Annotated in this window: 62 protein-coding genes, 2 pseudogenes and 1 riboswitch (1 of these 65 running past the window's edge); of the genes and pseudogenes, 14 read left to right on the top strand and 50 right to left on the bottom strand. The window is 35.4% G+C overall.

What is annotated here, in order from left to right; genetic code table 11:
• A protein-coding gene (locus tag HCJ50_RS11845) for an ATP-dependent DNA helicase (protein ID WP_185344512.1) crosses the window boundary here: on the bottom strand, positions 1–2,014 show its 5' portion. It extends 326 nt beyond the left edge of the window; the window shows 2,014 of its 2,340 coding nt (coding positions 1–2,014); the start codon lies at positions 2,012–2,014; its stop codon lies beyond the left edge, outside the window.
• Between the two features lie 269 nt (positions 2,015–2,283).
• Between HCJ50_RS11845 and HCJ50_RS11840 the strand changes: the two genes are divergently transcribed.
• Positions 2,284–2,964 carry a Crp/Fnr family transcriptional regulator gene (locus tag HCJ50_RS11840; protein ID WP_185344510.1) on the top strand — a complete coding sequence of 227 codons (681 nt, stop codon included), beginning with the start codon at positions 2,284–2,286 and terminating at the stop codon, positions 2,962–2,964.
• 4 nt (positions 2,965–2,968) lie between these two features.
• On the opposite strand, the gene HCJ50_RS11835 is transcribed toward HCJ50_RS11840, so the two are convergent.
• Genes HCJ50_RS11835 through HCJ50_RS11825 form a run of 3 tightly spaced genes read right to left on the bottom strand, consistent with a single transcriptional unit; the run spans position 2,969 to position 5,394 of the window.
• Positions 2,969–3,775: a metal ABC transporter permease gene (locus tag HCJ50_RS11835; RefSeq protein ID WP_185344508.1), complete on the bottom strand. Its 807-nt coding sequence runs from the start codon at positions 3,773–3,775 to the stop codon at positions 2,969–2,971.
• Positions 3,724–4,428: a metal ABC transporter ATP-binding protein gene (locus HCJ50_RS11830; protein WP_185344506.1), complete on the bottom strand. Its 705-nt coding sequence runs from the start codon at positions 4,426–4,428 to the stop codon at positions 3,724–3,726. The genes HCJ50_RS11835 and HCJ50_RS11830 overlap by 52 nt, the downstream gene beginning before the upstream one ends.
• A 12-nt stretch (positions 4,429–4,440) precedes the next feature.
• A complete protein-coding gene (locus HCJ50_RS11825; RefSeq protein WP_185344504.1) occupies positions 4,441–5,394 on the bottom strand; it encodes a metal ABC transporter substrate-binding protein in 954 nt (317 codons plus the stop codon).
• Positions 5,395–5,616: 222 nt separating this feature from the next.
• Here HCJ50_RS11825 and HCJ50_RS11820 point away from each other — a divergent pair, with 222 nt between their 5' ends.
• Positions 5,617–7,272, top strand: a complete 1,656-nt coding sequence (locus tag HCJ50_RS11820) for a peptide ABC transporter substrate-binding protein (protein WP_185344502.1) — start codon at positions 5,617–5,619, stop codon at positions 7,270–7,272.
• 111 nt (positions 7,273–7,383) lie between these two features.
• Here HCJ50_RS11820 and HCJ50_RS11815 read toward each other — a convergent pair whose 3' ends face one another.
• The 5 genes from HCJ50_RS11815 to HCJ50_RS11795 form a co-directional block, all read right to left on the bottom strand.
• Entirely contained in the window at positions 7,384–8,277 is an 894-nt protein-coding gene (locus tag HCJ50_RS11815) for an ABC transporter permease (protein ID WP_185344578.1), read from the bottom strand.
• Between the two features lie 10 nt (positions 8,278–8,287).
• Positions 8,288–9,238 carry an ABC transporter permease gene (locus HCJ50_RS11810; RefSeq protein ID WP_185344500.1) on the bottom strand — a complete coding sequence of 317 codons (951 nt, stop codon included), beginning with the start codon at positions 9,236–9,238 and terminating at the stop codon, positions 8,288–8,290.
• A 100-nt stretch (positions 9,239–9,338) separates the two neighbouring features.
• Entirely contained in the window at positions 9,339–10,913 is a 1,575-nt protein-coding gene (locus HCJ50_RS11805) for an ABC transporter substrate-binding protein (RefSeq protein WP_185344498.1), read from the bottom strand.
• An 86-nt stretch (positions 10,914–10,999) separates the two neighbouring features.
• A riboswitch (SAM riboswitch) is annotated at positions 11,000–11,102 on the bottom strand.
• A gap of 140 nt (positions 11,103–11,242) precedes the next feature.
• Complete coding sequence (locus tag HCJ50_RS11800) at positions 11,243–11,521, bottom strand: GNAT family N-acetyltransferase (RefSeq protein WP_185344496.1); 279 nt, start codon at positions 11,519–11,521, stop codon at positions 11,243–11,245.
• A 10-nt stretch (positions 11,522–11,531) separates the two neighbouring features.
• Positions 11,532–11,765, bottom strand: coding sequence for a (4Fe-4S)-binding protein (locus HCJ50_RS11795; protein WP_185344494.1), 234 nt, complete (start codon positions 11,763–11,765; stop codon positions 11,532–11,534).
• Between the two features lie 177 nt (positions 11,766–11,942).
• On the opposite strand from HCJ50_RS11795, the gene HCJ50_RS11790 reads away from it, so the two are divergent.
• A complete protein-coding gene (locus HCJ50_RS11790; RefSeq protein WP_185344492.1) occupies positions 11,943–13,451 on the top strand; it encodes an IMP dehydrogenase in 1,509 nt (502 codons plus the stop codon).
• A gap of 207 nt (positions 13,452–13,658) precedes the next feature.
• Positions 13,659–15,995 carry a 5'-nucleotidase C-terminal domain-containing protein gene (locus tag HCJ50_RS11785; protein ID WP_185344490.1) on the top strand — a complete coding sequence of 779 codons (2,337 nt, stop codon included), beginning with the start codon at positions 13,659–13,661 and terminating at the stop codon, positions 15,993–15,995.
• Positions 15,996–16,034: 39 nt separating this feature from the next.
• Here HCJ50_RS11785 and HCJ50_RS11780 read toward each other — a convergent pair whose 3' ends face one another.
• The 15 genes from HCJ50_RS11780 to HCJ50_RS11710 all read right to left on the bottom strand — a co-directional run bounded on the left by HCJ50_RS11780 (position 16,035) and on the right by HCJ50_RS11710 (position 25,738).
• Complete coding sequence (locus tag HCJ50_RS11780; protein WP_185395706.1) at positions 16,035–16,763, bottom strand: N-acetylmuramoyl-L-alanine amidase; 729 nt, start codon at positions 16,761–16,763, stop codon at positions 16,035–16,037.
• A complete protein-coding gene (locus HCJ50_RS11775) occupies positions 16,744–17,166 on the bottom strand; it encodes a phage holin family protein (protein WP_185344485.1) in 423 nt (140 codons plus the stop codon). Before HCJ50_RS11775 ends, HCJ50_RS11780 begins: the two co-directional genes overlap by 20 nt.
• A gap of 18 nt (positions 17,167–17,184) precedes the next feature.
• A complete protein-coding gene (locus HCJ50_RS11770) occupies positions 17,185–17,721 on the bottom strand; it encodes a hypothetical protein (protein ID WP_185395707.1) in 537 nt (178 codons plus the stop codon).
• The gene (locus HCJ50_RS11765) at positions 17,718–18,197 is read right to left on the bottom strand and encodes a hypothetical protein (protein WP_185380462.1); all 480 of its coding nucleotides are present in this window, start codon (positions 18,195–18,197) and stop codon (positions 17,718–17,720) included. Before HCJ50_RS11765 ends, HCJ50_RS11770 begins: the two co-directional genes overlap by 4 nt.
• 14 nt (positions 18,198–18,211) lie before the next feature.
• The gene (locus tag HCJ50_RS11760) at positions 18,212–18,787 is read right to left on the bottom strand and encodes an alpha-amylase (protein ID WP_185395708.1); all 576 of its coding nucleotides are present in this window, start codon (positions 18,785–18,787) and stop codon (positions 18,212–18,214) included.
• 14 nt (positions 18,788–18,801) lie between these two features.
• Positions 18,802–19,101: a hypothetical protein gene (locus HCJ50_RS11755; RefSeq protein ID WP_038406491.1), complete on the bottom strand. Its 300-nt coding sequence runs from the start codon at positions 19,099–19,101 to the stop codon at positions 18,802–18,804.
• Positions 19,091–20,227 carry a phage tail protein gene (locus HCJ50_RS11750; protein WP_185395732.1) on the bottom strand — a complete coding sequence of 379 codons (1,137 nt, stop codon included), beginning with the start codon at positions 20,225–20,227 and terminating at the stop codon, positions 19,091–19,093. The genes HCJ50_RS11755 and HCJ50_RS11750 overlap by 11 nt, the downstream gene beginning before the upstream one ends.
• A 9-nt stretch (positions 20,228–20,236) precedes the next feature.
• On the bottom strand, positions 20,237–21,055 hold the full coding sequence (locus tag HCJ50_RS11745) for a phage tail family protein (RefSeq protein ID WP_185380460.1): 819 nt from the start codon (positions 21,053–21,055) through the stop codon (positions 20,237–20,239).
• Positions 21,055–22,920, bottom strand: a complete 1,866-nt coding sequence (locus HCJ50_RS11740) for a phage tail protein (protein WP_185395709.1) — start codon at positions 22,918–22,920, stop codon at positions 21,055–21,057. Before HCJ50_RS11740 ends, HCJ50_RS11745 begins: the two co-directional genes overlap by 1 nt.
• Positions 22,910–23,242 (bottom strand): hypothetical protein, encoded by a 333-nt coding sequence (locus tag HCJ50_RS11735; RefSeq protein WP_038406487.1) that lies wholly within the window; start codon positions 23,240–23,242, stop codon positions 22,910–22,912. Before HCJ50_RS11735 ends, HCJ50_RS11740 begins: the two co-directional genes overlap by 11 nt.
• Before the next feature lie 110 nt (positions 23,243–23,352).
• A complete protein-coding gene (locus HCJ50_RS11730) occupies positions 23,353–23,655 on the bottom strand; it encodes a hypothetical protein (RefSeq protein WP_038406486.1) in 303 nt (100 codons plus the stop codon).
• A 47-nt stretch (positions 23,656–23,702) separates the two neighbouring features.
• Positions 23,703–24,215: a protein LmaA gene (gene lmaA / locus HCJ50_RS11725; RefSeq protein ID WP_185344474.1), complete on the bottom strand. Its 513-nt coding sequence runs from the start codon at positions 24,213–24,215 to the stop codon at positions 23,703–23,705.
• A gap of 12 nt (positions 24,216–24,227) precedes the next feature.
• The gene (locus tag HCJ50_RS11720; RefSeq protein WP_311769594.1) at positions 24,228–24,617 is read right to left on the bottom strand and encodes a DUF5072 family protein; all 390 of its coding nucleotides are present in this window, start codon (positions 24,615–24,617) and stop codon (positions 24,228–24,230) included.
• 260 nt (positions 24,618–24,877) lie between these two features.
• Positions 24,878–25,297: an ArpU family phage packaging/lysis transcriptional regulator gene (locus tag HCJ50_RS11715; RefSeq protein WP_038406483.1), complete on the bottom strand. Its 420-nt coding sequence runs from the start codon at positions 25,295–25,297 to the stop codon at positions 24,878–24,880.
• 12 nt (positions 25,298–25,309) lie between these two features.
• Complete coding sequence (locus tag HCJ50_RS11710; protein WP_185395711.1) at positions 25,310–25,738, bottom strand: hypothetical protein; 429 nt, start codon at positions 25,736–25,738, stop codon at positions 25,310–25,312.
• A 224-nt stretch (positions 25,739–25,962) separates the two neighbouring features.
• Here HCJ50_RS11710 and HCJ50_RS11705 point away from each other — a divergent pair, with 224 nt between their 5' ends.
• The 3 genes from HCJ50_RS11705 (at position 25,963) to HCJ50_RS11695 (ending at position 27,726) form a co-directional block, all read left to right on the top strand.
• Entirely contained in the window at positions 25,963–26,298 is a 336-nt protein-coding gene (locus HCJ50_RS11705; RefSeq protein ID WP_185344472.1) for a helix-turn-helix transcriptional regulator, read from the top strand.
• 5 nt (positions 26,299–26,303) lie between these two features.
• On the top strand, positions 26,304–26,756 hold the full coding sequence (locus HCJ50_RS11700; protein WP_185344470.1) for an ImmA/IrrE family metallo-endopeptidase: 453 nt from the start codon (positions 26,304–26,306) through the stop codon (positions 26,754–26,756).
• A 307-nt stretch (positions 26,757–27,063) separates the two neighbouring features.
• Positions 27,064–27,726, top strand: a complete 663-nt coding sequence (locus tag HCJ50_RS11695; protein ID WP_185344469.1) for a Crp/Fnr family transcriptional regulator — start codon at positions 27,064–27,066, stop codon at positions 27,724–27,726.
• 2 nt (positions 27,727–27,728) lie between these two features.
• Here HCJ50_RS11695 and HCJ50_RS11690 read toward each other — a convergent pair whose 3' ends face one another.
• From HCJ50_RS11690 to HCJ50_RS11680, 3 genes are all read right to left on the bottom strand, one after another.
• Positions 27,729–28,436 (bottom strand): EAL domain-containing protein, encoded by a 708-nt coding sequence (locus HCJ50_RS11690; protein WP_185395733.1) that lies wholly within the window; start codon positions 28,434–28,436, stop codon positions 27,729–27,731.
• Positions 28,437–28,540: 104 nt separating this feature from the next.
• Positions 28,541–29,647 (bottom strand): alpha/beta hydrolase, encoded by a 1,107-nt coding sequence (locus HCJ50_RS11685; protein WP_185395712.1) that lies wholly within the window; start codon positions 29,645–29,647, stop codon positions 28,541–28,543.
• Positions 29,648–29,745: 98 nt separating this feature from the next.
• A complete protein-coding gene (locus HCJ50_RS11680; protein ID WP_185395713.1) occupies positions 29,746–30,579 on the bottom strand; it encodes an AraC family transcriptional regulator in 834 nt (277 codons plus the stop codon).
• A gap of 145 nt (positions 30,580–30,724) precedes the next feature.
• On the opposite strand from HCJ50_RS11680, the gene HCJ50_RS11675 reads away from it, so the two are divergent.
• Together HCJ50_RS11675 and HCJ50_RS11670 are read left to right on the top strand one after the other, a co-directional pair.
• On the top strand, positions 30,725–32,467 hold the full coding sequence (locus tag HCJ50_RS11675) for an ABC transporter ATP-binding protein (protein WP_185395714.1): 1,743 nt from the start codon (positions 30,725–30,727) through the stop codon (positions 32,465–32,467).
• Positions 32,460–34,241, top strand: a complete 1,782-nt coding sequence (locus HCJ50_RS11670; protein ID WP_185344464.1) for an ABC transporter ATP-binding protein — start codon at positions 32,460–32,462, stop codon at positions 34,239–34,241. Before HCJ50_RS11675 ends, HCJ50_RS11670 begins: the two co-directional genes overlap by 8 nt.
• Before the next feature lie 85 nt (positions 34,242–34,326).
• Here the strand turns inward: HCJ50_RS11670 and HCJ50_RS11665 are convergent, their stop codons facing one another.
• From HCJ50_RS11665 to HCJ50_RS11650, 4 genes are all read right to left on the bottom strand, one after another.
• A complete protein-coding gene (locus HCJ50_RS11665) occupies positions 34,327–35,214 on the bottom strand; it encodes an ROK family protein (protein WP_185395715.1) in 888 nt (295 codons plus the stop codon).
• Between the two features lie 573 nt (positions 35,215–35,787).
• Positions 35,788–36,162: a hypothetical protein gene (locus HCJ50_RS11660; protein WP_185395716.1), complete on the bottom strand. Its 375-nt coding sequence runs from the start codon at positions 36,160–36,162 to the stop codon at positions 35,788–35,790.
• A 99-nt stretch (positions 36,163–36,261) separates the two neighbouring features.
• Positions 36,262–36,894, bottom strand: coding sequence for a nitroreductase family protein (locus HCJ50_RS11655; RefSeq protein WP_185395717.1), 633 nt, complete (start codon positions 36,892–36,894; stop codon positions 36,262–36,264).
• A gap of 12 nt (positions 36,895–36,906) precedes the next feature.
• On the bottom strand, positions 36,907–37,197 hold the full coding sequence (locus tag HCJ50_RS11650) for a putative quinol monooxygenase (RefSeq protein ID WP_185344456.1): 291 nt from the start codon (positions 37,195–37,197) through the stop codon (positions 36,907–36,909).
• A 112-nt stretch (positions 37,198–37,309) separates the two neighbouring features.
• On the opposite strand from HCJ50_RS11650, the gene HCJ50_RS11645 reads away from it, so the two are divergent.
• The gene (locus tag HCJ50_RS11645) at positions 37,310–37,606 is read left to right on the top strand and encodes an ArsR/SmtB family transcription factor (protein ID WP_185344454.1); all 297 of its coding nucleotides are present in this window, start codon (positions 37,310–37,312) and stop codon (positions 37,604–37,606) included.
• 26 nt (positions 37,607–37,632) lie between these two features.
• Here the strand turns inward: HCJ50_RS11645 and HCJ50_RS11640 are convergent, their stop codons facing one another.
• The gene (locus HCJ50_RS11640; RefSeq protein ID WP_185344452.1) at positions 37,633–39,096 is read right to left on the bottom strand and encodes a glycoside hydrolase family 1 protein; all 1,464 of its coding nucleotides are present in this window, start codon (positions 39,094–39,096) and stop codon (positions 37,633–37,635) included.
• 1 nt (position 39,097) lies between these two features.
• Entirely contained in the window at positions 39,098–40,498 is a 1,401-nt protein-coding gene (locus tag HCJ50_RS11635) for a PTS transporter subunit EIIC (protein WP_185395718.1), read from the bottom strand.
• A 139-nt stretch (positions 40,499–40,637) separates the two neighbouring features.
• Here HCJ50_RS11635 and HCJ50_RS11630 point away from each other — a divergent pair, with 139 nt between their 5' ends.
• Positions 40,638–41,639, top strand: coding sequence for an AraC family transcriptional regulator (locus tag HCJ50_RS11630; protein WP_185395719.1), 1,002 nt, complete (start codon positions 40,638–40,640; stop codon positions 41,637–41,639).
• Between the two features lie 125 nt (positions 41,640–41,764).
• Here HCJ50_RS11630 and HCJ50_RS11625 read toward each other — a convergent pair whose 3' ends face one another.
• The 15 genes and pseudogenes from HCJ50_RS11625 to HCJ50_RS15825 form a co-directional block, all read right to left on the bottom strand.
• On the bottom strand, positions 41,765–42,397 hold the full coding sequence (locus tag HCJ50_RS11625) for a hypothetical protein (RefSeq protein WP_185398487.1): 633 nt from the start codon (positions 42,395–42,397) through the stop codon (positions 41,765–41,767).
• Positions 42,369–43,718, bottom strand: coding sequence for a tetratricopeptide repeat protein (locus HCJ50_RS16020; protein WP_185395721.1), 1,350 nt, complete (start codon positions 43,716–43,718; stop codon positions 42,369–42,371). The genes HCJ50_RS11625 and HCJ50_RS16020 overlap by 29 nt, the downstream gene beginning before the upstream one ends.
• A 15-nt stretch (positions 43,719–43,733) precedes the next feature.
• Positions 43,734–45,350, bottom strand: a complete 1,617-nt coding sequence (locus HCJ50_RS11615; protein WP_185395722.1) for a hypothetical protein — start codon at positions 45,348–45,350, stop codon at positions 43,734–43,736.
• A 205-nt stretch (positions 45,351–45,555) separates the two neighbouring features.
• The gene (locus HCJ50_RS11610) at positions 45,556–45,906 is read right to left on the bottom strand and encodes a DUF2200 domain-containing protein (RefSeq protein ID WP_185344446.1); all 351 of its coding nucleotides are present in this window, start codon (positions 45,904–45,906) and stop codon (positions 45,556–45,558) included.
• A gap of 123 nt (positions 45,907–46,029) precedes the next feature.
• Positions 46,030–46,422 carry a DUF956 family protein gene (locus HCJ50_RS11605; RefSeq protein WP_185344444.1) on the bottom strand — a complete coding sequence of 131 codons (393 nt, stop codon included), beginning with the start codon at positions 46,420–46,422 and terminating at the stop codon, positions 46,030–46,032.
• 124 nt (positions 46,423–46,546) lie between these two features.
• Positions 46,547–47,458, bottom strand: a complete 912-nt coding sequence (locus tag HCJ50_RS11600) for a PTS system mannose/fructose/sorbose family transporter subunit IID (RefSeq protein ID WP_185344442.1) — start codon at positions 47,456–47,458, stop codon at positions 46,547–46,549.
• A gap of 21 nt (positions 47,459–47,479) precedes the next feature.
• Complete coding sequence (locus HCJ50_RS11595) at positions 47,480–48,286, bottom strand: PTS mannose/fructose/sorbose transporter subunit IIC (protein WP_185344440.1); 807 nt, start codon at positions 48,284–48,286, stop codon at positions 47,480–47,482.
• A gap of 23 nt (positions 48,287–48,309) precedes the next feature.
• On the bottom strand, positions 48,310–49,275 hold the full coding sequence (locus HCJ50_RS11590; RefSeq protein ID WP_185395723.1) for a mannose/fructose/sorbose PTS transporter subunit IIA: 966 nt from the start codon (positions 49,273–49,275) through the stop codon (positions 48,310–48,312).
• Positions 49,276–49,659: 384 nt separating this feature from the next.
• Complete coding sequence (locus HCJ50_RS11585; protein WP_185344436.1) at positions 49,660–50,526, bottom strand: helix-turn-helix domain-containing protein; 867 nt, start codon at positions 50,524–50,526, stop codon at positions 49,660–49,662.
• A 510-nt stretch (positions 50,527–51,036) separates the two neighbouring features.
• Complete coding sequence (locus HCJ50_RS15840) at positions 51,037–51,258, bottom strand: hypothetical protein (RefSeq protein ID WP_246456503.1); 222 nt, start codon at positions 51,256–51,258, stop codon at positions 51,037–51,039.
• Between the two features lie 515 nt (positions 51,259–51,773).
• Positions 51,774–52,160, bottom strand: coding sequence for a hypothetical protein (locus HCJ50_RS11575; RefSeq protein WP_185395724.1), 387 nt, complete (start codon positions 52,158–52,160; stop codon positions 51,774–51,776).
• Positions 52,161–52,173: 13 nt separating this feature from the next.
• Positions 52,174–53,454, bottom strand: a pseudogene (locus HCJ50_RS16110) (T7SS effector LXG polymorphic toxin).
• A complete protein-coding gene (locus HCJ50_RS11565; protein ID WP_185395725.1) occupies positions 53,451–53,819 on the bottom strand; it encodes a DNA double-strand break repair Rad50 ATPase in 369 nt (122 codons plus the stop codon). Before HCJ50_RS11565 ends, HCJ50_RS16110 begins: the two are co-directional and overlap by 4 nt.
• The gene (locus HCJ50_RS11560) at positions 53,820–54,104 is read right to left on the bottom strand and encodes a DUF3130 domain-containing protein (RefSeq protein ID WP_185395726.1); all 285 of its coding nucleotides are present in this window, start codon (positions 54,102–54,104) and stop codon (positions 53,820–53,822) included.
• Positions 54,105–54,250: 146 nt separating this feature from the next.
• Positions 54,251–54,382 (bottom strand): annotated as a pseudogene (locus HCJ50_RS15825) (hypothetical protein); the annotation flags it as partial.
• 389 nt (positions 54,383–54,771) lie between these two features.
• On the opposite strand from HCJ50_RS15825, the gene HCJ50_RS11555 reads away from it, so the two are divergent.
• From HCJ50_RS11555 to HCJ50_RS11545, 3 genes are read left to right on the top strand one after another with little or no spacing between them, the layout of a single operon-like run.
• A complete protein-coding gene (locus HCJ50_RS11555) occupies positions 54,772–54,975 on the top strand; it encodes a hypothetical protein (protein ID WP_185395727.1) in 204 nt (67 codons plus the stop codon).
• A 20-nt stretch (positions 54,976–54,995) separates the two neighbouring features.
• Entirely contained in the window at positions 54,996–55,505 is a 510-nt protein-coding gene (locus HCJ50_RS11550) for a hypothetical protein (protein ID WP_185395728.1), read from the top strand.
• 11 nt (positions 55,506–55,516) lie between these two features.
• Positions 55,517–55,744 (top strand): helix-turn-helix domain-containing protein, encoded by a 228-nt coding sequence (locus tag HCJ50_RS11545; RefSeq protein ID WP_185395729.1) that lies wholly within the window; start codon positions 55,517–55,519, stop codon positions 55,742–55,744.
• 415 nt (positions 55,745–56,159) lie between these two features.
• On the opposite strand, the gene HCJ50_RS11540 is transcribed toward HCJ50_RS11545, so the two are convergent.
• The gene (locus HCJ50_RS11540; RefSeq protein WP_185395730.1) at positions 56,160–56,420 is read right to left on the bottom strand and encodes a hypothetical protein; all 261 of its coding nucleotides are present in this window, start codon (positions 56,418–56,420) and stop codon (positions 56,160–56,162) included.
• 79 nt (positions 56,421–56,499) lie between these two features.
• Positions 56,500–57,048, bottom strand: coding sequence for a hypothetical protein (locus tag HCJ50_RS11535; RefSeq protein ID WP_185395731.1), 549 nt, complete (start codon positions 57,046–57,048; stop codon positions 56,500–56,502).
• Positions 57,049–57,194 lie beyond the last annotated feature (146 nt).

Below are 57,194 nucleotides of genomic sequence, written 5' to 3'. Positions count from 1 at the left end.
CACGCAGATCAATTCCTTCAGAAAAAATTCCCCCTAAAACACAAAATCCTACCAAAGTTTCCACATTATCAGCTTCAAATTCCGCTAAAAACGCTTCCCGACCAACTTCATCCATCGAGTTTTCTTGCTTTTGAACACGAACATCTGGATATTTTTCTTTAAATAATTGATAAATCCTTTCTAAATAATGAAACGAAGGAAAGAAAAACAAGTAATTACCTTTCTTACCAGATATAAGAGCAAATAACGCCTCAACTACTCCCTCCATACTATTTTCGCGCATTTGATATTTAGTACTAAGGTAATCTGCTACTAATAAATGCATGTTTTTTTGCTCAAATGGAGACGAAAAGATCATTCTACTAGTATCTGACTCCCCGCCAAGTACATTTGTATAATAGTCAATCGGTCTAAGCGTTGCCGAAAAAAGTACCGAGCTCGCCCCAAGTTTTAGTTTCTCAGATAATAAAAAGGCTGGGTCCAGGCATAGTTGTCTTATTTCTATCTCATTGCGACTTCTTGTAATTTGCGTTGTATACCTTTCATCATAAAGTTCCGCAATCTTTATATATCTTAAGCTTTCAAAATAAAGTTCTAAGACGCTTATCTGCGCTTCTGATTGTGTATTTTGCGGTAGCCAATCCTTTGCAACAAATGTAAACTTAAGCACTGTTTCATTCCATTCTTCTAATTGTTCTTTTCTCACATGAATAGTTGTATTTGATTCAACTAGCTTTTTATTTAGCGAAATCATTACCTTATTCATTGCATCAATGGAATTCCAGAGACGTTTATGCTGCTTCTTATCCAATTGCCGCTTCACTTGCATAATAAGTGATTTTCGAAGTGTTGCAGAGAACATCGAGCGAGCACGATCTACTAAATTATGAACTTCATCCACCAAAAATGTATACTTTCCTAGATTTTCACTGAAAAATCGTTTCAAATATACTACTGGATCAAATAAATAATTATAATCGCAAACAATTGCATCACAAAATAGTGCCACATCTAATGACAATTCAAATGGACAAAGTGTATATTTTCTAGCATATTCCTCTATAATCGGCCGAGTAATCGCTTCTTCTTGACCTAAGATATCAAATAACGCCTCATTCAAACGGTCATAGTACCCTCTAGCAAATTGGCAATGGTCCGGTTCGCATTTGCGCTCATCTAGAAAACATATTTTGTCTTTTGCCGTAATAGTAACACTCCTTGCAGCAAGTCCTTTCCGCCGCATTTCATCTAGTGCATCTTCTGCCACCTGTCTCGTAATTGTTTTTGCGGTAAAATAAAAAAGCTTGTCCGATTTCCCCTCTCCCATCGCTTTGATAGCTGGAAATAATGTCGACATTGTTTTTCCAATTCCTGTAGGAGCCTCACAAAATAAATTCTCACCAGAAACTGCTGTCCGATAAACAGCTATAGAAAGTTCTCTTTGGCCACGCCGATAGCTATTGTAAGGAAATGCTAATTCTTTTATCGTTTGGTTTCGTTTCAATTCCCAAGCTGCAGACATTTGCGCCCAAATTGCGTATTTAGTAAGTAAATCATCTACAAAAGCGCCCATTTCTTCGCGACTCATTGTACGTCTAAACTGCTTTGTCTCTTCATCTACTATTTGATAATATGTCAACTGGAGCTCAACCTCTGAAAGCCCCTCATTCTCCGCCAGCATAAAGCCATAACAAATCAGCTGTGCCCAGTGAAGTGGTCGAAAATTTTCAGTAATTTCCTCTATAGCCGTCTCTGTTGATTTAATTTCATCTATTATTCGTTCATTTATAATTCCATCCGCACGTCCATCCAATGAAAAAGCCACACCAGCAACAGTTCGGTCGAGTTTTAAACTAACTTCCGCCTTATATTCATCGCCTGCTGATTTTTGGAGTAATTGATGAATCTTCGTCCCTTCTAACGCTCGATCAGAACTTGTCATTCGGCTATCTATACTACCACTTCTAAGAACAAATTCTACTAAACGCCGAACAGAAATTTTCACCGTTTTCATCAAAAATCCTCCTTCATCATTCTTTTGAATTATATCACAGAACTGGTGTTCGTTACACTTTTTATTGTTCCTTTAAAAACACACTTTTCCTTGTGAATCGCTCACTCATTTCTAACTAAACGAAGCCATGTCCCTCTTTTCCACCTTTAGGAGACACAGTTTATTCACATTTTAGAAACATCTTACTAAAAAATAGTACGCTAAGAATTTATAATTTGTTCTTTCTGGTATAATAATATGTGTTGAGATGAAAAATGGAGGAGCATAACATGACAAAAAACCTATACAATTATCAAGAATTTATTAGGCTTTCTAAGGAAGGTAAGATTGAATATAAAGAAATCGAAATACCCAAAAACGCCAGCTTACTAACACAAAAAGCTGACGTAAATAAGTATATTTATCTTATTGTAGAAGGTTATGTTTCTGTGTTTTCAATTGATCCTACTTCTCATTCAAAAATTTATTCCATTCAAAGCGGGGGTTCATTTTTAAATTATTTAACCTTACTTGATGATTCATCCAATAAGTTTACCTTCAAAACTCTATCAAAATGTACCTTATACCAATATTCTAAGGAAAATATCATTTACTTTCTATCCATGTTTCCAGAAAATTTTGGTTTTCAATTTTTCATTATGAAGAATCAAGCCACCCACGCTTACCTCAAAAGTATAGTAGCTAACTGTTCCGCATCGAATAAACTTATAGTTGCTTTTAACAACATGGCACTTCTTCATGGCACACCAATTAATGACAACAAAGTTATTCTCCCTCAAGAAATTAAAACGAGTTATCTTCTTTCCTATAGCAACCTATCCAAAAGCTGTTTTTACAAAGATTTAACGGATTTAAAAGCAGCTAAAACAATCGAAAAACAAAATAAAAATTGGATTATTACAAGTGAAGAATTAAATACTCGTGTTAAGGAATTTCAAGAAAGCTGGTAACGCGTTATTTTCTTGCTACCTTTAGACCAATTGTGACAACAATAAAAATTAAAATAAACATTAATGTAATCGTTGCACCTGGCGGGGTTCCAAATTGATACGAGGATACAAGTCCAAAAAACATTCCTAGCATGCCAATAAAAATAGCGCTAATGACACACATAAAAAAACCTTTAGATATACGCATCCCAATTGCAGCAGGTAGTATTATAAGTGCTGATACAAGTAACGCACCCGCTATCGGCATAATAAAAGCAATTGCAACCCCAGTCACTACACTAAATAATAATGAAATTAAACGAACTGGTACTCCTTCAGAGATTGCAACATCCTCACTAAATGTAAGCACAAACATAAAACGTTTAAATGCGAGAAATAAAATAATAATTGCTATTCCTAAGATGAGTAATATTTGTACTTGTGCCTTACTTATCGTTACGATGGAACCAAATAAGTACTGTTGTACACTTGTTGTAATTCCTCCTTGGTCTAAACTCATTAAAACTAGTGCAGCTGCAAGACCTCCCGCCATCAGTATCGCAATCGATAATTCTGAATAAGTTGAATAAACTCCGCGCAAATATTCAATTCCAAGCGCTGCAATAACCACTACAATTAAAGTCGTCACATTAGGATTCACATTTAAAACTAGGCCAAACGCCACTCCTGCAAGCGATACATGCGAAAGTGTGTCCGCCATAAGGGACTGCCTGCGAATAATTAAAAATATCCCTAAAAGCGGCGCAATAACCGCAATAATCATGGATGCTTCGAAGGCTCTTTGCATAAATCCATAGAAAAACATTTCCATGAAACATCCTCCCTTCTTACAAGCCGAATGTGCTTATCCGCGTATCCTTCTAATTCTTCACTATCATGTGTTACCATTAAAATTGCTTTTTGATGCACTCTCGCCTCATGTCGCAATAACTCATAAAATCGAATTTTGCTATTTTTATCCATCGCGGTTTGAGGTTCGTCTAGAATTAGCAAATCCGGATCCATCGCAAACATTCTCGCTAAACAAATTCGCTGTTTTTGCCCACCAGATAATTCACCTATTCGTTTATTCCTAAAATCCCACATTTCTACAGAATTCAGTGCTTTTTCAACATGTTCATGGTCTTTTTTTGAAAGATGTTTAAACCACTTTCCATTTGGAAAACGACCTGACCTCACCAATTCAATGACTGTACTTGGAAAACCTGCATTAAATGAAGCTATTTGTTGCGGAACATACCCTGTTAATAGTTTTCCACCATCGACATTCTTTTTAGCAAATAAAATCGAACCTTGATCTGGCTTTAAAATTCCCAAAATAATACGGAGCAGTGTTGATTTAGCTGCTCCGTTTTCCCCAGTTAGAATAATAAATTCTCCCGCATTCACTTCAAAAGAAATATTTTCAAGAACTGGTTCCGTTTCATATTTAAAACGAACCTTATTTACATTAATATATGACATTTTATCGCTTCCCTATTTAATTGTTTTTTGCAAAGCTTTTAGATTTTGCTGCATGTAAGAGATGTAGTCCATTCCTTTTTCTTGTTGTTCTGCTGTTAATCCTTCAATCGGGCTTAGTACTTCCAAGTTTGCGCCTGTTTCATTTGCAAGTGTTTTCGCTACTTTTGGAGAAGCAATTTCTTCAAAGTAAATCGTTTGTATATGATTGGCTTCTATATACTCTTGTAATTTTGCCAAACGCGCTGGACTTGGCTCTTGATCCGGTGCTAACCCAGCAACTGCCACTTGATGTAAACCATATTCTGCAGCTAAATATTGGAAAGCAGCATGTTGTGTTACGAAATCTCGCTGTTTTGCTCCTTTAAAAGCAGTTTTATATTCATTATCTAAGGCTTTCAATTTATCTATATATTTTTCTGCATTGGCTTCATATGTAGGTGCACTCGACTTGTCTGCTTTTGCTAACCCTTTTTGGATATTGATAACTTCTGCTTGTGCTAGGACTGGACTTAACCAAACGTGCGGATCATGTTCATGGTGATGTGCCGCTTCTCCGTCGTGCTCATGACCTTCATGCTCCTCGCCTTCTTCTATTCCTTCTACTAGCTGAATTCCTTTACTTGCATCTATGACTGTCAACTTTTTAGAATCTAAACTTTTCAAAACGCTTGGTACCCATGTTTCCATATCCGCACTATTGTATATAAATACATCCGCTGTTTCTATGCTGGCAATATCTTTAGCACTTGGCTCATAATCATGTGGCTCTGTGCCAGCATCAATTAACATTTCAATTGAAGCATTTTCACCCGCTACATTTTTGGTAAAATCATACATTGGATAAAAAGTTGTTACTATTTTTAGTTGTTCATCCTTAGCTTCATTTACCCCTTCATTACTCGTTCCACAACTAGCTAAAAGCAACACACACGCTATAATACTAAATAAAAACGACCATTTTTTCATACTATTCCCCCTCTATTCGTAATGATTACGATTTATACCGCATAACTATTCTAGGTGGTTGATTGTCGATCGGCGTAAAACGTAATCATTCTTATTTGCAAGAAATATCTTACCATTTGATTTTTTATGCGTCAAGCACTTCTTTTGCAAATCATTAATTTGACTTATCTTATCGGAATACTTATAATAACCTTAAATACTCATATAAAAGGGGAGAAAATTATGCACCATTTTAAAAAAGCACTGCCTATTATTGCCATTTTGACCATACTTTTACTAACAGCCTGCGGAAATGACTCTAATAAGTCGGCTGAAAAAACTTCCCCGGACAAAATTAAATTTCTTGAAACCAGTGAATTACTGACTTTAAATACAACGTCGGAAGAAGATTTTGCAAGTTTCACCGCGCAAAACCAGGTCTTTGAAGGCTTATATACACTCGATCAAAAAGATAACTTTGTTCCTGGGGTTGCTGATGGAATGCCCAAAATCAGCGCCGACCAAACGAAATATACTATTAAATTAAAAGAAAATGCTAAATGGTCTGATGGGTCACAAGTAACTGCCGATGATTTTGTCTTTGCTTGGCGACGTGCTGTGGACCCTAAAACAGCGCCAGGCTACTCAGCGCTATTTAAAGATTCTATTAAAAATGCAACAGAAATCAATGAAGGCAAATTACCTGTAACTGATCTTGGGGTTGTCGCAACTGATCCAACGACTCTTGAAATTACATTAAAAAAACCTGTTCCATACTTCATTTCACTGCTTTCTTTTGAAACATTTTTCCCACAAAAGGAAAGTTATGTGAAGGAACAAGGCGATAAATATGGTACAGATAGTGAGCATACTTTGTACAATGGTCCTTTTGTAATGAAAGATTGGGGCGGAAATATTACCAATAAATGGACTTACGCTAAAAACGATACCTACTGGGATAAAGATAATGTGAAGGTAGACGAAATTGATGTTCAAGTAGCAAAAGATATTAATGCCGGTGTCAATCTTTATAACACTAACGAGGCTGACCGTGCGCCACTTTCGGGTGAATTCGCCAAACAATATAAAGATAAAAAAGATTTCCTAACTGAAAAAGACGCGTTAATAAGTTATTTGCGTATGAACCAAAAACGTGACGGAAAAGCGACACCACTTGCTAATAATTCTTTACGTCATGCGCTTAACTTGTCTGTTGATAAAAAACAGTTAACAGACCGCATTTTAGGCGATGGGTCTTTCCCAGCAAACGGCCTGCTTCCAAAAGATTTTGTTCAAAATCCAACAACGGGTGCAGATTTCCGAACAGATAGTGGAGACCATTTAGTTTATAACAAAGATGAAGCATTAAAATATTGGAAACAAGCGCAAAAAGAACTTGGTACGGACAAAGTGACCATTGAACTGCTTGGCGATGACCAAGAAACTACTAAAACTGTTTTCGCTTATTTAAAAGCACAGTTTGAAGATAATTTACCAGGTGTGACTATTAAAGTGAAAAATATGCCATCGAAAAGCGCAACACAGCTGACTTCTGATGGTAACTATGATTTATCACTTGCTGCTTGGATGCCTGATTTCAAAGATCCTTGGACATACAGTAGCCTATTCTTATCAGATTACTTTAATAACCATATGAGCTATAACAGCCCCGAATATGATAAACTAGTTAAATCAACTGACACAACACTTGCAACAAAACCAGAAGAACGTTGGAATGCATTTGTCGCTTCTGAAAAAGTCTTACTAGATGACGATGCAGCGATTTTACCTCTTTACCAACATCAAACTGCAGTACTGCAACGAACCGATATTACAGGTGTGCAAAAACATGCTTTTGGCTCACCTTATAGTTATAAGTTTATTGAAGTGAAAAAATAGTAGAGCAAGCTAAAATTTAACACAACAACTCGCTTTCACATGAAATAGTAAAAGAAATAAGGTCTCCATCCAGCAACTAGGATAGAGACCTTATTCCATTTTACAAATCTTTTAATATCTACGCGATAACCCTTTTCTAAGTACATCACCCAGCACATTAAACGAAAGTATCGTCATTAATATTAATAAACCTGGGAAAAGTGCCAAATAACTGGCTTCTCCAACATAACCTTGCGCATTGTTCAGCATGCTTCCCCATGAAGCGTTTGGTTGTTGCACGCCAAGCCCTAGAAAACTTAGCGCCGACTCGGTTAAAATTGCTGTCGCTACATTTAGAGATGCAGCTACAACTATTGATGGCATGGCATTTGGAATAATATGCTTAAACATAATATGGAAAAATCCGCCACCCGCTGACTTCGAATACAAAATGAACTCTCGCTCTTTTAGAGTTAGTGTTTCCGCTCGAACAATCCGCGCTACTTCCATCCAAGACAACAAACCTATAATAATAATAATATTGGAAATCCCTGGTTTTAAGTAAGCATTTAAAATCATTAATAAGAAAAATGATGGAATCGACATAAAAATATCTAAGAAACGCATCACCATGTTATCAACAAATCCACCAAAATAACCACTTATTGTTCCAGCAAATGTCCCAACAACAATCGCAATCATCATCGCAAACACACCAACTAAAAGAGAAATACGACCACCATATAAAACACGTGTTAAGTAATCTCTCCCATGATCATCCGTTCCAAACCAGTGCGATGCGTTTGGTGGCATTAGTTTATCTTGAATCGAAAGTGCATTAGGGTCATAAGGCGACAGGAACGCAAAAACACAAGCAACGGTAATAAAAATCAATACTCCTGTTGCAAAAATAGCGCGGCGGTCGGATAACATATAACGCCAAAAAGTTCGTTCTCTCGTAGCATGAACCACTTCCGCATCTCGCTCAAATTCCTGCATTGTTTTTTTCGAAAAGTCTAATCGCATCATGCATTCCTCACCCCATTTCCCTAATCCGCGGATCAACAATCATATAAGCTAAATCAGCTAACAAATTTCCAATAATTAATAAAAGTGCTGAAAAAAGTGTAATTGCCATAATAACCGGATAGTCTAATTGGAAAATCGCATTAATGCCAAGCGATCCCATTCCCGGCCACGAAAAGATGCTCTCAGTAATAAACGCTCCTGTGATTACTTGAGGTAGCGACATTCCGAGCAAAGTTATAACTGGAAGCAAGGAATTTTTTAAGACATGATGTCCCATTACTTGTACTTTAGAAAGCCCTTTTGCATAACCAAATAATACATACTCTTCTTTTAATTGGTTAATCGTATTGGACCGAACATAGCGGTAATAGGCCGCACATCCTTGGAAAGTCAGCGTAATGACTGGTAAAATCGCATGTTCCGCCATATCCCAAAATGAATCCACCCCAATCGTTCGCATTCCTAGACTCGGAAGCCACCCTAATTGAATTGAAAACATATCAATTAAAATCATCCCAAACCAAAAAATCGGAATCGAAATCCCAATATATGAAATTCCATTTAGTACTTTATCAATCCAAGTGTTTTCATAATTCGCCGCCACTAATCCAAGCGGAATTGACAATATCAGCGTCAAAATAAGGGAAGTTCCTACTAAACCAAGTGTCGCTGGAATTCGCTCTAAAATTTGTTGTAAAACTGGTTGGCTATTAATAATTGAATAACCTAAATTCCCTTGCAACAAATTCCCTAGCCAAATAAAGTACTGCATATAAATCGGCTGATCAAGCCCTAAACTTTGTCGAATTCGCTCTACATCATCGGGATTCATATCTGGCGTAACAAATGAATTTACCGGATCCCCGGGTGCTAATTTTATAAGTGCAAAGGAAATGATTGAGATAATAAATAGCATCGGAATAATTTGCAGTACGCGTTTTGTGATTGTTTTTAGCATAATTTATCTCCTATCTAAAACACAAAAAATGACAAGTAAAAATCTGAACCTACCAAAAATAACTTGGCAGGTCAGATTTTTTATAAATATTTTTTAGCTATTATTCCGTTAAATATAATTTAGATAGATCACGGAACATTGTTACTGGTTGCGGTGTTGCAGCTTTTTGCCCACCATAACGGCTATCAAGTGCGAGTACTGCATTGTCGTATGAAATTGGGTAAATTACCGCATCGTCCGCAATTGTATTTTGAATGTCTTCATACACTGCTTGACGGTCTTTATCATCCGCTGTAACGGCGCCTTTTGCCCAAAGTTCATCCAAAGCTTTATTGTGATAATTGGCATAGTTATAAGGAGCATCACTTAGGAATAAAGATTTATATGCATCTGGGTCATTCCCCATAATATAACCATTTAAGGCGATTGAGTAGTCCGCATTTTTACGATCAAGTGTAATATTACTTAGTGCATTTGGATCGGTTGGTTTTAAATCAAGCGTTACGCCGATTTCTTTATACTGTTGTTGCAGGTAAAGCGCAATGCTCTCTTGAGATTTACTGTTATTTAAATAATATACGGTTAATTTTTGACTAGTATCAAAACCACTTTCTTTTACTAGTTCTTTTGCTTTAGCTATATCTTGCTCATATGTTTCTACTTTATTAGTAAAATATTTTGTGTTTTCTGTTAGGAAGGAAGACGCTGGTTTGGCATATTCATCCGAACCATACGCTGCTTCAATGATTTCTTCACGATTAAGCGCATAAGATAACGCTTGGCGAAGTTCTTTTGATTTCAGAGCAGGTTGATTTTCATTGAAAACTGCATAACTCAAACGGTTTTCAGGATAAGTGATAATGTTTACCGCACTAGCCTTTTCTACTTTATTTCGCTCAGAAGGTTGGATTGATTTTAAGTTGATTTCTCCATTTTGAAGTGCTAAGTTTGCTGAATTTTGATCTTTGGTAATTCGGTAAGTGACTTTATCTAGTTTTGGTTTGCCATCAAAGTAATCGTTGAATCTCTCTAAGGAAACGTATTCGCCTGCTTTATACTCAACAAATTTATATGGTCCGGAACCAATTGGCTTTTTATTTTTATCACTTTTTTCGATATTTTCTACCCCTTCAAAAACATGTTTTGGAATAGGGAAGAAAGTTTTAATTGTATTTTCAAAGGCTGGAGCAACAGTTGGTAAAGTAAATTTAACCGTTGTATCGTCAACAGCTTCTACTTTTACAGGTTTATCGTCAAAAACAAAATTCCCACGATTAGGGCTGTTTTGTTTTGTATCTAAAACGGAATCTACTGTAAATACTACATCATCTGCAGTTAGAGGTTTTCCATCGTGCCATGTTAAACCATCTTTCAATTTTACAGTATAAGTTAGGTTGTCATCTGAAATATCTAAGCTTTCCGCAAGCGCTGGTTTTCCATCAGCCTCCCAAAAAAGTGGTGCGTAAACAGCTTGTTGAATAGTTAATGTTACTCGGTCAGAGGCATAGTTTGGATTGATAACTTCCGGGTCTCCTGCCACTCCGATAATAATCGATCCGCCATCTGTTGCTTTGCCAGAACCGTTTGCTTTATCTGAGCTAGTACCAGAACCTCCGCAAGCAGTCAGCACCAAAGCAAAAACTGAGATAACTGCCACTAATAAAAATTTCTTCATCTAACAAAAACTCCCCTCTTTAGCGCTAATAAAATAACGCTTCTTCTGTTTTTTGGTCAGAATCGAAGCGCCTAATTGTAAGCGACTACTTATCTGCCAGAATGTTACTTCTGATCGGAATTAGCATAGAACTTGCGCTCCGCTGCTGGGTTTCACTGGGCCGAATCCCTCCACCACTCTTGATAAGAAATTGCATCACTATTATTCCTATACGTTTACTGTGAATTAAAGATACACTGAAATGAAGGAGATGTCAAGAAGAGAAATCCAATATTTTTAAAATATTCCATAAAAAAAGCGACTAGGCTCAAAACCTAGTCTGCTTATTATTACTTATCAGCTTGTACCGCTTGATACTCCGGCTTTTTCGAAAACTCAGATTTAGCAAATGGACAAAGCGGAATAATTTTCTTACCTTCAATTTTTGCTTTTTCTACAGCACGTTTCACCAGTTCTTGGGCGATCCCTTGACCACGAGCTGCATCGTCCACACCCGTATGATCAATAATAAACATATCTTCCCCTGTTGGTACAAATGTTACCTCACCAACCTCAACACCTGCATCATTTACCGCATAAATTCTATTTTCGCCGTCTTTATATTCCATTTTACCCCTCCTATTTCTCTATATATTGAAGCGCCCCGCTTGGACAAGTGTTAATAACACGTTTTACTTCTTCTTTTGATACGTTATCTGGCATTATCCATGGTTTTCTATCTAAATCAAATAATTCTTTGTTTCCCCTTACGCAATTTCCTGAATGCTCACAAACATTTGTATTAAAATAAACATCTATTTCTTCCCCGTGATACTTACGATAACCACGTTCTAAAAGTTTTTCCTCGCTCATCTGCTTACCTCCTTCGCATAAAATAATCTTCTTTTAGTATATTCCTCCTAACCTACAAAAGAAAACGTTTATACTTGACCTTAAAAAATCACTATCAATCATTGACTTTCAAGCGAGTTCTTGAAATAATAAAGATATTTTATAAATGTAAATTAAATAGAAGAAGGAGTGGAGATAATGGCATTTTATTTTGAAGAACCGTCCCGCACATTTAGTGAGTTTTTGCTCGTTCCTGGCTACTCATCAGCAGAATGTGTACCTACTAATGTTAGTTTAAAAACACCTATCGTAAAGTTTAAAAAGGGTGAGGAATCAGCAATTACAATGAATATTCCGCTTGTTTCCGCAATTATGCAAGCTGTTTCTGATGATAACATGGGGATTGCCTTAGCTACAGAAGGCGGAGTATCCTTTATTTTCGGCTCACAATCTATTGAAAGTGAAGCAGCGATGGTTTCACGCGTAAAAAATCATAAAGCCGGCTTCGTTATTAGTGATTCCAACATTAGCCCAGATAAAACTCTTCAAGATATTCTGGATTTAAAAGAAAAAACGGGTCATTCTACCGTTGCAGTGACAGAAGATGGTACTGCGAATGGTAAATTACTTGGGATCGTAACCAGCCGCGACTATCGTATAACACGAATGAGTCCTGACGAAAAAGTAGCAGATTTCATGACTCCTTTTAATAAGTTAGTTACAGCAAATAAATCCACCACTTTGAAAGAAGCAAATAACATTATTTGGGACAACAAATTAAATGCCTTGCCACTTGTTGATGATAATGAGCACTTAGTTCATATGGTGTTCCGTAAAGATTATGACTCCAACAAAGAAAATAAATTAGAACTACTTGATTCCTCCAAACGTTACGTTGTTGGCGCTGGTATCAATACACGTGATTATGAAGAACGTGTTCCCGCACTAGTGGAAGCTGGCGCAGATATTCTTTGTATAGACTCTTCTGAAGGCTACTCCGAATGGCAAAAACGCACATTGGATTATGTGCGCGGCAAATATGGTGATTCTGTCAAAATCGGTGCTGGAAACGTGGTGGACCGTGATGGGTTCCGCTATCTCGCTGATGCTGGCGCAGACTTTGTTAAAGTTGGAGTTGGCGGAGGATCTATTTGTATTACACGCGAACAAAAAGGAATCGGTCGTGGACAAGCAACCGCACTAATTGATGTTGCCAAAGCACGTGATGAATATTTTGAAGAAACTGGTGTGTATATTCCAATTTGTTCTGATGGCGGCATTGTTTACGACTATCATATGACACTGGCTTTAGCAATGGGTGCAGACTTTATTATGCTTGGTCGTTATTTCTCTCGTTTTGATGAAAGTCCTACAAATAAAGTGAATTTAAATGGTACTTACATGAAAGAATATTGGGGTGAAGGAGCTAACCGAGCACGTAACTGGCAACGTTATGACCTAGGCGGCGATAAAAAACTTTCCTTTGAAGAAGGGGTAGATTCCTATGTCCCTTATGCTGGTTCACTAAAAGATAATGTAGCAATTAGTTTAAGCAAAGTTCGTTCTACAATGTGTAATTGCGGAGCGTTAAATATCCCTGAACTTCAACAAAAAGCTAAAATAACACTCGTTTCCTCCACTTCTATCGTAGAAGGTGGCGCACATGATGTTGTTGTTAAAGACGCTTCCAATAATTTAATTAAGTAAATATAAAATGGTTGGTGTGAATTTGGTACGTTACCAGACTCACATCAGCCTTTTTTATTTAATATGAAAATATCGCAATAAATTATCCTAACATTTACAAAAAGCCAACATTTTCTATTGCTAAGGCAAATTCACTTTGCTACTATAATAGATAGGCACCAATGAGTTAGCGCTTACAAATTGCCACTGGCGAAAAAAAGGGAGAGTGTGAAAGTGAACAAATTTTTCAAGAAAACTACACATGTTTTACTCGCAGCAGGGCTCACAATTGGACTAACTGCACCATTCACCGGGAATTCAGTGCAAGCGGCGGCAGACACCGTTCCAATCCAGATTTTAGGAATAAATGATTTTCACGGAGCGCTTGAAACAGCCTCCAAAGATGCATCTGGCTCACCAATTGGCGGAGCAGACTATCTAGCACCAAACTTGGATAATGCCACTAGCTCATTTTTGCAGGCAAATCCTGATGCTACTGCTGATAATGCCATTCGCGTTCAAGCAGGTGATATGGTTGGTGCTAGTCCAGCAGTTTCTGGATTACTTCAAGACGAGCCAACAATGAAAGTCCTTCAAAAAATGAATTTCGAAGTCGGTACACTTGGGAACCACGAATTTGATGAAGGATTGCCAGAATACAAACGAATTTTAGATGGTGTTTCTACGAGCAAATTTGGACCAATTGTGGAAGGTTATCCTCGAGTTAAAAGTGATATGAAGATTGTTGCAGCAAACGTTGTAAATAAAGGAACAAACACTGTTGCAGAAGGATTTTCACCATATTATGTAAAAGAAATTGCTGGTGTCAAAGTTGGTTTCATCGGTATTGTTACTACAGAAATTCCAAACTTAGTGCTTGCAAGCCATATTCAAGATTACGATTTTCTTGATGAAGCGGATACAATCGTAAAATATTCTGCTGAACTTAGAAACCAAGGTGTTAACGCTATCGTTGTCTTATCTCATGTTCCTGCTCTATCTTCTGGAAATCCAAATACTGGAACAAAACAAGATGTAGCTGGAGAAGCTGCTAATATGATGACGAAAGCCAACGAACTAGACCCAAATAACTCCGTCGATTTAGTCCTTGCGGGGCATAATCATCAATATACAAATGGATTAGTTGGTAAAACTCGTATCGTTCAAAGCTACAATAACGGAAAAGCTTTTTCTGATGTAACTGGCAAACTTGATAAAACAACCGGCGATTTCGTTTCACCTCCAGATGCAAAAATTACATATAATACAAGAAGCGTCTCTCCAACTGCCGATATTACCGCTGTTACCGAAGATGCGAAAAGCCGCATTGAAGGAGTTATCAACGAAACTATCGGGTTAGCAAATAAAGACGTCATTTCCCGCGAAACAAATCCAGACAATCAAGCCCTAGATGATAAAGAATCTGAACTTGGTAATATGATTACTGATGCACAACGCTATATGGCAAACAAAGCAGGCGCTGACGTAGATTTTGCTATGACAAATAATGGCGGCATTCGTGCTGATCTCACAACACGTCTGGCAAATGGCCAAAACGAAATTACCTGGGGTGCGGCACAAGCTGTTCAACCATTCGGAAACATTCTTCAAGTAGTGGAAATGTCTGGTGCAGATATTTTAGAAGCACTAAACCAACAATATTTAAGTAACCAAACTTACTTTTTACAAATTTCTGGATTAAAATACACTTTCACTGATACAGATGACTTAGATCATGCTTACAAAGTTGCTAGCGTTACAACAGAAGATGGTACTCCGTTAAAATCTGACCAAAAATACAAGGTCGTAATCAATGATTTCTTATTCGGTGGTGGTGATGGATTTTCTGCATTTAAAAAAGCAAACTTAGTTACAGCCATTGACCCAGACACAGAAACTTTCATCAATTATATCAAAGAACAAAAAGCTGCTGGAAAAGTAATCACCGCCCAAAAAGAAGGCCGTAAAGTTTACAAATCCCAAGCTGAAATCGACAAAGAAACAGCTGATGCAGCTATCAAAGCATTAAAAGACGCAACAAAAATCAATAAACTAACAGAAAAAGACACAATGCTAACCGGTACTACTTTGCCGGGTGTTAATGTCGAAGTTCAAAAAGCAACCACAACGGTAAAATTAGCACGTGCTACATTACCAAACACAACATCTGATACAAAAGGTAACTTCTCTGTTAATGTTTCTGCCCTAGACCTTAAAAAAGGCGATCAAGTAACAACTACAATCACCGACACAAATGGCTATAGCACCACTTTCCAAACAACTGTCCAAGCAGCCGCAACAACGCCTCCAGATAATGGAAGTGGTAATGGTGGGGTTGATAATGGAAGTAGTAATAGTGGTGGCACAGGTAACGACAACACAACTAATGATAACGGTGCATCTAATGGCGGAATAACTACAAATGAAAAGCCAGCTAAATTGTCGCCTGTTGGAATTAAAACTAACACTTCCTTGCCAACAACTGGCGATACAACAGGACTTGCGACAGTGTTTGGCTTAGTTTTAACAACAACTGCACTTTATGTTTTGCGAAAGAAAAATTAACTGTACAAAAGGAGCGACCAAAATTGGCCGCTCTCTTTTTTACCTTTTTCCAGCATTCACTTCTGATTTTAAAATCCAGCTTCCCGGAACACCTTTTGTTGTTGTTAAATTAATTGTTTTTGCTAATTCTTTATAAATAAAAACCTTTGTCCCTGCTGGTAAATAACCTTTTAGATTTTTACCTGAAATCGCATCATCACTTGTCGAATATTTTCCCGCTCGATATTTGGTTGCTTGAACATTAAAGATTTCTTGTACAGCTTTTACAATTCCTAAACAAAAATCTCGCTGAAATGCACTTGTTTTGAGAATTGCTGAATCATTGCTATCGCAAAAACCTGCCTCTAGTAAAATAGCGTCCATAGCCGTTTCTCGCAAAACAGCAAAATTTGCTTTTTTCATTCCTCGATCACGCATACCATGTTTAGAAACTTTTGCAATCACATTTTTATGAATTATTTTTTGGATTTCTTTAGTTTTTGCTGGTGTGGAGGTAAAAATATAGTCTTCATATCCCATTCCTCCACCTGCATTAAAATGAATTGAGATGAATAAATTTGCTTTTAGGTTATTTGCTCTTTGTGCCCGATTACTTAAGCCATAAAAAGTATCATTTTTTCTTGTCATTCCTACATCAAAACCAGCCTTCGTCAAATCCACTTCTAACTGCTTGGAAATAGCTAATACCCAATTTTTCTCAACAAGACCATTTCCAGTAGCTCCTGAATCTTTTCCTCCATGCCCTGCATCAATCCAAATTTTTGTCATGCTTTTCCTCCTTTTCACCTGCTTTTGAATCAAAAATAGAAATTAAATTTTTCAAAACTTCCGGCACTTTCATTTCCATTCGTATGAAGTTTTCCAATATAGAAATCAGCTCATTTGCCAAATAGAAAAAGATAACTGCATCTCGGGTTGTATTATGCGTTCCTAGAATCAAGTCTACTTGGTGTGCAATAGCCACTAAAATTAAGATTGCAATCTTTTTTGCGATTCCTTTGAAACCCATCTTGCTATTTAGTTGTCCTTGATACCCTGAAGCAAGTAGCCCAGAAATATAATCAGCTACAATAAAGCATACAAGCACTTTTACCAATAGATCCACTTCCCCAAATAAGTATCCAAACACCGCACCAAATCCCAGTATCCCAACTTTTAGTATGACTTCCATGGAAACCCTCCTTTTTGATTACATTATTGCTATTTGGCGAAGCACCCAGGCCGGAGAATTCAAATTATCAGCATGTCCAGAAAGCCCAGTTGTTGATATATAGAGGTATTTTCGATCTCCATAAGTTGTTGATGGCATTTGCATTAAGACACCTTTTCCAGCTAACTCAACTAGTTGAGCCTTAGATAAGAATACGGAATGATAATAATAATCGTATGGAGTATTATTTGTTGTATCATATCGACTAAACAATAGTGTTAAACCAAATTTCAGCTTAAAAGGGTCCCATTTAAATGCTTGACCTGCTCCCATATGGTTTGCTCCTTTAAAAACCACTATCCCCTCCCCAATAGTATCGACATATTCTTTAGCGCTATTTAACGCTGTATTCGCTTTTTGTTCTGCTCCTTCTGTACTTTCCTTACCATCCCAAATTGTTTTTTCTTCTTCTGAAACACTCACTAATCCTTTAACAGCCTCGGCATGTGTTTCTGGATAGAATTGTTCTAAAGTTCCGTGTTCATTTTTCTCTGACATTTTTACAATTTTAGTCATTCTATTACCTCCTTAATAGTTTCCAGCGCGATTATTGGCATCGCATCTAGTTTTCCTTTGTCTTCTATTGATAAAAATCCACTTTCACTAGCTGAAGCATCTGAGTGGGTGTGGTTCACTGTTGCTGCTTCAACATCAGATGCAAATAAATCAACAATGCCCGTTTTCCCATTAACACTTACAACGCCTGCTTCCGGCGATACTAGTTCATCAATTTTTATTTTATCAAACGAACTCATAAATCCATCTGTTGTGTAAGTAGCTACATTATGATTATGATCTTTTCTTGCGGCATAAACATCTGCTGCTTCTAGCAAAACACTGCCAGACTTGCCATTAACACTAACAACACCTGTTGGAAGTTGGCCAGAAACAAAATCTGTTAACCCAACAATTCCTTCCACATGTGTTTCTGGATAAAATTGTTCTTTTGACTGATCTTCCTTTGTTTGTAGCATTCGTTTAATTTCAGTCATACTTCACTCCTCCTTTACACAACCAATTGTTCCATTTGGTAACGTTCATTTGTTCCTATTCTCGCAAATACTAAACTAGTTAATTTGTCTGAAAAACTAGTCTCCCCTGTTTTTTCAAGAATAATATCTGCTTGCTCATCCAGGCTTGAAACATTTAAAAAGCAAACTGTTTGCGGTTCTGTAATTGATTTACTAGTAAGCAGTCCAATATCTTGTTCTTGCATCGAAATAATACTATCCACATCAAATTGCAGCGTACTCTTTTTACTATAAATAACTTGCTCCTCATTTAAACGCGCTCTTAAAACTGGATATTTCTCACCAAACGCATCTGTTCTAGCATCAACAACTTCATCTAGCTGCGGAACCCCATTAATCAGCTCATTTATTCTTACATTTACTGCTTTATCCACTGTTTCAATTTTTTGATTTAGGCTTGCGTCTGCTTTATTGATATATACATAAATTGCGTCCAAACCAGTTGAAATAAAACTGGACCAATCCATTAATTTCTGCCAATTATCGTTAGTTTTATTTCTGAACTCACGCCCTTGAAGGAGCATTTCCCATTTCCATAAGTCTAATTTCATAAATACCTCCCCTTCTAATCCACTTTAGTTGTCTTTAATTCTCCAGTATCCGTTACAACTATTTTGAATTTAAATCCATTTTCCGAAGTCAAAATCGTATCCTGCTTTTTATTCCAATTCGAAATATCAGCCGCTGTTACATTATTTTTTTCCGCATTTGCTTCTATACTATTTAATTTCGTTTTATCACTAGGAGCCATTAATCCAGCAGTACTTGATGTCGCTTCATTTAGGCCTTCGATTGCCATTAAGTGTGTTTTTGGATAGAAAACGGTATTATCTGTATTTTTTAGCACTCTAATTTCAGTCGCCATCTACAACACCTACTACTTCCGTTAAAATTCGTGAATCAAAAGCATTCATTGCGATGTTTGAAAACGAATTAATCTTATTCGTATCTATACTAGCTTTTTTAACTTGATTTGCTATTTGGGTTTGAATCCGAACCATATCCCGCCTCGTATTACTAAAACCAACATCTTGAAACTTCCTGCTCCACGGGTGCGCTGATTTAATTCGTGTAACTTTAACTTCCGTTTCAAAATGCATTGGCTCATGAATAAAATACCAAACATCTCGCTCTGAAACTTCTTCTTGCCCTTTATAAGTAATATTTAAAGAAGTTTCAGGAACGTCTAAAATTTGTTTTTTTGCAAAGTTTAATAAGTCTGCATTATTTGTTATTTTGTCATCACTTTTAGCATTTGCCATTCGCTTACCATAGATAGCTTCATTTGGCGAAGTATAGGTAACTACAGCTAAATATTTGTTATCTCCCGTTAGCTTATCTGCATTTTCTTTTTGCTTGCCATAACATTTTATCTGCGTTTTTAAATTATCAGTATTAGTATCTACCGAAATATCTTCTGTATTGTACAAGTAGCGAAATTGCTTTTCTGTTTTCAAATACCAACTAGCTTCATCATAAAAATATAGTTTTTTGTTGTCTGCAAATAATATTGCGCCAAATTCTTCTAAACATAAATTAACTAACTCTAATCCATTCTTATTTCCTAAATCTTCTAGCTCAACTAGAGGAAAACTTCCTATGATTTTATGAGAAAAACCTAACACATTATTCTCTAAAGCAAATTCCATTACCGTTTGAATCGAATATTTTTTTAGCCCTTTTTTCACATTGTATTGAACATGATCTTGCACTGTATAACTAATATGTTGTGCAGTTATTTGCTTAGAAATGGTTTTCCCAATGGACTTAGGGGCACATTTTTTCACAACAAATTGTTGACCTCGATAAATAATCACGGCTTCGTTTCCCAATAAATCAAAAACACTTGAATTTTGTTTTGTTTTATTTACGGTAAAAGAGATAGATCGAGTTGTATTTTTTTCATAATCATACGAAAATGAACCATAGTCAATATCCGTCAATATCTCTTCCACTTCTTTGTCCATACTTTGAATAATTAAATAATCCATCATCATCACCTACCGATAAATGAACGGGAAATTAAAAGCAATTGTTACATCTGTTACACCTTTAATTTCAAAATCGTTCCAGCCTTTTTCTAAAGTAATAATTCCATGATTCGTATTTTTCCCAACTCGGCGATTATTTACAAATGGATAGATGTTATTCAATAGTAAGACGTCCGTTTTTTTAAGTTCATTTTGATACTGAAACGAGTCTCCAGTTGTGATATTATTAATCGTTGGAATCCCATTTGCAGTCATTGCTATATCTAACTCATGACGCATTAGGGGATTAATTCGTTCGCTCCCCGCATTGTACACACGAAAAGAATTCTCTTTAAAAATGTAAAATAGATCATCACGGTTGGATAAGTTCATCCCCATTTGCCATAAATCCACTTCAAATGTCAGTGGATCAAGTGTCGTACCCCGTGATTCTGCATAGCCTTTGAATACATCAAATTCAATGGTCAATAGTCCAACTCTGTCTGACTCCCTACTAAAATCAAAAGGTTTTGGATGCACTTCATAACGAATACCAGGCATCTGATTACTCCAAATATAATAACTTTCGCGCTGAAATAGAAACTCATAAATTTCTCTAACAGCTAAATGGTAATCAGGTATATCAAGTGCTTGTAAATTACATATTGCCGAAAAGACAAATGGTTTAAAAGCAACGGTTCCTGGAATAACACCATCAGTCCCAGCGATTTCAGCAGTTTCCATGCTTAATTGTGGGCTTTGTCTTGCTACTTCTTGAACTGAAAGCCCTGGAAACGTTTCACTCATCGAATAAACCTCTCCATTTATCTCTAAAAACAAGTCATTCATTAGTATGCCGCACCTCCCATTGTATAGTTATACTGATCAAACGAATTAGCTTGGTTTCGACTAACTACTTCCGAAACAACTTTATCGTCCATTTTAATTACTGGATTTTTTTGTAATAAACGCTCTAGAAGATTTTCCACTCTACCCAAATCATTACCTTGATTCAATAGTAGTGAAGTTCTATTTCCGCGAGCACTTTCTCTTGCATACTTCATCGTTGCATCATGCGGAATTACTTGGGAACCTGATGGTAATACAACCATCTCGCCTCGACCGCCTTCATTCATCCTTGCAAAACCGCCTTGGAAGTTTGTTGTCCCCGAAATCAGTTGCGGAATCCTACCAATCTCTACACCTGGGATTTTATTAATAAGCCCGATTGCCGAGTTAATTCCACGAATCACTACATTCACAAATCCTTTGACATTATCTACTACATTTTGAATTGCACTCGAAACACCGTCAAAAATAGTTCCCACAAAATTTGTTAAACCACCCCAGGCACTTTTAATACCTTCAAAAACCCCAGTAATAATTCGTTTCACTCCATTAAAGACTGATGAAACTGTGGTTGATATTCCTGTAATAATTGACTTGATCCCTTCAATAATCCCCGAAATGGTTGCTAAAATAGCGTTCCAAATTTTTGATGCTACTGCAAAAACCATCTGGAAAGCTGCCCCAATAACAGCAACTATTGAGTTAAAGATATTGGTGATAAATCCAATAATCGGTTGAACAATACCCATGATTGCAGTAATTACGCTAGCAACGAAACTAATGATTTTACCGATAATACTTATAATTGTCGTTGCGATCACAACAATATAATTAATAATTGTAGTAATAACAGAAATAATGACTCCAATGATCATCATGACGACGGGTATAATTTTACTAATGTATGAAATAATCGTCACAACAATTTGTATTACTACAGTGGCAATTTGAATAATGATTGGAATTAAGAACTGAATAACTCCCATAATACCTTGAATAATAGCCATAATACTTGGTAAAAGCGCTGACACAAGCGACATGACGGCTTGGACAATTTGCATTATTACGGGCATAAGCATGGATACAAGCATGGAGATAAATGGCATTAATTGTGCTAAAAGTTGTGCAAAGAATGCGATAAATTGCACGACAATCGGCATTAAAGCTGCTCCAATTTGACCAACCGCAGTAACAATTTGCATAATAATAGGCATCAAGGTTGCTATTAATTGTCCAAATAATTGACCAACCTGTGTAACGACTGACATAACTGAATTTCTAAATGATTCATTAGTTGACATTAAATAAGCAAATGCTGCCACAAGCGCAACAATCCCGATAATAACTAGCCCCATTGGAGAAGTTAGCTTAGACATAATTCCTGAAACACCACCGACGGAAGACATTAAACCACCTACGCTTTTTTTCAACTCCATAAATCCACTAGCTAAGTTACTAATACCTTGCACACCGCCAACAACACCATTTAGCATACTTCCCATACCACCAATACCTGTTGCTAGGCTTGAAAAGAGTGAACCATTTTGAACACTGGAACCAAGATTTTTAAATGCGTCTGTGATTCCTCCAACAGATCCTACCGCAGCACCAAAACCTGAAGTTATAGACTCTCCACTAGACCCTAATAAACTAAAAGCATCACTGATTGAGGCAACACTGGATTGTAGGCCACCTAGAGAGTTAGAAATTTTTGATCCAGGATCTGCATTTCCAGTATCTTCAATAGTCATTTTCATTTCAGTAAAGCGCCTTTCGACTGTTGAAACCATTTGATCTAGTTGACTCATTTGAGCAATTAAAGCCGTATCATTCATTTCTAAATTTATTTTTTTATTATCCGCCATTAATTTTCCCCCTTTCTTTTTTATTTTTTGGTTTCTGTAAACCATTTGCTTGATAAATGCGGTCAATCCATCCTTTTCCTTCTTGTTCCTCATTTTCGGAAATTGCTTGGAGTGCATTTACCGTATAATTTACGTCCGCTTTCTTTTGACGTTTTTTGTGTAAATCAATAAAGCGAGAATTACGTTTTCGATTGAGATTTTGTTCAGCATTTAATACTGCATTTCGCATCATTGTAGATTCAAAAATGACTTTATTTTCCCATTCTTTCATAATGAAATTTTTTTCTATCTCTGTTAACTCTTCAAAATCGTGTTTAGTCATATGAAAATTAACTACGAAAAAAGCTAGCTGTTTCTCAAGTTCAAAATCATTATTTGTTTCATTTGCAGTTTCTCCATCTTCTGCTCCAAAATATTCAAACTCAATTTGTTTTATCGGAACAAAAAACCCATATCCTCTTGTAATTTCTCAATAACAGCTACATTTAAAGAAATTAAACCCTGTTCTTCTACTAATTTGTCAAAAATTTCTAATGCTTCTTTTTGTTTTACAGCTACTAGCCCTTTTTCTTCAACTAAGCCAGAAACAAATAGCGTTTCAATAACTTGATAACTTAGAATTCCTTTATTAGCAGTTAAAGCAGCCACCAAACTAATTCCAGTTGTTAGTTCGACCGTTTTCACTTTTTGCTTATTAAATCGTAAAATATAGGTTGTATCATTCACTTCAAACATTCCATTTCCTCCTAAGGAAAAGCCACTTTTTGTAGTGGCTTTCTATTTTATTCCGCTAGTGTTACTGGTTCATCTCCGGGCATTTGATCTCCGCCCTCAGTAATTGTTAAATCAACAAGTGCACCCATTCCATCAAGTTTTATGGAATAAGTCATCGCTTCATCAAAAGGTGCTTCAAAACTATAGTCAGCTACAATTGCCAAACCACCAAACAAACCTTTTTTAGAAGCTTGATTAATGACTTTAACACAAACCGGACTATCACTTTCAAAATATTTCGCCAATTCTTGGTGAGAATCTGCATCGGCCACATATAGACCGTCATTTTCGATTGACCATTCTTTCATTCCGCCAATTTTAGATTTCCAACCACCAATTGTATCTTTTGAGGTAATCTCGATACTATCTTTAGAACGATTAATCGTTAAACCTTGTTGACCTGCAACGGCTAGTAATTTATCTCCTGCCGCATTAAAAATTGCTAAAACCACATCTTTCCCAGCAACAGCTTTAGCAGCTCCCGGTGTATAATCACAATATAAATTTTCTTCAAATGCCATTAATAATTCCTCCTAAATTTTCACTTTTAAATTGCGACAAATAACTATTTCAAAGCTTATTTTCGCATGTGTTAAATTGCCTTCTTTTACTAAATTTTGTTTTCCATAATGCCTAATAGTAAGTAGTTCATACCCTTCTGGCAAAATGAAACCCGATTGCATCAGCGTATCAATTAAATCGATTTTTGCAACATCCAACTCACTTGAATAATGATGGATTGCAAGACGATAAATTTCTTTCCACACTGTTCGACTTTCTTCTTCTTCTTGTTCAATCATTTCCATTATTGTTGTTGGAGTATCTACTTGATTTTGCATTACAATAGAAACATTGATTCCACCTTTTTCTTGAAGCATAGTTTTGGCTGCTTCTAAGACTCTCATGAAGTTCAAACTCTTCACTAAGCATTCACTCCTTAAAAATAGAACATAAAACTCGGTCGAGACCATTCTTAATAATTCATTCCTCCGAGTCTTACTCCTTAAATAGATCATTTGTTTATATCAACGGATTATCATCCAAATTCAAAACAAATACGTGTTTCTATCAGAATAACGGTGCACCCAAATTCTGATGCAGCTTTTATTGTCATCCGCATACTGGACAATTTCCTTATCTTTATATTACTGCAAAAATAACTTAGAAAAATATCGCAAAAGTATCATGCTTTCCTAACCAAAATCCCCAAAACCGCAGCAAGCTCCAAAACTGCTCGTTTTTTTATTCGTTTAAATTGGGCGATTTCATAGGGCAAATCCATCATAATCGCTACATCCTGCTTTCGTTCGATATAGCAGCTTAGTAAAATAGTTCGATAAAGTGCATCCATTTGATTGAGTATTGTTGTGTATTTCTCCACTAGCCACTGCGCCTCGCGAATTAGTTCCTTATCATGTCTAGCAGAAAATGTAATTGTGTTAAAAACAGGTTCTTCCAAGCAACCATTTTTTTCTAGCTTTGGCTTCTGTGATAATCCACATATCATTCGAAAACGCTGAAAATCTGCGAAAAACCGCTTTACTTCTTGGACGGTTTTTATATAATTAATCTCTTTATTTTCTGGTAAAACAAGTACTTGCAATATAATCACTCCTTAATTATGGGCTTCGTTAATTACGAACGCTTCATACTGGCATTCAATCGTTGCATCGGGCAAACGGCTTATTTCCTCTTCTGTTTTATCTAAATGGTATGCTAAAATCTGAATCATCTCTTGTTGATTTCGAGGTCGTTGCTTTTTTGACAGTCCTTTTTTTCGTTTCCATTCTGCGAGTGAAGATCTAGATATGCCAATTAAGTTGCTAATTTGAGCATCGGAAAATGTCTTTTTGTATGTTAAGTACTCTTGTGGTGATAAAATAAGTAATTTTTGCTCCGCTGTTAAAAGCCCTTTTTCTTCGTCTCCTAATGCTTCAAAGTATTCTAGTTCTTCTAATAATCTTTTCCTTACAAATCTGTTTTCTTCTTGTTCTAGCTGAAAAATTAATTGTATTTGTTTTTCTTTCAGAAGTTTTCTATCCATCATTTTCACTTCCATCTCCTAAATTTATTCATCCATTTAGAACAACCTTGTCACCGTTTCGGTGCTTTTGGTGTAAAATTGTGTTGTTTTTATTTTTAATATAACTTTATTATAGCACCATTTTGGTTACAAGTAAATTAAATAAAACAATTTAGTCCGAAAAAGTTCCATTTTGGTGCTAAAAGTGCTACACTATTAACATAAACACGTGGAGGACAATTATTATGGAGTTAAATAAATTTGTAGGAAATAAAATAAAACAATATCGTGAGGAACGTGGGTTAAATCAAGAAGCACTAGCGGAACGTTTGCAGACCACGCGCCAAACAATTAGTCGCTACGAAAATGGTGATCGTAAAGCAAACCAGGATGTTTTATTTGAACTTGCGAAGATTTTTAACAAACGATTAGATGACTTTTTTCCAGAAAGAAACCTTCCTCCTGTTGATGAACGCGGAATGACAGTTGCAGCCCATATTGACGACGATGTAACAGATGAAGAATTACGGGATATACTAGCTTATATAGAGATGAAGAAAAAACTCCATCGCGGGATGTGATCTTATTGTATGAAAAATTGGTAGCCAAATACCAAGATGAAGTAACCATTAGAGAAGAAAAAATGCCTTATAAACTACCTGGTTTATATTTAAATGGGACAATTTTGATTAATAAAAACCAATCCACCATTGAAAAAGGTTGTATTTTAGCAGAAGAATTAATGCATCACAAGTACACAGTTGGCAATATTACGAAGCAAGAAACAATTATGGATAAAAAACAAGAGCTTTTCGCCCGAAGAAAAGGATACGAAGAGATGGTTCCACTTGAAGATATAATTACTTGTTTTTATCTAGGACTACGGGAATATTTTGAGGTTGCAGAGTTTTTAGAAGTAACTGAGGAATTTTTGCGCCATACAGTTACGCATTACGCAGAAAAATTTGGTCCAATGTATGATTGTGGCGATTATTTAATTAATTTTGGCAGTTCGATTGATGTTTATAAAAAATTTTGAAGGGACTCATGATTTTGAGCCTCTTCTTTTTTGTTGCTCCTCCAGTTTATTACTAATAGTTTTCTGCATCCATTTTATTCGCTATAATTTTTTAAAAAAGCAGTTTGTTTATCAGGCAAAACTTTTTATTAATACAATGCACAAAACTTAAAAAAGTGGTTATTTGTGTCTAAAATGTGTCTTTTTATCGTCTTTTTTGTGAAAAAATCGTTATTTGCGTATCTTTTCACACCTTTTGAGAGTACAGTAATTTTATTAGGTAGTAAATAATGTGAATTAAATCTATTTCACATAGGAGTTTTGATAAATGATTTACATTAAAGATTTTTTAGACGTTATCTCCCACGAATATTCAAATAGACTTTCTTTTTGCAAAGGTGATATTATCCATTCATCTGATGTTGATGGAAATTATAAAATGCATATTGGAATTATTATGTCTGGTGCGGCTACCACCGAGGGACATACAGCAGACGGTCGTTGGCTAATAAACGGACTTATTGCTAAATCCATGCTTTTTGGAGTAGAATTATTACTCGAAACAGATGTAGCACCACATCGCATAGATTATCGTGTGCGCGCTCTTACCGATGGAACCGCCATCCTTATAAATCGAGAACTTTTTCTTAATTATTTGTATGCTAATCCTCAAATCTTCCACCAAATATTAGATAATGTTATCATTAAATATATGTTTACAGCAAAAAATTATAGAAACATTAATCAACCACCATTTTATAAGGCGATTAATGTTTTAATTGAAATTGTTGAGCTATTAAACCTGCATCAACAAGGCGATCAAATTATTCTTCCCTCTTATATTACCCAGTCACTTTTAGCTGATTATTGTCGATCTAGTCGGGCGAGAATTACAGAAGCACTAGAAAAAATGCGGAAAAAAGGCTTACTTTCTTGCAAAAAGCCGATAACAATTGAATCTTATCAAAACTTACAAAATCAGGTGGAGTAATTTCATACTGGAAATGGTTTATTAACTAAATAACCTTGGAAAATAGTGACGCCATGACTTTCAAGTAGAGTCATGGTTTCTTTTGTTTCAATTCCTTCCACTACAAAACCCAATTTGTTCTTGTGGGCAAAATTAGCCCATGCTTTAACAAAATAAAGCAAGTCCTCTAAATCTATCTTTTCAAAGTGAATTAAAGAAAACTTAATTTCGGTTATATAAGGCAAATAACTCACTACACGTTCCAAACTATTGAGTCCACAGCTAACATCATCCATTGCAATATGATAGCCTAGCCCATGTATCACTTTTATTTTATTAAGTATAAAAGCATCTTTGTCATTTGCATTTAAATGTCGCTTGTGTGCGGGAACATCAAAAATATCTTCTGTAATTTCTACTGTAATTCGATGACTTTCGCTCTTTAGCCGCTCAAACCAATGAATTGTTTCCATATAAAAAAGCTGTTGTGGTGCGATATTAATGGCAAATCGATCATTTGGATATTTATTTAAGACATCTAAAAATGCTTCATTAAACCAATCTGAATAAATAGCATATAGTTCCTCATCTGCAAGGACATTCTCTAACTCTGACAAAGGAAATCTAGGAATTTCACTATCATCTCGAAGAAGTATTTCATATTCAATAATATTTCCTTGGATAACATCTAATTTTGGTTGGATAAAAAGTTGAAATTTCATATAACCTATCATTCCTTCCCATTTCTCTTCTCTATTCTAGTATACTTTTACTGCTAACCGCAAAGTTTAGCAAAATAAAAACAGGTATTCCGAAAAACACCTGCCTTGCTTCTTTAAAATATTGTTTTCATCATTTTGGCGATTTCATCTGCGGCATCTTCTGCTTGTGGAAAAATCCCGTATTTATCGATAAAGGCATGACACATTCCTTGGTAAACTATCGCTTTTGTATTTACACCACTGGCTATTAATTGTTTCGTAAAAACAGCCGCTAAAGCCCTAAGTCCATCAAATTCTGCGCTAATAATCAATGTCGGCGTATAAATGCTTTTATCAGTTGCCGATAACGGGGAATAAATGGGTGAAGTTGGGTCTTTGCCTCTAAGATAAACTGTTCGTAACAATAATCCTGAATTGTTCATTCCAATAATTCCTGGAGTAACGAGCGGTTTAGTTGTTTCGGATGCAGCAAACTTTTTAATATCCCATGAATATTTTTCATTATCAGCAGCAAACAAAGTAAGCGCAGGATATAGCAGGGCTTGGAAACCTACATAATTAGTTTTGGCTTCTCGGTCCATATAACTAACTGCTGCAGCTAAAGTTCCTCCCGCACTATCTCCAGAAACACCAATTTTGGTTGGATCAATTTGGAGATTTTCGCTGTTTTCTACTACCCAATTTAGTATACAAAAACAATCTTTCGGTGCTGCTGGAGCGGGAAATTCTGGTGCTAAATGGTACTCCACATTAATGACGACAGCCGCTGATTTTTCCGCTATCCCTTTGCAAAAGTTTTCTACTACAGCTGGCGTACCTCCTATAAATCCTCCGCCATGATAATAAATCAGTGCTGGCGCTAGTTGACCTTGTGAATCAGGACGGTAAATCCGAATTGGAATATCCCCAAATTCACCTGATACAACAGCCGTCTCTGTTTGTATACCTTGTGTTAAATCTATATTGGGACTTCCCATTGTTGCTCTCATTTGAAGTGCTGCGGCTGTGGCTATTTCTAAGTTAGAAAAATCTGGTATTGCGGTTTCTTGAGGTGTCGTTTCAATTGCAGTTTCGACATTTTTTTTAATATCTTTTAATAAAAATGGATCTAAGTTTCCCTCCAATGTATCCGCTGCCATTTTAAAAATGATTTCAGTGCCTTCTTCTTGTCGTTTAATACTATTTGTTTTTAAATAACTTAAGGCTTCGTCATAGCGCATCACTGCTTCCTTCTTTCTATCATAGGTTTCGCTCGTCGTTAGCGTAAACTGTATTTTGGTTACTTTTAAACTTCTACCCCATTAACTTGTATCCTAAATTAACTAGATTTTCGCCAATTTTCAGAGGGTGGAAAGCCGTAATATTTTTTAAAAAGCTTGCTAAAATAATAAGCATCGTTATAGCCAACCATATTTGCTGCTTGTTTTACAGTAATATCTTTATTTTTGAGTAGTTCTTCCGCACGTGCAAGGCGAATTTTTATTAAGTAATTGATTGGCGACTCTCCTGTTTCTTCTTTAAATACTTTGGAGATATACGCCGGGCTAATATACATCGTCTGTGACAAAGTGGAGAGCGAAACGTCTTCGGTATGGTGCTTTTCCATATAGTGAATAATTTCGTTTACAAGCAGCTGTTTTTGTTGTTCTTCTGTTGATAATTTCACCCCATTGTTCTCAAGTTGTTCCGGAGTTGCTTCACGTAAAATATGGATAATCAATTGCATGACAAAAGCTTTCAAAATTAAATCATAACCAGGTTTTTCAGCATCTTTTTCTTCCATTATCTGCCTAGCTATATCTAAAATGGCAGATTCAGTCTCTTTTTTCCGCAAAAAAGCTTTTTTAAATGGAAAAGTGTTTCTTGCATAGCCTTCCAACGTAAAGTTACGAAATCCGATATGGAGTTGCACATTGGTCATCCCAGGTTCGGTAATATCATAATGCTTTACTCCCGGATTAAAAATAAGCACGTCACCTGCACAAAGCTTTACTTGCTCACCTTCAATATTATAGATACCCGTCCCTTCGCAAATAATCGACATTTCTAAAAAATCATGATGGTGATTTTCGCCAATCCGAGCCTCATTCGTATAATAACTAGCAATATACAAAATTTGCGGATTGAACGTAGTAGTATTTATTTTTAGCATCTTTTCACCTCCATAATAATAACGTTTACATTTATCTTTTAATTATATAACATTGTCCATGCTTCCAGCGAATATAAACCATTCTCTTTCCAAATCAGGGGTGTAAACTAAATGGATGTATATAAAGTAAAAGGAAGTGAAACGAGTGAAGAGTGTAAAATGGATTTGGCAGTACGTAAGAAATTATCGGCTGCTTATGATTGGTGTACTTATTTTAATTTTTATTGCTTCTGGTATTAGTATTATTTATCCGTTACTTGGTGGAAAAGTAATTGATGATGTTGTTTATAAAAATCAGCCTAAATTACTTATCCCGCTACTATTAATCATGATAGTTTCGACAGTTATTCGAACAATTTGTCGTTATACCTATCAAATTATGTGTGAACGAATTGGTCAAAACTCCCTTTTCCAAATTCGAGAAGATCTCTATAAAAAATTACAATCATTGGATTTTGATTTTTTTAATAACACTCGAGTTGGTGATATTATGGCACGGATGACCGGGGACACTGATGCAATTCGTCATTTTATTTCCTGGGTATCTTATAATATTTTGGAAAACATTTTCTTATTTACATTCGCCATAGTTATTATGACGACTATTGACTGGAAATTAACGCTGGCGCTTGTGATTATAACACCGCTTATCGCTTTTCTAACTATAAAAATGTCTAGCAAAGCGCAACCAGTCTTTTATGAAATTCGAGAAAGCTTTTCGCGACTTAATTCAATGGTGGAAGAAAATATTAGCGGAAATCGTGTCGTTAAAGCATTTGCACGAGAAGATTTTGAAATGAAGAAATTCCATGAACATAACGAAGATTTTAAACAACGCAATCTGGATTCTGCAGCAGTTTCTAGAGCTTATCTACCTATATTGGATTCTCTTGCTGGAATTTTAGTAGTTATCACACTTGTTTTTGGTGGCTTTTTAGTCATTAAAGGGCAAATGACACTTGGAGACTTAGTTGCTTTTAATGGTTTCTTATGGATGCTAAATGGTCCCATGCGGATGAGTGGTTGGTTAATTAATGATGTTCAACGTTTTGTTGCCTCATCTTTTAAAATTCAAGATATGATGGCTACCACTGCAAAAATTCCCATTCATGCCGAAAAATCAGCCCCTTCGCTTCAAGGATTTGTTGAATTTAAAAACGTTAGCTTTCATTTTGAAGATGATCCAAAAACCGATGTTCTAAAAAATATTTCTTTAAAAGCTTCCCCTGGCCAAACCATTGCTATTTTAGGGGAAACCGGTGCTGGAAAATCTACTCTAGTTAACTTAATTTGCCGATTTTATGATCCAACTTCCGGGGAAATTTTACTTGATGGTGTGGATGCTAAAAAATGGCATGTGCGAGAACTTAGAAATCATATCGCCACAGTTATGCAAGATATTTTCCTTTTTTCCGACACTATTGAAGGAAATATAGCATTTGGCGCCCCGGATGCAACGATGGAAGAAGTCCGGCGAATGGCTCGAATTGCCGATGCAGACCATTTTATTGAAACCATGCCTGAGAGTTATAACACAATTGTTGGCGAACGTGGAGTCGGGCTATCTGGCGGGCAAAAACAGCGGATTTCTCTTGCTCGTGCACTCTTAAAAAACCCCTCTATTTTAATTCTAGATGATACAACTTCTGCGGTGGATATGGAAACAGAAGTGAAAATCCAAGGCGAGTTGAAGAAAATCACCGAAAACACAACCACTTTTATTATCGCTCACCGGATTTCTTCTGTAAAAGATGCCGATGAAATTTTAATTTTAAAACATGGTGAAATTATTGAACGAGGAACACATACAAGTTTGCTAGCTAAAAAAGGTTATTATTTTGATACTTACAATAAGCAGCTGGGAATGGAGGCGAGCGCGAATGGCTAGAAATAAATTTGATGTTGATGAAGAGTTAGAAACAGCATTTAGTTCTGCACATTTAAAACGGATTTTTGTTTATGTAAAACCATACCAGAAATCTATTTACCTAACACTATTTATTATCTTACTTGCCAATGTAGCAACAATGATTGGTCCTTTCTTAACAAAAATTGTCATTGATGATACCATTCCAAATAAAAATATGACCCAACTTTTCTGGATTGCGATTATCTTTATTGCTTCGGTTGTAGTAACTGGACTATGTATGCGCTATCGAATTAAATCCATTACGCTAATTGGGCAGGACATTTTGAAAGACATGAGAACCGCCATTTTTGGTCATTTGCAAAAACTACCATTTTCTTACTTTGATAGCAGACCTCACGGAAAAATTCTTATCCGGGTTGTTAACTATATTAATATGTTGAGTGATTTACTTTCAAATGGCCTTATTAATTTGATTTCGGATATTTTGAGTGTTCTAGTTACACTTGGATTTATGTTAATGATAGATCCTGTTTTGACACTTTATAGTTTAGCACTTCTACCCGTGCTTTTTGTTATTGTCATGGTGATTAAAACTGCGCAACGAAAAGCTTATCAGGTTTTAAGCAATAAACAATCTAATATGAACGCCTATATCCATGAAAGTATTGCAGGTATAAAAGTAACCCAGAGTTTTTCACGCGAAGAGCAAAATTTTGAGATTTTTACAGAAGTAAGTAACGATTATCGGACGTCTTGGATGAAAGCCGTAAAAATTCAATTTTTGCTTTGGCCTGGAGTGCAAAATATTGCCGTTATGACAACCTGCCTTATTTACTTTGTTGGGATTAGAGGTTATGGTGTAGATGTTTCCACCGGGACACTTATCGCCTTTATTGGCTATGTTGGGAACTTTTGGAATCCAGTAATTAATATCGGAAACTTTTATAACTCGCTAATTACTGCTACTACTTATTTAGAACGGATTTTTGAAACGATGGATGTGGAACCCGATATTAAAGATTTACCAAATGCAAAGAAAATGCCACAAATCGTTGGAAATGTTGACTTTAAAGATGTTTATTTTCGTTATGAAGAAGGTCATGATATATTAAAAGGCATTAATTTCCATGTGGATGCAGGTGAATCCATTGCCTTAGTTGGTCCTACTGGCGCGGGAAAAACGACGATTATTAATTTACTAAGCCGTTTTTATAATATTAATTCTGGTGAAATTTTAATTGATGACGAGAATATTCAGGGAGTCACATTACAATCACTTCGAGAACAAATGGGGGTTATGCTCCAAGATACATTTATTTTCTCTGGAACAATTATCGAAAACATTCGCTATGGAAAATTAGATGCTACGGAAGAAGAAGTTATTGCCGCTGCCAAAGTTGTGCGTGCTCACGATTTTATAGCTGATTTAAAAGATGGTTACTATACAGAAGTGAAAGAACGTGGTAGCACTCTTTCCGCTGGTCAACGGCAGCTCATTTCTTTTGCTCGAGCATTACTCGCTGACCCGAAAATCCTTATTCTTGATGAAGCAACTTCGAGTATTGATACACAGACAGAAATTTTACTTCAAGAGGGACTGGAAAAACTTCTTGAAGGGCGCACATCCTTTATTATCGCGCATCGACTTTCAACTATTAAAAACAGTTCGCGAATATTTTATATTGATAATGGGCGAATACAGGAAGCGGGTAGTCATGATGAATTAATGGCCCAACACGGTTACTATTATAATTTATATCAGTCTCAGTTTGATATGCTTCAAGCACTTTAAAACAAAAAGGAAACTAAATTGCATTCCATCTATCGTTAAATTTTAAGTTTACTATAGAGGGCTTACAAGATTAGTTTCCTTTTTTTTATTTATATTGCAAGAAAAAGTTATAAAGAGCTCCATACAAATTAGCATCATTTTGGAAACGACAGGTGATGATACTTGGTTTTGCTGAATGGAAAGGATTAGCAGCTTTGATTTCTGATACCACTTCATTTAGACGTTTGACAACAATTGGTTGTGCGCTAATTCCGCCTCCTATAGCAATAATTTCTGGATCAATTAAATATTGGATATTTAAAATTTGAATCGCCAGTTCGTATATATAGTCGTTAAAAATAGTATTTGCTTCCTCGTCGCCTTGTGTAATCAACTCAAAAACTTGCTCGCCATCTTTTTTATCAATTAAATTTTTCTTTGTCGCTATTCGTCTAATCAGTTCCACAGCCGACCCACTTCGACCAAAAAAGTTACCGCGCATTTTCTTTGTATTAAAGTCTGTTTGTATAAAACTTACTTCTCCAGCCATTAAATGGTACCCTGATTGCAGCTTACCATTCATAATAATACCGCCACCAACTCCACTTCCTAATGTTAAAATTACTGCACTATCCGCCTCTTTCGCCACACCTAACCAAAGTTCCGCAAGCGCTGCACTTTTCGCATCATTTTGAATAATAACTGGCACATGACATTCCCGAGCAAGCATTTCAGCCAAGTTTTTTTCATGCATAAATAAAAGTGAACCACCTTGATAAATTACGCCTTTTTCTGTATCCACCACACCCGGACAACTTACTGCAATACCCTTCACACTATCTTTATAAGGTAAAAATTTCTCTATCATTTGCGCTACTAATTCTTCGGCACTTTTGGCTGTAGTAGGAAATTTATCTTTCATTTTTATAACACCATTATTTTCCATTAAAGCAAATTTTATAAAAGTCCCGCCAATATCATATACAAAATACATCCTCTGCACCTCTTCATTATTCTTTTCTTCATTGTAATACGCTACTGGCATCTTGTCTTCTATTTAATGGCTTTTTCTCGTTAGATTGTACTATTTTAGATGGAAAAACAGTGGGATAAACCAAATAGTTTTAAAATAAGAATAATCGTGTTGTCTTGTTTGTATTTTTCGCGAAAAAAGAATTAATTAAATAATATTATCCAGTTACATGTATATTTTTGTAATCATACTAAAATGGTGAGCAAGTTTATGGTGATATTATTTTGAGGCGTTATCTAGAAAGGATAAACATGTGACTTTTTTCGAGAGTCTTGCGCTTATGATTGCTTTTATCGCCCTAACCGCAACAATCATAAACAACAAAAAATAAAAACCACGTATAAGCCTGCACGCTTCGTGGTTTTAAACAAATCATATAAAAGGCTGTCACTGTTTGCACATGCTAATCAAACTAATTTAAAAATCCTTACATTTTAAATCTTTATACTACGATTGCTCCAAAATTTTCTTTTTTTTACCACGAATTACCTTTTAAGCAGCTTTAGCCATTTGTCAGTGCTATCTTTCCTAAAATTAATTTTCTGTTTTCACAATTTTAAACCAGTTTTTTCTAGCGTAAAAAAAGGACGCAATACATAGTGTTAAAGCGATTACTGTTGAAACAATACTAGTCATCAAAAAACCAACTATTAAAAACGGATACATCGCATAATATAGGACGATTGCTTTGGTATTAAGTATAAGCAAGACTTTACTATTATTATCTAGCTCTACTTCTTGACTTCCCGAAAGCCACTGATTAACTTTCACTTTTGTTTTCTCTTTTTTTGGCATAAAGAAATAGGATTCCCCGTCATTCAATTCCACATTTCCTTCATTCTCTATCTTAATTTTTGTTGGTGATATACCGCCTAAAGTACCAGCCTTGCGAGTGATTTTAATAGTCATAATTGCTTGGCCTCCTTCGTTTATGTAAATTAATTATATAACGAAGAAACATAAAAAAACAAGGAGATACGTAATCCCCTTGCATTATTTCGGTTCATTTTATGCAAATGTCGTAACATCAGTAATTGGTAAACGGTAAGACTGGTATCCGTCACTTTTAGCTTTACCAATCGATAAAATCATTACTGGTACATAGCGCTCTGGATCCATGTCAAAAGCTTTGGCAACTTCTGTACGTTCAAATCCACCAATCGGATTTGTATCATAGCCATGAGCACGAGCAACAAGCATTAGCTGCATTGCAACAATTCCACCATCAATTAAAACAACTCGTTCAGACTCGGAACGCGGGATTGCTTCAAAATATTGGCTCAGTTTCGCCATTTGTTGTTCTTTTACATCAGCTGGCATAAGACCACGTTCTACTGCACCGCCATAAATTTTTTCGCCATTTTCGAAGTTATTTAAATCTCCAAAAAGCAAAATCATCGCTGAGGAAGTGTCATTTTGTAGGGTATTAAAACGAATTAGCGGTTTTAGTTTTTCTTTTCCTGCATCGCTTTCCACTACAACAAAACGCCATGGTTGCATATTTACGGAAGAAGGAGCTGTTACTGCATCTGTTAGGATGTTTTGCATTTCTTCTTGGCTAATTTTCACCGTTTCGTCGTATTCTCTAATTGAACGGCGGTTTTTCATTAAGTCTTCAAAATCATTATTTAAATAAGTCATCTTTTTTCCTCCTTAAAATTCTATTGGTGTTAAAACGGCAACTTCTAGTGGTTTTGCAACAAAATTAGCTGCTTGTTTTTGGAAGTTTTTAAAATGTTCGCTCTCGTTATGTCTTGTAATCGCGTCCATATCTGTCCATTTTTCTAGCATATAATATACTGTCTCGTTTTCAGTAGATTGCACTAATTCATAGCCATGATTTCCTGCTTCGGCTCTGGTTGCTGCAATAACTTCTTTGACTGCTTGTAAAAAAGCTTCGGTTTGTTCGGCTTTTATCGTGATTTGCGCTTCAATATGCAACATTTCAAAACATCTTCTTTCCAAGTTTATAGTTCGATTTTTTTCGAACTATAACAATATAACATAGCTGCAACTTCCATGCAATTAAAAAGCAAATTATGATATGATAGTTTATATGAAAAAGACGAATGAATTATCCAAACCCGAATTATTATTAATATTCCAAGCATTAAGCGATCCAATCCGCCTTGATATTTTTCTATGCCTCATCAAAAACAAGGAGAAACGCTTTTCCGGAACAACTTACAATGTCTCAAAATCCACATTATCCCATCATATTAAACTGCTAAAAGAAGCTAAACTTATTCATTTACGAAAGGAAGGTACCACACATATTTATTCTGTAAATGAAGAACTCGTCAACCAAATTGGCGATTTCTTTATCGAAAAACAAGCAGCAACCAATGACTAAGATTGGTTGCTGCTTGTTTTATTATTTTAATTTAGTGAGACTCCATTTGTTTCAATTACTTTTTTATACCATGCAAAAGAGTCTTTTTTCTTACGTTCATAACTTCCTTTACCTGCATCATCTAAATCAACATAAATGACACCATATCGTTTTGACATCTCAATAGTTCCACAACTTACAATATCAATAATGCCCCACATTGTGTAGCCGATTAGGTCTACTCCATCATGAATTGCTTCTGCCATCTGTTCCACATGTTTTGCTAAATAGTCGATACGATAATCGTCATGAATACTACCATCTTCTCCTACTGTATCATACGCACCTAAACCATTCTCCGCGATAAAAATTGGTAGTTGATAACGGTCATACATTTCATTTAGTGAAACTCGTAAACCAATTGGGTCAATTTGCCAGCCCCAATCACTAGTTTCTAAATATGGATTCTTCATTCCACTAAGTAAATTTCCGCTTGTGATTTCATAATCAGGGTCTACACTTGCTATCATAGACATATAATAAGAAAATGACATAAAATTAACTGTATTTTCTTGTAGTAGTTCTAAATCTCCCTCTTCCATTTCTAATTGTACATTAAGTTCTTCCAACATGCGGTTTGTGTAACTAGGATATTTCCCTCGAGCTAGTACATCTGTGTAAAAATAGTTTTTATAATTTTCATCTAAAATTGCTTGCATTACATCTTCTGGTTTACAAGTTGCTGGATAAGTAGTAAATCGAGCAATCATACCACCAATCATCGGCTGTTCCAATAATTCAAAACCCGCCTTAACTGCAAGCGCATTGGCTAGAAATTGATGATGCGCTGCTTGGAAAATAGTTTGATTATAGTTCTCCTCTTGATCTTTGATAACCGCACATCCATTATAAGGATTAAATCTATTGCAGTTGATTTCATTAAAAGGCAACCAGTAATCAACTAAATCTCCAAGTCTCTCATATAAAGTACGAGCATATTTTTCAAAAAAGAAAATAGTTTTACGATTTTTCCAACCGCCATATTTAGTAACCAAATTAATTGGCATTCCATAATGCAGCATAGTCGCAAATACTTTCATTCCTTTAGCACGGCATGTTGTAAATAGGTCAATATAAAATTGAATACCTGCTTCATTCGGCGCTTCATCATCCCCATTTGGATAAATTCGCGACCAATCGATGGATGTCCGAAACACCCGCATACCCATTTCCTCTAAAAGCGCTAAATCTTCCTTATACCGATGATAAAAATCAATCCCATGACGAAATGGGTAAGTCACTTCGTCTTGTGTTTCTAAAGCTGCTTGAAAACGTTCAGAAGTCATATTAATATTACGATTTTCGTCTCGTTTCTTTCGGTCCCATTCTGGATTAAAATAGCGCATTGACTGCGTATCTATTCCTTTTCCATCTTCTAGGTAGCCTCCTTCTGCTTGTGCCGAAGAAATTGCTCCTCCCCATAAAAAATTATCTGGAAATTGTTTATTCATTTCATTTTCCCCCTAGTTCTTTTTGTAAATGATTATCCTTATAAATAAATGCTGTAGTTAAAATAAACGCTAGAATAAAACTTAACACCGAAGCCAAGATTGCAAAAATCAAATTCCAAGGATTAGCTGGGTCTATAAAAATTGGTAAGGTTGTTAATCCAGTTGGCGCAAATGTCATTCGTTTGACACTTAATATTCCGGCTAGCAGTCCACTAATTCCACCAGCAATCATTACCGCTAAAAATGGTTTTTTATACTTTAAATTAACTCCATATAATGCTGGTTCAGTTATACCAAGAAGTGCCGTAAAGCCAGATGAGTATGCTAAACTTTTAACTTGTGTCGCTTTGGCATAGCGTCCAACAGCAAAAGCAGCGCCTCCTTGTGCAATATTTGCTACTAAAAAGCCAATTCCTAACATATCAAATCCATTTGACGAGATAGACTGTAAAACTAGCGGGATTGTAATTGCATAGTGCATACCTGTCATAATAAATATTGGTGATAAGGCTCCAAAAATTAGAGGCAACACCCAAATAGCATGCGCTTGTATTGCATCAATTACGTTTTCTAATCCTATACCAACCAAGTATCCCAATGGTCCAATCACTACTAAAGCTAGTGGAATCATCACCAAGAAAGTCGCTAATGGGCGAATAAAGAATTTCACTGCTTCTGGACAAAATTTATCAGCGTAGCGATCAACATAGGAGGCAATCCAGATAATTAGCATAATTGGAATAACCGTCGAACTATAATTAGCTAATGTTACTGGTAAAAAACCGAATAAGTTTATTGGATTTTTATCCGCCACTATTGTTACAAAACTTGGGTGAATTAACAACAAACCCATTAAAGCTCCTAAATATGGATTTAACTTGAATTTCATTGAAGCTGAGAACGCTACTAAAACAGGCATAAAATAAAAAGCGGTATCTCCTGCAAAAGTTAAAACCTTATATGTTCCTCCAGATTGATCAATGAGATGGAATAAATCTAAAATAACTAAAAGTGTTTTTATCATCGCTGCCGCTGTAATAGCTGGTAATAAAGGCGTGAAAATCCCACTAATTGTGTCTAATATGTTCGAGAAAACAGACTTTTTCGAACTTTCTTCGCTAATTGCTTCCTCTTCAGTAGCTCCTGCATTAGCTGTATCTTGTAATTGGTTGGAAAACTCTTCGTAAACCCTTCCTACATTCTGCCCTATAATAACTTGATATTGGCCTCCAGTATTAACACTACCAAGAACACCATCTAATTCATCTATTGTTTCTTTGTTAATTTGCGTTTCATCTTTTACAGTGATTCGTAAACGTGTTGCACAATGAGTAGCATTTTTCACATTTTGGCTTCCACCAATATTATCTAGGATTTTTTCGCTCAAAACTTTCGTATTCATCCTAAGTCCTCCTAAATGATTTATTAGACCAATACTTGCGCAAATATTTCTTGCTAGCTATAATACAAGTATATATTTTTATTAACCGTTTTCAATAATTCTTTTCTAGTTTATAACTAACAAAAGGTAAGGTGATTTTGTGAACAACAATTATTTAGATACTATTTTTGATTTAACAAAAAGCGAAAAAAATTATATAGCTAATCCTTTATTTCACAGTCCCGTTTACCAAAAAATGTCTCGGGTTTCTATTGATGGGACTAGTGTATATAAATTTGAACTTCCTAACTTAAAAAAGAATATTATTGAAATCCGTAGAGACTCACGCTTCACTGCTGTTCCTGCGTATATACATAGTAATATAAATATTAACTATGTTTATTCTGGCACTTGCAACTACACTGTTAATGACGAAAAAATTCTATTAACGAAAGGTGATATTTGCATTGTTGATCGCAACGTAATTCGTTCAAAAGAAAAACTAACAGAAAATGACATTGTGATAAATATTAGTTTAAGTAATGATTTCTTTTCGCGTGAATTTATTATGGGGTTAGGAGAAGCAAGTGTTTTAACTATTTTTTTATTTTCTGCAATTACGCAAAATAATCATCATGATGGTTATTTATTTTTCAGAAACAGTGATGCAACCATTGAAAGTTATTTTAGTCAACTTATTACTGAATACTTTAAAAACGATTCATTCAGCCGACACTCTATTGAAGCACTTTTTTCTTTGATTTTCATTCAATTAATACGTAATTATCAAGAAAATGAAGATAAACAAATCGTCCATATCAGTTCCAGTAATGCGAACAATCTATTAAAAATTATTGAATATATAGAAAAACATTCAGAGGTATGTACATTAGAGGAAACTGCTCAAATATTTAATTACCATCCAAAGTATCTATCTCAATTAATCAAACGCACTTTTGGAAAGTCATTTAAAGAAATTCAGACAGATCAACGCCTAAGAAATGCTGCTCAATACCTAGAATTTTCTGAGCAAGCGATATCGGAAATTGCCAATCTCGTTGGAATGTCTAATATTACTCAGTTTTACAAAAAGTTCCAAATAAAATATGGAATAACACCAGCTGAATATAGAAATAAACAAACTATTCGTCCAGAAAAATAGATTCTTTTTATTACTAACCCACTTCAAAAAGCTCCAATAGACGAAACCGCCTGTTGGAGCTTTTTTGAATATATTTTATTTAGAGCTCTCATCTTACTTATCAATCTCATTGTAGCTTGTTACTATCATAAACTATTCATAAACGCTAGCAAATTTTTCCCATATTTATCATTTGCGTTATTAATTATTTCTTCGCTTTCGACTTCTGCCTCGTCTTCTCCGTGAATAACAAGAATATTACGTGCTTCCAACCAGGCAACGAACTCTCCGTATGCACGAGAATGTTCCTCCCAATCATCTTTATAATAGGCCGCTAATTCATCGTCAACACCTGTCATCGGCTCAGCATCAACCGTTAAAAGCGTTAATAGTTCTGTAAAATTACTTGCTACTAAGTTTATATATCCATCTGTACTGCATAAAAGAACTGGGTTTTCATCGATTGGCCCTTCATTAATTTTTAAAAAAGCATAACCGCTCCCGTCTCCTGTTGCAAGTCCAATATAATAAAGGCTCTCAACTAGCGTATTCAAAGTTTCATTAGTCGCACCCACAGCTCCCAAATAACTTCGCAACCAGTCTTTGTCATCATCCCCATATGCTACACATTGGAACGACTCAGAAAACAAACCTTCTTCATAACCATGAATGTCTAATTGTTCTTTTTGGAACTCAGTAAACTCTTTCCATAAATTCGAAAAAATGATTATTATTCCTCCTCCATAAAACCTAGTCCATTTCGGGCTTAAACGGGGCACGACCGCCTGCATACAATTGCTGTCTTTCTCCATTTTCTTGTGTAACTATAGCAGAGACACTAGAATGTTCCAGTGAATAAGCCTCATCAAAAAATTCTTCTGCTTTTGCTTTGTCTCCTAATTTTTCGTAGCAACAACCAAAGAGGTACACAACATCAACATAATCATCTTGATAGTTCCAACTATTGATGTCGTTTAATGTTTTAATAGCCAAATCATATTGTTTTAAATAAAACTGAAAGAGCCCTTTTTTATAGCGATACTTTTCATTATCATCAATCTCCAAGATTTGTTCACAAAATTGAATTGCCATACTGTAATCTTTAATACCTTCTGCTGCATTTACTAAATTGTATAGAAAAATATTATATGCTTTAAATGTTTTTGGTACAGCACTTTGCATTGCTAACATTTCTTCGTATTTATTCAGCCCGTTTAAAGCCGCCAAATAGTTAATAACCCCAAAATAGTAAACATTAGTTCCTTTATTTACTTGTTTAAAAAGCGTCTCAGCCTTATCATATTGTTTTAAATTAACATGACACATCATTCTATCAATAATGGCATTTTGGGAAATAGCAACATCAGTAGGAACTTGTTCTAAATTAATTATCGCTTTAGCTGAATCACGTTGTTGCATGTGTTTTATTGCGATTTCGTACTCATTTTGCGCGTTATATTCTGCCTCAAATTCTTTTGCGAGTAAGACATTGCTGGTCCGATTATAAAGAAGCATCAGTGTGTATAAAGCTTTTTGCATCCATCTGTCATCGCTTATTTGCGTGCGATATTCCACCCCAGTATAATTAACGAATCGTAATAACAATTTTTCTGCTTTTTCATTTTGCCCGAGATTGTAGTATGCAACACCTCGCCATACATCAAAATACACATGGTTGGATGATAATTGATCTAGTGTATCACATAAATCAATTAATAACTCATTTTCCTCAGAGCGAAATGCGGCTACTGCGGCGTTCCAAAATAGGATAACATTGTCTTCGATGGCTTCTTTTTGTTTTAAACGGCGAAAAAGTTGTACTGCTTCACCCGCACACCCTGTTTCTAAAAGTGCTTGAAGCTGGTTGGTTGCTGCAATATAGTACTCTGGATAGACTTCTTTTATTTCAAGAAAAACTTCTTTTGAAGCTTCGTAATCCCCCATATTATTTAGTGCGCATGTTATATTAGCTAATGTTTCATTGTAAATTTTCGAACTTTTTGGGACTTCATTAAACAACTCCAAAGCTTTATGCGGTCTATTGTTAACTAAATAATGTACACCTTCTTCAAACTTCTTTTTACCTTTAGAACCAAACACACTGTATGCCTCCTCTTAGTTGAACTTAATATCTCCATCAATAATGTCTTTAATAATATCTTCCGTCATAGTCGCGTCCTCATCAAAATTAGATACTTTAGCCAAATCATCAGCGGAAGTTACTCTTATTAAACCTAAACTTTTTACTAACGTGTCTGTACCTAGCTCCTCATCGTCCACATAGCCATTAATTCCAATAGCATCTTTATTGATTTTATTTATTTTTAGTTTACCTTCTCGGACTGCTGTAAGAATACATGGAGTTTTCACTTCCCCCGTAACAGTTAAATTGATAATAGAATTACTAATAAAGAATCCTGTTTCTACTGTACAATTTCCGATAATATTTACATTTTGTTCTTCATCATCAATTAAAATGTCCATACTTTTTGCCACTATATTTCCTTCTACATAAAAATGTGTATTAATATGCGCGTCTTTTGATACAGTAAGATTTCCTAGAATAATTACAAGCCCAATCTCTTCTTCTGAAAGCTCTTCATCACCAGCAAAAATATCATCTGGATACGTAGAAAAACCACCTACAACATTGGCATCACCTTGATAAAGCAACACTTTTCCTATTTCTTCAAGTTCTTCTTCATCTTTTGCATCTAGGAATTTTAGCGCTGGATGATTCGACCCTAGTTGTGCGATACACGCTTGTAAATCCATCAATTTAGCTTGTTGTCCAAAATCTTGCAAATCAAACTTAATTCCATCTGAAGGATCTGCCATTTTTATCATTTCACGTTCATAGGCATTTCTTCGTTCCTCGAAATACGGGTCAAAAAACACGCTATATTCATAATTAGTAGCATCATCTTTTGCCCAAAATTGGTTGGCTTGTTGTAAGTCAAAATTAGTATGACCAAATTTTTCTTCCGTTAGGACTGTGCCATCTAGATCAGCCTCATAAGCTGCTTGATAATAAGCATACACATCTTGAAAATAGCGACGATCTTCTACTAACCGCTTGCCTGCTTCCGAAAAATTACTTATTGCTGCTTCACTTGGCGCCATATATTGACTATATAATATGGCTAAATTACTATCTTGTTTCATTCGCTCTGTCCAAGCAATTGATAATTCGCCCCACTGATCGTTGCTAACGCCATAAGATGCAATGACCTCATCTCCATCTTCTCCAGCTGCCATGCGGAATGATCCTTCAGCAAAAGCCTTAATATCAATTCCATGAATGCTTTCATAGTCAATATCTTCTGTTACTGTACGATAAGTTTTTGCTCCTCGTAACTTGGCGGAATACTCTACTGCAAAATATTCTTGTTCTGCTTCTGTTAATTCAGGTAAAATTTCATTTAGCAGACGTTGACCAAGATCTTGTTTAAGCGAAATTAACTCTTCTTCGGTTTCAATCTTGTCTTCTTCCTCGTCTATCTCAAAATCAAAATATGCTACAACTCTCTCACCTAAAATCTTTTCAAACCTCTCGACTTGCTCACGATTAAAATACGGAATTTCTGTTTTTTCATCTGTTGTATTTGCTCTTACTGCTTTTCCAAGCTCCTCTATCTCTAGTGCTTCTCCTGTTTTCTTTGGTTGAATAACAACCTTAACCTCTTCCTGAACTGCCGGTACTACTTTTTTTCCAAATAATTTTTTAAACATTTTTTTGCTCCTTCTGTAAAAGTTTTATTGTAAAAATGATTAATAACTTGTTAACAACTTTAAGTCTAGCATTTCTTGGTTCAGATTCAGGAAAAAGGATATATCTATAAAATCTCCCTCTTAAAGCTAGTTTGTTTAATCTTCTTTCCTAAAAAACACAAATAAAAAAGCCTATTCCATTTTAAGAATAGACTTTTAATCATTATTATTTTCTAAGTATTTTCTCCATTTTTTTACCTTTAGCTAGCTCATCTATCAATTTGTCTAAATAGCGAATTTGTTGCATTACTTTCTCTTCAATGTCTTCCACTCGGTAACCACAAATAACTCCAGTGATTAAAGAAGCATTGGGATTCATTTGAGGAGCTTGTTCAAAGAAAGTTTCTAAATCGATTTTTTGATCAATCGTTTGTTGTAGCGATACTTCATCATATCCTGTTAACCAAAAAATTATTTCATCAACTTCTTCTTTGGTTCGATCTTTTTTCTCAGCTTTTTGGATATAATTGGGGTAAATGCTTGCGAATGACATTGTGTAAATTCTAGGTTTCTTCATGTTATGATTCCTCCTTTGATTCGTATAATGATGCTTTCTATTTTCTATTGTAACAAACTATAATATTAGTTCAAAAAAAAAGTTTTAACAGACGAATTCGCCTACTAAAACTTTTGATATAAATTATTTAGCTTGCTTGTTTTTCTTCTTGTTAAATATCGATCTAAACGAGCGCTTCATAACATCAAAGAAACTTAGCGAACTCACCATATTAGCTGGATCGACATATACTCTTATCGCACGCAAAACATCTTTAGGTTTTTTAGAAGCAAATGTGTAAGTTCCGTTACGCTTGGTTTTAATAGCATAGCGTGGAATCCACTTGCCTTTTAACATAACAGAAACAATCACTTGGTCAATTTCTTCCCACGGGATTTGGACAAATTTCCGCACATCACGTGAATTAAAAAATTCAAAACCTTTATCGCCAATCATAATTTTCCCATAGTCTGTGAGCCCTGTATAAGCGGTGGCATCTATTGTTAAATCTACCTTTGTATTAATCGATTGAACCAACTATATTCGCTCCATTTCTTTTCGCTTGTTTTGTTTATTATAACGCATTCGTTTACTTGTGTCATACACTTAAAACAAAAAGAGGCTAGTTGTTATTGCGCCAGCCTCTTTTTGCTCAACATTTTTATAGAAGCCCGATTACATGTCCAACTATACCAACTACAAATAGTCCTAAGATGATAATAATTGGGCTGATTTTTTTCTTAAGTAACCACATACATAAGAAAGTAAGTGCTACTGCTGCAAGTCCTGGGATTAAGTTATCCAAGTTATTTTGCAAGGTTGTTACTTTAATTTCAGAAAGAGCTAAACCTGCTTGTTGTTGTTCTAAGGCCGTTTTGATACCTTGAGCGCCTTGTGGAAGGTGACTCCAATCAATATACGCACCTTCATCCAGTTTAACTTTTGAGATTATCGGCGCAAACTGAATATTTACCCACCTTTGTACCAAGGCGGCGAGCACAAACATCCCGAGTATCGAGGCACCTTTTGTAATATCTTGTAGTAATCCACCAGAAAGGTCATCAGTAATTTTCGAACCTGCTTTATAGCCAAATTCTTGTGTATACCACATAAAGCCCCAACGAATGACGTTCCATGCAACAAAGAATAAAATTGGTCCAAGAATGTTTCCACTTAAAGCTAGAGAAGCACCTAATGCTCCCAACATCGGACGAATTGTAAACCAGAATACTGGGTCCCCAACACCTGCTAGTGGTCCCATCATACCTACTTTAACACCTTGAATTGCTACATCATCCACTTCTGCTCCATTTGCACGTTCTTCTTCTAGAGCAAGTGTTACACCAAGAATTGGCGATGCAATGTAAGGATGTGTATTAAAGAATTCTAAATGACGTTTTAACGCCGCTGAACGATCTTCTTTTGATTTATATAATTTTTTAATAGCGGGAATCATTGAGAAAGCCCAGCCACCATTTTGCATACGTTCATAGTTCCAAGAGCCTTGAATGAACGTAGAGCGCCATGCGACACTTAAGCGATCTCGTTTTGTTAATTCGATTTTTTCTGCCATGCTTTTCTCCTCCTTTTTTAATTAATAATCATTTAATATGTCGCCGAGCGGATCTTTGGAGTTTCCGCCTCCGCCACCATTTGAATTACCGCCACCCATTTTAGATAGGTTTAGGTAAATAAGAGCAAGTGCAACACCTAGAGCACCAATTGCGATAAGTGTTAGTTCAGAAATCGCAGCTACTACGAAACCGATAACGAAGAATGGCCATACTTCTTTTGTAGCCATCATGTTGATTACTAGTGCATAACCAACTGCTACTACCATTCCTCCGCCAATTGCCATACCATCTGTTAACCAAGCTGGCATTGCTTCTAAGAAATTTTGAACGCTGTCTGCTGGAATGAATAAAAGCGCTGCTGCTGGAATCGCGATACGAATACCTTGCATACAAATCGCGGAAATATGTAACCACTCTACGCTCCGTATATTCCCCTTTTCAGCTGCCCGGTCCATCAAGTGAACGATTGGAACTGCTAATGTACGAACGATCATTGTTAAGAAAAGTCCTGCTACTGCTAGTGGAATTGCAATAGCGATTGCGGATGGAATACCTGCTACTCCTTGACCACCTAAAACTAAGATAATTGCTGAAGCTACTGAGGCAAGCGCGGCATCCGGTGCTACTGCTGCTCCAATATTTGCCCATCCAAGTGCGATCATTTGAAGCGTCCCACCAAGGATGATACATGCTGTTAAGTTACCTGTTACGAGTCCAATTAATGTACATGCGATTAGCGGCTGGTGGAATTGAAATTCATCTAAAATCCCTTCAATACCTGCTAAAAATGCAATAAGTACTACTAAAATTATTGATATGACAGACATAATAAACCTCCTATTTTAATTTTTTATTGTGCCTTTAATTCATTTTTTGCTTTTTTAAGAATTTCTTCCATGTTCGCACTTGAGTCATTTGGAACTTTACGAACATCGAATTTTACCCCTTTTGATTTTAACTCTTCGAAAGCTTCCACATCGTCTTGACCCATGGAAAGCACCTTGCTAACTACCACTTTACCTACTGAGTGAGCCATTGATCCAACATTTACTTGAGTGATTTCTACGCCGCCGTCAATTGCGCGTAAAACATCTTGAGGATTTTCAAATAATAAAAGTGCTTTTGTATTGCCGAAACGTGGATCTTTTGCAATCTCAATCATTTTGCTGACTGGGATAACATTAGCTTTTACTCCTGGTGGTGCAGCTTGTTCGATTAATTTTTTACGAAGATCATCTTTAGCAACAGCATCTGATACAACAATGATTCTTGTTGGATGTGTTGCTTTTGTCCATGCAGTGGCTACTTGACCATGCAGCAAACGAGAATCAACACGAGCTAAAACAAATTCAATTTTGCCATCGCCAACAGCTGCAATTTCTGCTTGTGGTTGTTCAGTAGTCGCTTCTTGTGGCTCTAGTTCTTCTGGTTTGACACGAACGCCTTCTTTAGCTGGCGCAAGGATATTAGCTGCGATTTCATGCGCAGTTTCCATTGTAAAACGTGATGAGAAAGCTTCGATTAACATTGGCAAATTAAGCCCTGCTACGATTGCCCACTTATCTTTATGTAATTCATAAAGGCCATTTGCTTGGTTAAATGGTGTGCCTCCCCAAAGATCCACTAAGAATAAAACTTCATCTTGGCTATCAAATGATGCAATTGCAGCTTCCATTTTAGCTTTGATATCTTCAGGACCTTCGCTTGGCATCAAAGTGATTGCTTTAACATTTTCTTGCTCTCCGAAAATCATTGTTCCAGATTGCAAAATGCCTTCAGCGAATTCACCGTGAGTTGCGAGGATAATTCCTACCATCTTTTTCCCTCCTATAATAATTCATTTATTTTGCTACCCGCTTTATATAAAGCAAGATTTGTGCCAAGTCTAGTGTTTTGTCCTAAAAACGCCTTAATACCAACGTTTATAAAAATTGGATATTTAACGATATAGTTAGTGTATCAGCGATTAATACAGAAATTTCAAGCTAAAAAAGTAGTGTATCTGAGAAAAAGTTTCCCTTAAAGGTACCAATTTGGTATACTTCAACATCCGAAGCTACTTCCTTAAATAAGTTTTAACGCCAATAATCCGCCTACATTACTAATAAATCCTCAGGTAAATGCTTGCTAACTTTGATAAACTTACCTTGACCAATAAAAACACCCCCAAAGCTGGAAAAAACTTGCTTTGGGGGCGATTTTAGATATTAATATAATTTTTTACATCCTTTTTTAATGCTTCTGCTATATCATTCTGCTCTAGCCCATTCAAAAGTTTAATCGATTCTTCAATTAGAGGGATGCCTTCAGAACGTTGATGAAGAAGACATAGTAAAATGCCTTTTGTACCTTTACTGAAAAGCCACAGGGTGTAGTATTCATTTTCTTTTGCATTCTGAATGGTTAGATTTATATAATCCAAAGCATTGGAATAATCTTGTTGATTTAAAAGTAAGGTACTAATATTCATTAGTGTATTAGTTCGAATACGTTTAATATTAGTTACATGTTGATATTTCTCTGTTTGTTTAATTAAACGCTGACTAATGGTTAGAGCAACTTGACTATCAAACATAAAAAATATGCATGTTAACAGCTGTATATCGTCCATAAACCAGACATCATTTTTAGAAATACGCTCCCAAATTGGTAATACGCATTGTGCGGCTTTTGCATAATCATCCTCACTTTCAATGATGATTAGCGCTCTTACTATAAGTAAATATTCTTGAATAATTGGATCTGGCTCCGTGAGAAGATATTGCCTCATTTCTTTTTCTAAAGCTGACCACTGTTTAAGCCGAATACTCGTATTGATATTATTGAATTTTTCTAATAATTTTTGCCTTTCACTAAGCTGAAAATTATTAAGTATAAGAGAAAATTCATCATATCTTACACCTAATTGCTTTAAAATATGTTCAAACGTATCTACTGTCGGATTTGTTTGATTACCTTCAATTTTCACAAGTGTGCTTCTAGATATATTATTTAGACACACCTTTTTTTGATTAATATTTTTGGCTTTTCTAATAAATTTAACTGTATCCCCTATAGTTTTATTCATGTTGCAAAGGCCTCTTTTCTATTTTTGAGTAATATAATACCCAATTTGACTTTTTCTTTAGTATACCATGATAACCTAATGGTAATATAATAAAATTAGTTGGGGGTTGAATGCGATGTTTAGCTATGTCACAAGTTCATTAGCCTTACTTTTCGGTCATTGGTGGGTTTAAAAATGGTTTCATTTCGGGAATAAGCCATTAATTACAGAGAAAAATATAATAGAAAAACTCTATACAATTTGATATAGAGTTACAGAGAAGAACGAGACAACGTGAAGGGAATTACATGATCGAGCGTATTTACACATAATGGAGAAAAAACCAAGTGATCATTCACTTGGTTTTTTTGCGTTATGCTAGATTTTTTAAAGTTTCTATAAATAAAAACTGTTTAAGCTCGACAGCCTAGACAGTTTTTCGGTATGGGTTGTGAGCCACAATCCGCTGATTACGAGTCACTCCAAAAGATAATAGCGATAATAAATATTGCTATATATTGTATTTTCTTTTTATTGATTTTCTGCTTCTTTTATTTCATCTTCATATGCATCTAACGCTTCCGATTGAACTTCATTGATTTCTTTTTCTATTTCAATATTGTCTTGACCATATAATTCTGTTTCTTTGTCACTGTCAATATTTATTTTTCCATAGTTAACGCCTAAAGGAACATAATAGGCATCTTCTGGATCATAAGACAGAAACAACATATAAGTTTCATCGTCTTCCATTTTTTCATAACCAGCTATGTGATAGGTCGTATTAGTTTGATCGTCATATCCTTCATTTTCATAAATCGGAATGATTGAACCTTCCTCTAAGTTTTGATTTATCTCATTTTTTATTACTTCTTAATATAATCACAAAAATTAAATGTAAATAAAAGTGCCAATCTAATAATAAATAATCTATTCTAGCTTTTTTGTAGTTTCACAAACAAAAAAGAGCCTCCGCATATAGCGAAAACTCTAACACTCTAAGATGGGTTGTGAGGGGTTCGAACCCACGACCCGCTGATCAAGAGTATTCCACACTACTAATAAACTAAGAATAGCTAGCATGTTAAACGGCTCTATAAGAGTATTTCCCCACTTATTATCAAAACATGTGCTAAACAAAAATAAAGTGAAAATTTATAAGTATGGTTTCCTTTGATACGGTTCAACAATCTACACTTTCAAAGCTGACTGCTCCGCCTTAATTAAGTGAAGTGGATGATTTTGCACTGTCTCTAATTCAGTCTTAATTATGAAGATATGCTTCTCCATTTAATTTCTTTACATACAAACCTTGTTACAGTGTCATCTTCAATATCTTCACTACTATACCAATAAAAATCTTCTTCTTGTTTAATAAAATGTGCACCTAATATATCTAAAGTCAAACCTAAATCGTTGTTTATATGAAATTTACTGACTCCACTTAAACATAATTCTATATTTGTCATAAACTCCGATTGTCTTTGTATCAATAAATTCACTACTGGCTCTGTATTCATTATCATCGAATATTCCTCATCAACATAGGTGCCACTTGAATATGTCAAACCGTTTATACAACTATCATGAAAATTATTAATCAAATGCATCAAGTTATCAATATCTGCTTGAGTTTCTATTTTTTCCCATTCCATTAATTATCTCTCCTCACTTCAATCTTTTTGGTTTTTCAGGATTTGTCCAATCCCATTTGTGCCTATGCGGAAATTCATGTGTTCCATCATCTGAATGATTAAAATCTATATCTTCTTTTGCTCTTCCTTTTTCATCGTAATACCTTCTTTGTTTTACACTTCCATCAGCATTAAGAATATCTGCTGAAGAATTTGGTTTTCCAGCCTTTGGTAAACTTCCCTTTTCCACAACTTCATGATCGGGCATTTTTTCGCCTTTTTTAATAATATCTTCAAAATCAGTTCCATTGGTTTCCTTCTTCTTTTTCTTCTCTTTCCTCTTTCTCTTGTCAGGGTTTGGAATCGTCAGTTTCTTTCCTCGATATCTTCCTGCTCTATAGGAGAAAGCGAGCCCGCTAAGGATAGATAATACTTGCACACTGCTTATATCTGCCCCAGTAATAGGATCTTTCTTGTTTTTTAGCGATGCCAGAATGCCTTTTAATAGTTCTGCCTCTTGGGTTGCTGCATTGGCTTTTTTTGGTAAGGTTCCATTTAAAACGGCTTCATTGTATGCATTCGTGGCTTCTACATCTACTTTACCATCTTTTTGTAAGATCCACTTGCCACCTCGGTAATCTTTTTGGTAGTCGTCAAAGTTAATGGTCACTTCATTGCTTTTGGCTTTATCTAAGGCTTTCCGCATTCATTCTAGCGGTTGGATGTCTAGTTTACTCATATCATAGGTACCTGTTTGACTGTTAAACTGAATATTATTTTGTAATTCGCGCACTGTCTGCTGAATACTCTGGACTAAAACCGTTAAATTTTCAAAAAAATTTTCATGGCTTTGTTCAAATGATAAATATTTTTCTAAAATATTTTCCTTTTTATAGGCAGCACTTAATTGCGAACGATAATTTTGCATTTGCCCTTCTGTTCCAGAATTCATTCGTTGTGCAAGATCTTCTTTATTTCGTTCGATTTTATCAATCTTTAGTTCTAATTCGTATAAGCCTGCTGCGTCTATTTTTGCGTTAGCTGAGCTGTCCACTTGCGCATGAAAATCTTGGATATACTGAGATAAACGGTCTTCACTTTCAGACATAGCTTCTTTAATCGCATCGCAAAGGGCAATATAGGTTGTTTGATAGTATTGTTTGGATGCATCAATGGCTTTTCCTTTTAAGCTATCATCATCTGTATATTGTATCACGACTTTTTGAATACTTTGAATAGCTTTTTCCCCATCTTCATTCGAGGTTCGGAGTTTTGTTAAGAATGTTTGTACTTCTCCGATATCGATTCTGCTCATCTTGTTAGCTCCTTTTGTATACTTTGCTGCTCTCTCTCTATTTGATACAAATTTTTTTGACAACTATTTATTTTTTCTTGCTGTTTTTCTCTTTTGGATACCATGTTTTTACGCCAGTTTTTCTTTTCCTCTTCATGAATATCTTCTAAATAATACGCAAAATTCCGAGCTTCATCCCCTTGCCAAAACTCTCGTAACGACGCCATCGTTTCCATTTCTAATTGACAATGACGCGCAAAATCTTCTTCCAACCATTCCTGCTCATTTTGTTCCCGTTTGAGCAGTAGTAGCGTGTCTTCTGCCGCTCGTTGTTGTTTTTGGAGTACCTGTAACTGTTGTTCTAATTCGTAGCTGTTTGTGTCCACTTACTTCACCTCTAAGCCCATGGTTCGTTCTAGTTCCCGGTCTTTATTGGTGAAGGATAAGCCTAATTGTTTTAATCTGGTAGCATCCGTCTCTACCACACCCCGAAAAACATCAACCGCTTCTACCAAATCAAACATCGCCGTTCTAAAATGGTTAATGGAATTCGCTCGACTATAGGCCATATTGCCATCTTTCATAGGTAAATAGTCGACTTCATTTCCTTTCTCTCCCAGTTTCGTGGCATATTTTTGCAAACTTGCTTCTCGTACTTTTATTTCACTCATTTCTGCACCTCATCTTTGTATCTATGTGTGTGTATTCACAACACAATTGTAGCAGGTTTTTTCCTAAGTTAACAGAAATAATCCAACTTTAAGTTTTCTTTTTATTGATTTTCTGCTTCTTTTATTTCATCTTCATACTTGTTTTGTTATTCATACTCAATATAAATTTTGTTTAAACAATTATTTTTCAAAAATGAAATAATCTTTTTTACTACTTCTTCTAATTTATCTTTCATTAAGGTTTGACTGATTTTATTAATATCAAAACACTCTAATTGATTATTATAGCTTCATACCACTTATATCCTTCTATCCATTCATTAGCATCAATTTTAATGTAAACTAATTCAGATAAAAAAACCGCCTAAGCTCAACAGCCTAAACGGTTTTCCATGATGGGTTGTGAGGGGTTCGAACCCACGACCCGCTGATTAAGAGTTTTGATGTGAGATAGCTACCTATGATTGTTAATGCCTGTTAGTAGCTGTATAACACGGTTTTTTAAGGTGCTATAGTGATTAATAGATGTTTATATCGTTTAATAGATGTTACGTTCTGCCCACGCTCTGCCCATGAAAAAAACTTTTATAAAAGCTATTGACTAGCACGTGATTCCGTGCTATAATATAAATATACCAAGGAAATAAAAGAAAAGGATGGATGAAACATGACAAATCTAAAAAGAATTTTTGAAAAACATGAACATGGTCATTTAACAGATGAAATCACAGATTTAGAAGAAGGTTACGATGTATTAATACATGTGATAGACAGAAATACATTTAATCTTATGAACGAATTAAACGAAACTGGCGAGTATACCGTTTATGAAGATGAAGTAAATGATACAATTACAATAACACAAAATTAAAATAGAAAAGGATGAAGAAAATGAAAATCTATGAAGCGATGATGAACAAAGTCAATCAACACAATGCACGCATTTTAGCAAACAAATCGGGGGCGATTGAAGCATATAATGCTTTCAGAAGTGTAATCATACCTCTTTTAGCAGAAGCGAATGACTTTACTGAAAACGAGACCGAAAAAACAGCAATCAAATTAATAAGAGAAATGTTATTTATTACACACTTCAATGCAGACGCGCGAGCAGAATATGAAGCAGGTAAGATGCACTCGTTTTTTATAAACAACATCATGTTTTATGATAGTTTCGAAGGAAATGAGAGTCAAATTGAGCTTTACGTTAGCGATTGTGACAAAGATAGAAGCTTACGAATTGCGTTCAGCAAAACGATTCGATATTGTTCATCTGATATAAATCGTGAGTATGGAAAAATTAAAGAATCAGTTAAAGAAGTACTTGAAAATAATGAATTAGAACGAGTAAACAATATAGATTTAATCAATAACTTCAATATTCATCGCGACGAGTTTTAGGAGGATTGAAAATGGCTGGCTTTATTGCAAAATTTTGTGAAATGGAATTTCAAGGAACTATCTACGAGTTGTCAAAACGTGCTAAAATCGGCACGCAAACACTGCGAGACGCGGACAAAAAGGAGGTAGATAGAATAACAGCAAAGAATGTTAGAAGAATAGCAGAGCTGTTTGACTACTCGCCAGGGCAATTATTAGATAAATTCTATAAAATCGAGAAAGAATTTAATAAAGAATAGTTTTCACTAGACAACGAAAAAGATACATGCTAATATGTATTTGTAAGTTGAATACGTTTTCAATTTACACTTTAACTACTCATTGTGAAATGTAAATATTTTATTTACATTAGAGTACAAAGCTTGTTTTTAATTACTTATTGTGAAATGTAAATGAATTGGAGAAAACATCAGATTAATATTTGATGTTTTTTCTATGCTTAAAATCGCACTTGAATGACACTATATTATGTGTAATAATATACTTGTAGATATAGTTATCTACATCATTTATTTCTGTTTTATCTCTGTTTGCACTGCTTGATACTTTCCTTCAATCCCGTTAATAAAGGCTAGTAAATATAGCAGTAACGTCATGTACTTGCTTGGCGTTTTTTTTTTGCATAAAAAAAGCCCTAACGCGTGGTTAGAGCGGTTAAATAAATAATGAAAGTATACCAGTTCCTGCGCTAATAATCCCGAATACTAAAACGCCTATAATCCAGCGCTTACTTTCACGCGCTTCTTTACGTTCATTTTCTGCTTGTTTTAACATTGCATTTTCTAATTTCAAGTCAATTGAATTAGAAAGATTACTTATACTCTTATCTATCAATTGAAAATTATTATCAATTTTATCTTCTACACGTTTTGAGAATTCATCAAATTCTCTTTTTGTAATAAAATCTTGACTCATTTCCGTTTCACTCCTTTTAACATCTTTTCTTTTACTAGGTATCTTTTGACCTTTGTACGTATCTATTAATACTACATTGTCATTTCCCATGCTCAACACCAACTACGAAAGGGATTTTTGTTGAAATTAATACCTGAGAGGAATCTAAAACCTGCTCTAGCGTTGGTTCATGTTCAAAGGGAATGGAATACGGGTAACCTAAAGTGTTGTATGTTAACACATCAACAGTATAATAATTATCAATAAAATTAGAATTAATATCTAGCTCTTCTGTAACATCAGGATATAATGAAAACAAAAACGAAAATGTTTTTTGGTCTTCTAATAAATCACTTTCTTCAAGTTGAAAAGTTATATCTGAAACAACAGCTGTACTCTCGTTTGAATGTTTGGTTAAAAAAATTATTAACTTAAACGGAGTCCATATTTTATCCACTTCAACAAATTTCTTGTCACTAGAACCTGTGGGAATATGCATTTGACTAAGTCCAGCTAAAGTAATGGTAACCCGTATATCCATCCGATTAGAGCCTTGAGTAGTAAAATCATTTGCATCCATATTTTCTAACTCTGTCCCGTTTTCTATCTTAAAATTAATGATTGCGGGTTCTAAATTGTAATTATGCATTATATATCACCTCGTCAATATAATAACACAATTTAGTCAATCTGTTCTATCAAAAAAACAACCCCCGCAAACGCGAGGGCATCAAAATTATTTTAAAAAATAGTTAGCTGTGTAATACCAGCCGTCCTTGTCATACCAAAGTTCTA

This window comes from Listeria immobilis (assembly GCF_014322765.1).
Classification (GTDB): Bacteria; Bacillota; Bacilli; order Lactobacillales; family Listeriaceae; genus Listeria; species Listeria immobilis.
This window is presented reverse-complemented; position numbering and strand designations above follow the sequence as displayed.

What these genes read in the sequence shown, in the direction of transcription:
- HCJ50_RS11610 (WP_185344446.1), bottom strand. Translation starts at nt 45,906, where the DNA reads ATGAAGAAACCTAGAATTTACACAATGTCATTCGCAAGCATTTACCCC.
- HCJ50_RS11615 (WP_185395722.1), bottom strand. Translation starts at nt 45,350, where the DNA reads ATGTTTAAAAAATTATTTGGAAAAAAAGTAGTACCGGCAGTTCAGGAA.
- HCJ50_RS11645 (WP_185344454.1), top strand. Translation starts at nt 37,310, where the DNA reads ATGAAAAAGACGAATGAATTATCCAAACCCGAATTATTATTAATATTC.
- HCJ50_RS11550 (WP_185395728.1), top strand. Translation starts at nt 54,996, where the DNA reads ATGAAAATCTATGAAGCGATGATGAACAAAGTCAATCAACACAATGCA.
- HCJ50_RS11815 (WP_185344578.1), bottom strand. Translation starts at nt 8,277, where the DNA reads ATGCGATTAGACTTTTCGAAAAAAACAATGCAGGAATTTGAGCGAGAT.
- HCJ50_RS11840 (WP_185344510.1), top strand. Translation starts at nt 2,284, where the DNA reads ATGACAAAAAACCTATACAATTATCAAGAATTTATTAGGCTTTCTAAG.
- HCJ50_RS11660 (WP_185395716.1), bottom strand. Translation starts at nt 36,162, where the DNA reads ATGACTATTAAAATCACTCGCAAGGCTGGTACTTTAGGCGGTATATCA.
- HCJ50_RS11640 (WP_185344452.1), bottom strand. Translation starts at nt 39,096, where the DNA reads ATGAATAAACAATTTCCAGATAATTTTTTATGGGGAGGAGCAATTTCT.
- HCJ50_RS11655 (WP_185395717.1), bottom strand. Translation starts at nt 36,894, where the DNA reads ATGACTTATTTAAATAATGATTTTGAAGACTTAATGAAAAACCGCCGT.
- HCJ50_RS11670 (WP_185344464.1), top strand. Translation starts at nt 32,460, where the DNA reads ATGGCTAGAAATAAATTTGATGTTGATGAAGAGTTAGAAACAGCATTT.
- HCJ50_RS11820 (WP_185344502.1), top strand. Translation starts at nt 5,617, where the DNA reads ATGCACCATTTTAAAAAAGCACTGCCTATTATTGCCATTTTGACCATA.
- HCJ50_RS11745 (WP_185380460.1), bottom strand. Translation starts at nt 21,055, where the DNA reads ATGAATGACTTGTTTTTAGAGATAAATGGAGAGGTTTATTCGATGAGT.
- HCJ50_RS11805 (WP_185344498.1), bottom strand. Translation starts at nt 10,913, where the DNA reads ATGAAGAAATTTTTATTAGTGGCAGTTATCTCAGTTTTTGCTTTGGTG.
- HCJ50_RS11835 (WP_185344508.1), bottom strand. Translation starts at nt 3,775, where the DNA reads ATGGAAATGTTTTTCTATGGATTTATGCAAAGAGCCTTCGAAGCATCC.
- HCJ50_RS11765 (WP_185380462.1), bottom strand. Translation starts at nt 18,197, where the DNA reads ATGACTGAAATTAAACGAATGCTACAAACAAAGGAAGATCAGTCAAAA.
- HCJ50_RS11635 (WP_185395718.1), bottom strand. Translation starts at nt 40,498, where the DNA reads ATGAATACGAAAGTTTTGAGCGAAAAAATCCTAGATAATATTGGTGGA.
- HCJ50_RS11665 (WP_185395715.1), bottom strand. Translation starts at nt 35,214, where the DNA reads ATGTATTTTGTATATGATATTGGCGGGACTTTTATAAAATTTGCTTTA.
- HCJ50_RS11710 (WP_185395711.1), bottom strand. Translation starts at nt 25,738, where the DNA reads ATGGATAGAAAACTTCTGAAAGAAAAACAAATACAATTAATTTTTCAG.
- HCJ50_RS11730 (WP_038406486.1), bottom strand. Translation starts at nt 23,655, where the DNA reads ATGTTTGAAGTGAATGATACAACCTATATTTTACGATTTAATAAGCAA.
- HCJ50_RS11760 (WP_185395708.1), bottom strand. Translation starts at nt 18,787, where the DNA reads ATGAAATTAGACTTATGGAAATGGGAAATGCTCCTTCAAGGGCGTGAG.
- HCJ50_RS11560 (WP_185395726.1), bottom strand. Translation starts at nt 54,104, where the DNA reads ATGAGTGAAATAAAAGTACGAGAAGCAAGTTTGCAAAAATATGCCACG.
- HCJ50_RS11800 (WP_185344496.1), bottom strand. Translation starts at nt 11,521, where the DNA reads ATGGAATATAAAGACGGCGAAAATAGAATTTATGCGGTAAATGATGCA.
- lmaA (WP_185344474.1), bottom strand. Translation starts at nt 24,215, where the DNA reads ATGGCATTTGAAGAAAATTTATATTGTGATTATACACCGGGAGCTGCT.
- HCJ50_RS11795 (WP_185344494.1), bottom strand. Translation starts at nt 11,765, where the DNA reads ATGAGCGAGGAAAAACTTTTAGAACGTGGTTATCGTAAGTATCACGGG.
- HCJ50_RS15840 (WP_246456503.1), bottom strand. Translation starts at nt 51,258, where the DNA reads ATGGAAGACGATGAAACTTATATGTTGTTTCTGTCTTATGATCCAGAA.
- HCJ50_RS11555 (WP_185395727.1), top strand. Translation starts at nt 54,772, where the DNA reads ATGACAAATCTAAAAAGAATTTTTGAAAAACATGAACATGGTCATTTA.
- HCJ50_RS11735 (WP_038406487.1), bottom strand. Translation starts at nt 23,242, where the DNA reads ATGACTAAACACGATTTTGAAGAGTTAACAGAGATAGAAAAAAATTTC.
- HCJ50_RS11575 (WP_185395724.1), bottom strand. Translation starts at nt 52,160, where the DNA reads ATGGAATGGGAAAAAATAGAAACTCAAGCAGATATTGATAACTTGATG.
- HCJ50_RS11695 (WP_185344469.1), top strand. Translation starts at nt 27,064, where the DNA reads ATGATTTACATTAAAGATTTTTTAGACGTTATCTCCCACGAATATTCA.
- HCJ50_RS11600 (WP_185344442.1), bottom strand. Translation starts at nt 47,458, where the DNA reads ATGGCAGAAAAAATCGAATTAACAAAACGAGATCGCTTAAGTGTCGCA.
- HCJ50_RS11780 (WP_185395706.1), bottom strand. Translation starts at nt 16,763, where the DNA reads ATGACAAAAATTTGGATTGATGCAGGGCATGGAGGAAAAGATTCAGGA.
- HCJ50_RS11595 (WP_185344440.1), bottom strand. Translation starts at nt 48,286, where the DNA reads ATGTCTGTCATATCAATAATTTTAGTAGTACTTATTGCATTTTTAGCA.
- HCJ50_RS11830 (WP_185344506.1), bottom strand. Translation starts at nt 4,428, where the DNA reads ATGTCATATATTAATGTAAATAAGGTTCGTTTTAAATATGAAACGGAA.
- HCJ50_RS11770 (WP_185395707.1), bottom strand. Translation starts at nt 17,721, where the DNA reads ATGACTAAAATTGTAAAAATGTCAGAGAAAAATGAACACGGAACTTTA.
- HCJ50_RS11685 (WP_185395712.1), bottom strand. Translation starts at nt 29,647, where the DNA reads ATGCGCTATGACGAAGCCTTAAGTTATTTAAAAACAAATAGTATTAAA.
- HCJ50_RS11680 (WP_185395713.1), bottom strand. Translation starts at nt 30,579, where the DNA reads ATGCTAAAAATAAATACTACTACGTTCAATCCGCAAATTTTGTATATT.
- HCJ50_RS11810 (WP_185344500.1), bottom strand. Translation starts at nt 9,238, where the DNA reads ATGCTAAAAACAATCACAAAACGCGTACTGCAAATTATTCCGATGCTA.
- HCJ50_RS11590 (WP_185395723.1), bottom strand. Translation starts at nt 49,275, where the DNA reads ATGGTAGGAATTATCCTCGCAACTCACGGTGAATTCGCTGAAGGCATT.
- HCJ50_RS11775 (WP_185344485.1), bottom strand. Translation starts at nt 17,166, where the DNA reads ATGGAAGTCATACTAAAAGTTGGGATACTGGGATTTGGTGCGGTGTTT.
- HCJ50_RS11705 (WP_185344472.1), top strand. Translation starts at nt 25,963, where the DNA reads ATGGAGTTAAATAAATTTGTAGGAAATAAAATAAAACAATATCGTGAG.
- HCJ50_RS11545 (WP_185395729.1), top strand. Translation starts at nt 55,517, where the DNA reads ATGGCTGGCTTTATTGCAAAATTTTGTGAAATGGAATTTCAAGGAACT.
- HCJ50_RS11585 (WP_185344436.1), bottom strand. Translation starts at nt 50,526, where the DNA reads ATGAATAAAACTATAGGGGATACAGTTAAATTTATTAGAAAAGCCAAA.
- HCJ50_RS11825 (WP_185344504.1), bottom strand. Translation starts at nt 5,394, where the DNA reads ATGAAAAAATGGTCGTTTTTATTTAGTATTATAGCGTGTGTGTTGCTT.
- HCJ50_RS11755 (WP_038406491.1), bottom strand. Translation starts at nt 19,101, where the DNA reads ATGGCGACTGAAATTAGAGTGCTAAAAAATACAGATAATACCGTTTTC.
- HCJ50_RS11650 (WP_185344456.1), bottom strand. Translation starts at nt 37,197, where the DNA reads ATGTTGCATATTGAAGCGCAAATCACGATAAAAGCCGAACAAACCGAA.
- HCJ50_RS11750 (WP_185395732.1), bottom strand. Translation starts at nt 20,227, where the DNA reads ATGGATTATTTAATTATTCAAAGTATGGACAAAGAAGTGGAAGAGATA.
- HCJ50_RS11740 (WP_185395709.1), bottom strand. Translation starts at nt 22,920, where the DNA reads ATGGCGGATAATAAAAAAATAAATTTAGAAATGAATGATACGGCTTTA.
- HCJ50_RS11535 (WP_185395731.1), bottom strand. Translation starts at nt 57,048, where the DNA reads ATGCATAATTACAATTTAGAACCCGCAATCATTAATTTTAAGATAGAA.
- HCJ50_RS11540 (WP_185395730.1), bottom strand. Translation starts at nt 56,420, where the DNA reads ATGAGTCAAGATTTTATTACAAAAAGAGAATTTGATGAATTCTCAAAA.
- HCJ50_RS11790 (WP_185344492.1), top strand. Translation starts at nt 11,943, where the DNA reads ATGGCATTTTATTTTGAAGAACCGTCCCGCACATTTAGTGAGTTTTTG.